Consider the following 55596-nt stretch of genomic DNA (forward strand, 5'->3'; position numbering starts at 1 on the left):
AGCAGCGGCGCCTCGCGCATCTTGCGCTCCGCCGCCAGCCGGATCAGCCCGGCCGCCATATCCTGGATGCGGTTCTTCGCCTTCGCCTTGCGCGCCTGCCAGGAGGCCCCACCCAATTTGTCCAGCGTGACACCGTCACCTTCCTGGCCGAAGCGCGAGAGCAGATCGATATTCTCAACCGGCAGGAAGAGCTTGTCCCCTCCATCATAGATCAGCTTCAGGCAGTCATGCGCCGCGCCGTTGACGGTGACCGTCTCCAGCCCCTCATAACGGCCAATGCCGTGATCCTGATGCACCACCAGATCCCCGGCCTCGATCTCGGTCGCATCGGCGATAAACTGGTCGGCGCGGCGTTTGCGCTTGGGCGGGCGGGCGATGCGGCTGCCGAGCAGATCCTGCTCCGCCACCACCGCCAGACGATCCGTGAGAAAGCCACGCTCCAGCGGCAGCACGGCGAGCGCGATGGTCCCCGGCGGCAAAGCGCGGGCCTCGTCCGCCGAGACCACCGGCCGCACCGGGCCGACACCATGCTCCTTCAGCATCAGCGTGAGGCGCTCGCGCGAGCCAAAGCTCCAGGCCGCGAGCAGAATGGTCCGCCCGCTCTCCGCCCATTTGGTTTTCAGCTCACCCAGCGCCTCGAAGGCCGGAACCTGCTGGCCGGTGAGAATCGGCGCCGGGCGGCCGCCGATCTCGATGCCCGCCGCCCCGCCATCCGGCTTGGTGAAGGGCGAGAAGGCAAAGCACGGGCCTTTGGTGAGCGCTGCTTCCCAGGATTCACGCTCCAGATACAGCATCCCTGGCGGGATCGGCCGGAAAATCGGCTCGCCCGGGCGCGGTGGCAGCCGGCGCTCGGCATAATGGTCGGCGATCAGCTCAAACCGCGCCGCCACCGCCGCCTCGGCCTGATGGTCCAGGCTGACGGAGGCGTTCGGGAGATAATCAAAGATCGTCTCCATCGCCTCGGTAAAGAGCGGCAAATAATGTTCCGCCCCCGGATGGCGCCGCCCCTCCGAGATGGAGACGTAAAGCGCATCCTCCACCGCCTTCGGCCCGAACAGCTCCCGCCAATTGGTGCGAAACCGCGCCACCGAGGCGCTATCCAGCGGCAATTCCGAGGCCGGGTGGAAATCCAGCCGCAGCAGCGATTCACCCGAGCGCTGGGTCTCGGTATCGAAATGCCGCAGGCTCTCGATCTCGTCCCCGAACATGTCGATCCGCACCGGCTGCGAAGCCCCGGCCGGAAACACATCCAGAATGCCGCCGCGCAGGCTGAACTCGCCCGCCTCCATCACCATCCCGGTGCGCCGATAGCCGTCAGCCTCCAGGAAGCTCGCCACATCGCTCAGCGAAACCTGCTCGCCCTTGGCCAGGCTAAGCCCCGCCCCCGCCAGCGCGCTGCGCGGCGCCACCTTCTGCAAGGCGGCGTTCACCGTCGTCAGCACAATCCGCTTCCTGCCCGGCTCCGCCTGCAGCCGGCTCAGCGCCGAAATCCGCTCCGCGACAATCCCGCCATTCGGCGAAACCCGGTCATAGGGCAAACAATCCCAGGCCGGCAGCGATATCACCTCGATCTCAGGCCCGAAAAACCCAATCTCCTCCGCCAGCGCCGCCAAACGCGCATCATCCCGCGCCACATGCAAAACCGGCCCGTCATGCTCGCCCAGCCGACGCACCAGCACCAACGCATCCACGCCCTCCGGGGCGCCGTAAACCGGGATCATGGGCATATTGTCTCCGCTGTCTCAGGGGGGCGCCGCCCCCCTGAACCCCCCGCCAAGGGCTCGCCCTTGGAACCCGTCCGGGTCTGTGGAAGGGAGGGCCATGCACGCAATTGCGGTTGGAAAGGCACCAGCCGGGCCCTCCCTTCCACAGACCCGAATTGATGGGATCCTAAGGGACTGAGTCCCTTAGCGGGGGTGCAGGGGGCAGCGCCCCCTGCGGCAGCCAAGATAATACCCCTCATATCCCGTTCAGGGCGGCTTCGCGGATGCGCCGGAGCATGGGGCTGTCGGCGTGGGCGGGGATGGGTTTGCGGCCGGTGAGCCAGTCGGCGAGTTCGGCGTCGGGGAATTCCATGACGGCTTCAATTTCGTCGAGTTCGGACTCGGACATGCCGGCGATTCGGGCTTTCACGAAGCCGCCGATCATCAGGTCGTTCTCATAGGTGCCGCGGTGATTGGCGCGGTAGAGCAGCCGTTTGCGGCGTGTGTCCAGGGACGCGTGTTCATCTTCGGTCATGACAGCTTGCGGTATAGGGTTGGTTTGGCCAAGAGTTAAGCCCGTGACGATGGAATTTTTGCTGCCTCTGCGCGCTTCGCTGGCCACGCTGCCGGGTCTGGGCGCCCGGCTTTCTGGATTGATGGCGAAGCTAGTGGGCGGGGAGAGCGTGCGCGATGTGCTGTTCCATCTGCCGGTGGAGTATGTGGACCGGCGGGCGACGCCGAGCCTGGCGCAGGCCCAGCCTGGGCAGGTGGCGACGCTGCGGGTGGAGATCGTCAGCCACGAGCCGCCGGGGCGCAAGGGCCAGCCCTGGCGGGTGGTGATGGGCGATGGCACCGGTTTTGGCGAGATTGTGCTGTTTCACGCGGCCAGGCTGTCGCAATTTCCGGTGGGGGCGAAGCTGATTGTCGCTGGCAAGCTGGAGCGGTTTCAGGACCGGCTGGTGATGGCGCATCCGGACCAGGTGACGCATCAGTTCCGCGAGGCGGAATTTCCCTGGATCGAGCCAGTCTGGAAGCTGGCGGCGGGAATTACACCGCGCACGATGCGCCGGGCGGTGCTGGGGGCGCTGGAAATGCTTCCGGAGTTTCCCGAATGGCACGATCCGAGCATTCTGGCCAGGCGCGGCTGGCCAGGTTTTGGCGCGGCATTGCGCGCACTGCATGCGCCGGCGGAAGTGCCCGGCAAGGCGCCGCGTGAGCGCCTGGCCTATGACGAGCTGCTGGCCCGCCAGATCGCCTTTGCGCTGGTGCGGGCCCGCCGGCGGCGCGAGAGCGGGCGCGTGCTGGCTGGCGATAACCGGCTGCGGGCGGCCGCCTTGGCGAAATTCGGCTTTCCTCCCACCGCCGGGCAGTTGCAGGCGCTGCGCGAGATCGACGCGGACATGGCCGCCCCGCACCGGATGCGAAGGCTGCTGCAAGGCGATGTCGGCTCCGGCAAGACGCTGGTGGCGCTGCTGGCCTGCCTGGGGGCGGTGGAGGCCGGGGCGCAGGCGGCGTTGATGGCGCCGACGGAGATTTTGGCCAAGCAGCATTTCGCGACCTTCAAGCGCCTCTCCCCGGTGCCGGTGGCGCTGCTGACCGGCAGCGTGAAAGCGGGCGCGCGCCGGGCGATTTTGCAGGATCTGGCGGATGGCACGCTGAAAATCATCATCGGCACTCATGCGATTTTCCAGAAGAGCGTGGAATTTCACGATCTCGGCCTGGCGGTGATCGACGAGCAGCATCGCTTCGGCGTGGATCAGCGCCTGGCGCTGGGGGCGAAGGGCGAAGCGGCGGATCTGCTGGTGATGACCGCCACCCCCATCCCGCGCACGCTGCTGCTGACCCATTGGGCGGAGATGGATGTCTCGCGCATCACCGAAAAACCCAAGGGCCGGGCGCCGATCACCACCACCATGCACCGGCTCTCGGAGCTGCCGAAGCTGCGCGACGCCATCGCCAGGGCAATCGGCGCGGGAGGGCGGGTCTATTGGGTCTGCCCGCTGGTTTCGGAATCCGAGGCGCTGGACATCACCGCCACCGAAATCCGCTTCGCCGAACTGCAGAGCGTGTTCGGCGCGGCGGTGGCGATGGCGCATGGGCAGATGCCGGCGGAGCAGCGCGACGCGGCGCTGGCGGATTTTGCCGCGGGGCGCAAGACAATCCTGGTCGCCACCACCGTCATCGAGGTGGGCGTGGATGTGCCGGAGGCGAATGTGATGGTGATCGAGCATGCGGAGCGCTTCGGGCTGGCGCAGCTGCATCAGCTGCGCGGGCGGGTCGGGCGCGGCACGGCGAAGAGCTTCTGCCTGCTGCTGCATGACAACAAGATCGGCCAGACGGCCCGCAAGCGGCTCTCCATCCTGCGCGACACCGAGGACGGATTTTTGATCTCCGATGAGGATTTCCGCCTGCGCGGGGCCGGCGAGTATCTCGGCACCCGCCAGTCCGGCCTGCCCGGCTATCTGCTGGCGGACCCGGAGGAGAATGGCGATCTGCTGACCATGGCGCGGCAGGATGCGGTGATGACACTGCAGCGCGACCCAAGGCTGGAGAGCGAACGCGGGCAGGCCTTGCGGATTTTGCTCAATCTGTTCGATCAGCGCGAGGCGATCGAGACGGTGAAGGCGGGTTAGAACAACATCCGATCAAACGGATTCGTTTGATCGGATAAACTTGCTCGCTCAAACAAAAAGCGAGAGCAAATTCTACTCACCAATGTGAACGGAACAGGCTCTAGCCGAGCCCCTGCCCGGTGAGTTGCTCATGCGGCTGCGTCGCCGGCACGGGCGAGCCCGCCTGCAGGATAAGGTTGCGCCGGGGCCGCGCGGCGCGGTTCATGCCGCCACCATGGATGACGCGCGGGTGGATCAGCACCACATCCCCCGGCGCGCACACCGCCGCCACCGGCATGCCGGACTGCGCCGCCAGGTAGGCGGCCACATCATCGGTCGCATCTTCGCGCTGCGAGCCGGGATAAAACATCGTCGCCCCCGCGCCGTCCGTCATGCCATCCAGGCACAGCATCAGGCGCAGATATCGCCCATCGGGAGGGCAGATATAACGGTTTGGAAAATCCCGATGCCAGGCGATGGCACGCCCGAAGCGCGCCTGCTTGATGGTGGCGTTGGTGTAGTGCAGCACCGGCTGATCCATCCCCAGCAATTCAGAAAAAATACCTTTTACGCCCGGCGTTTCGTGAAGTGGCCGAAACGCCGCCGCGAACAGCGCCAGATCATTGACCAGGAACAGCGCGGCGCCGACATCCGTGAGTCCATCGCGCCGATGCGCCGGCAGATCGCGCTCGAACACCAGCTTTCCCGGAAGCCGCGCCGCCAGCGCCTCGGCATTCTCCTCAATCTGCGTCAACGCCGCCGCGAACCCGGCCAGAACGGAGGGCGGGTACAGCCCGCTTAGAATGGCAAAGCCCTGCGCCGCATAATCCGCCTTCGCCGCCGCCCAGCCTCGCGGCCAGGCATGACGGATCATTCCCCCCTTGCCTTCCCATCATGCGGCCCCATCTCGCGCGCCGGCCAGTCCGTCCAGCCACGCTCGCCGATCGAGGCTTGGTAAGCTGGGTTTTTTGGGTAGGCGATGCGGTTTTGCGGGCCGTTCGGCTCGCCGATCACCATGAGCCGCACCTCCTCGCCGGTATTATTGAGAAAACTGTGGCAGATGCCGGTGCCGGGCGGGAAGGACACGGCATCGCCGGGGGCGAGCCGGTGCAGATGCCCGTCAAGCCACACATCCGGCGTGCCCTCCAGCACATACACGAATTCTTCCTGCGCACTTTCCGCATGCGGGTAGGACGTGCGCCGCCCGGGCGGTAGCCTTTCATGGTGAATGGCGATCCGCGTCAGCCCCATTTTGCGGGCGAGCGGCGCGCCAATGCTCATCAGCTCCGTATCGCCCGGATAGGCGGCATCATCCGCATCTTCCAGGTCACGCCAATGGCGGATGCAAGCGGGTCGGGTCATCTTAAAACTCCTCGCATTTGGCTGGATGCCGCAATGGCCCTAGATGATCCAGAATATGAGCCAATATCCCAGCGCGCCGAAAATCGGCATCGGCATCGTTCTCATCAAAGGCGATGAGGTGCTGCTCGTCAAACGCGGTAAACCGCCAGGGGCCGGGCTCTGGTCCCTGCCCGGCGGCAAGCAGGAGCTGGGCGAGACGGCGGAAGAGACGGCGCGGCGCGAATTGTTCGAGGAAACCGGCCTGCGCTGTGGGCCTTTGGTGCTGGCCGGGCATGTGGATTCGATCCATCGCGACGCGGCGGGAGAAATCGAGTTTCATTATACGATTCTGGATTTCGCGGCGCGCTACGAGGGCGGCGAGGCGAAGGCGCAGGATGATGTGCTGGAAGTCGCCTGGGCGACGCGCGATGAGTTTGACCGTTACGGGCTTTGGAGCGAGGCGCGGCGGATCATTGAGGCGGCGTTCAGGTTGGTTTAACGGTGTTGCGAACACCCCCAACGTTTTCGGGACCTTTTTGAAAAAAGTTCCCGACCCTGCGGCGCCTTTCCATCGCCGCTACACGACGATGGAAGCTTGGGCGCCTCCGCCCTCAAAAACGTCTAGGACTTTAGGCTTGCCCGCGTCTCGGTGATCGCCAACGCCGCTTTCGCGGCTTCCTGGCCCTTGGTGACGAAATGCGCCCGGTAGATCGCGTTATGGTGGTCGGTTTCCTGGTAGTGATGCGGGGTGAGCGAGACCGAGAGCACCGGCACGCCGCTATCCAGTCCGGCGCGCATCAGCCCATCCACCACCGCCTGGGCGACGAAATCATGCCGGTAGATGCCGCCATCCACCACGAAGGCCGCCGCCACCACCGCCGCGTAGCGGCCGGTCTGTGCCAGATCGCGGGCCAGCAGCGGCATCTCGAAGGCGCCGGGCACGCTGAACACATCCACCTGCGCGGCCGGGATCAGCTCCTGAAAGCCTTTCAGCGCCTGATCGACGATATCGGCATGCCAGGAGGCCTTGATGAAGGCAAAACGCGCAGAACTCATCTGAAAACCTTTCTTGCTCGCGCGGACCATAGGCCGTGGCAATTTATCCGGGCAAGAGCGCGCGGGCGACGGCGCGTTTGACCTTCGGTGCGTCGGGCTTGGTGGCGGAGATGAAGAAATCCAGCAGCTGCCCATCCGGGCCGATCAGATATTTGTAGAAATTCCAGCGCGGCTTCGCCAGGAAGCCTTTCTGCGCCACCACCCAGCGGAAGAAGGGATGCGCCGCCTCCCCGATGGCGTGCTCCTTCGCCATCATCGGGAAATCCACGCCGTAATTGGCCTGGCAGAACTGGCCGATTTCCTCCGCCGCGCCCGGCTCCTGGCCGCCGAAATCATTGCAGGGCACGCCGATCACCGTCAGCCCGCGCAGCCCATATTCCGCCCAGAGCGCCTGCAAGCCCTCATATTGCGGGGTGAAGCCGCATTTGCTGGCGGTGTTGGCCACCAGCACCACGCGCCCCTTCAAGGCCGCCAGCGGATAGGGTTCGCCCCTCAGCGTGCTGAATGAAAACTCATGAGCGCTGGCCATTTTGCGTCCTGCTATCTAAAAACCCGGTCATGTCGAATGAAGCACCGATTCAGGCCCTCATCAACGTGATGGCGGCGCTGCGCGATCCCGAGACCGGCTGTCCCTGGGACAAGGAGCAGGATTTCGCCACCATCGCGCCCTATACGATCGAGGAAGCCTACGAGGTCCGCGCCGCCATCGCGGCGGGCGACCCGGCGCAGCTGCAGGATGAGCTGGGGGATCTGCTGTTTCAGGTGGTCTATCACGCGCAGATGGCGGCCGAGCGCGGCTGGTTCAGCTTCGATGATGTCGCCGCCGGGATCACCGCGAAAATGATCCGCCGCCATCCGCATGTGTTCGGCGAGGAGGCCAGCCGCTCCGCCGCCGCGCAGACCGCCGCCTGGGAGAGCCAGAAAGAGGCCGAGCGCGCCAGCCTCGCCCAGCATGGGGCGCTGGATGGGGTGGCGATGGCCCTGCCCGCGCTCAAGCGCGCCCAAAAACTCACCAGCCGCGCCGCGCGGGTGAAGTTCGACTGGCCGGATGCGAACGCCGTGCTGGAAAAACTGGACGAGGAGATCGCCGAGCTGAAGGCGGAGCTGGCCGAGGCCAAGCCCGCGCGCATCGCCGATGAGCTGGGGGATCTGCTGTTCGTGCTGGTCAATCTCGCCCGCAAGCTCGGCCAGGATGCCGAGGCTTGCCTGGAAGGGGCGAATGAGAAATTCATCCGGCGGTTTTCGCGGGTCGAAGCCTTGCTGGCGCAGTCCGGCAAAACCCCGCGCGATTCGACGTTGGAGGAGATGGAGAGATTTTGGGTCACGGCGAAACAGGAGGGGTTATGAAGACACTGCTCGAAGGGTATGACCGGTTCCGCAGCAATTATTGGCAGGAGCATAAGGACCGCTACACCACCCTGGCGCGCGATGGGCAGTCCCCGCCGGCGATGGTGATCGCCTGTTCGGATAGCCGCGTGGCCCCGGAAGCGATTTTCGACTGCGCCCCGGGCGAGATTTTCGTGGTGCGCAATGTCAGCGCCCTGGTGCCGCCCTACGCGCCGGATGACAAGCAGCACGGCACCTCCGCCGCCCTGGAATTCGCGGTGAACTCGCTGAATGTGCGTTCCATCGTCGTACTCGGCCATAGCCGCTGCGGCGGCATTCGCGCCCTGATGCAGGGCTCGGGCGAAGGCAGCCGGGACTTCGTGGATAGCTGGATGCAGATCGCCACCACCGCGCGCCAGCGCGTCTGCGATGCGCCGGAAAGCCAGGGCGCGGACTTCGACAGCCAGTGCGCCGCCTGCGAGCATGAGGCGATCCGCGTCTCGCTGGCCAATCTGCTGAGCTTCCCCTGGATCAAGGAACGGGTGCTGGATGGCCGCCTGACCCTGGCCGGGCTGCATTTCAATGTCGAGACCGGGCATCTGCAGATGGTCTGAAACCGATCAGGCTGATCTGAAAATTTCATAATGATCGGCAAGGCGCGGCGTTCAGCAATGAACGCCGCGCCTTTTCAATGGATTAGCCTCCGAATCCCAAAAGACAGCGGCGCAGACATGCCCTTGTAAAATTTGTAGCCAAGGTTACATTTTTCACGCGTGCATCGCGGCGCGCTGGATCCTCAAGCATGAGGATCCAGCTTTAAATTCAGCGCGCAATTTCATGCGCTAGGAGTGACCAGGCAGAATGGATGCCGAGACAGATACCGGGCTTAGCCGCCGGACCGAGGCCGAGATCCACGCCGTTCTGGCGGGGCGCCGGCTTGGGCTGCGCACAGCCTTGCTGTTCGCCGGCCCGGCGCTGATCGCCTCCATCGCCTATATGGACCCCGGCAATATCGCCACCAACATCCAGGCCGGCTCCTTCTATGGCTACCGGCTGCTCTGGGTGGTGCTGCTGGCCAATGTCATCGCCATGCTGTTTCAGGCACTCTCCGCCAAGCTGGGGCTGGTGACCGGCCGCAATCTTGCCGAGACCTGCCGCGAGCATCTGCCGCGCAAGCTGATCTATTTCATGTGGGTGGTCAGCGAGGTGGCAGCGATGGCGACCGACCTCGCCGAGTTCCTCGGCGGCGCCATCGGGCTGGCATTGCTGTGCCATCTGCCGCTGCTCGCGGGCATGGGGATCACGGCGGTGCTCACTTACGTGTTTCTGGTTCTCGGCGGGCGCGGCTTCCGGCCGATGGAGCTGATGATCGGCGGGCTGATCCTGGTGATCGCGGCCTGCTATCTGGCGGAATTATTCATCTCCCCAGTGCAATGGGGGCAGGCGGCGCGCGGCGCTGTGCTGCCGATGCTGCCGGATGAGAATGCGCTGACCATCGCGGTGGGGATCATCGGCGCCACCGTGATGCCGCACGCGCTCTATCTGCATTCCAGCCTCACCCAGCACCGCGTCACCCCGCGCGACGATAGCGAGCGCCGGACGCTGCTGCGCTTTTCCAACCGCGAGGTGGTGATCGCGCTGAGCCTGGCGGGGCTGGTGAATATGGCGATGGTGGTGACCGCCGCCGCCGCCTTCCATGCCGGGCATCCGGATGTGGCGGATATCGAAACCGCCTACCACACCCTCACCCCGCTGCTCGGCCCCGCCGCGGCCGGCGTGTTCCTGGTGGCGCTGATGGCCTCGGGCCTCTCCTCCTCGGCGGTGGCGACGATGGCCGGGCAGTCGATCATGCAGGGCTTTGTCACCTTCTCCATTCCGCTCTGGCTGCGCCGGCTGATCACCATGCTGCCGGCCTTCGCCGTGGTCGGGCTGGGGGTGGATGCGACGCGCGCGCTGGTGCTGAGCCAGGTGGTGCTCTCCTTCGCGCTGCCTGTGCCGATGATCGCCCTCGTGGCCTTCACCCGCCGGGTGGATATCATGGGCCGCTTCGCCAATTCCCGGCTGCTGAACGGGCTGGCCGTCGCCGGGGCGGCGTTCATATTGGGGCTGAATATCGTGCTGCTGGTGCAGATGCTGGGCTGATCACCCCATCCGGCCACGGCTGCTCTTATAGGCGCCTTCAACAGCCTGCGGCGGGGCGATTTTCTGCAAGCCCAGCGGGGCCGGCATATCCAGATAGATCCCCTCCATGCCGCCGGTCTTGCGATAGGCCTCGTGCCAGAAACCGGTGCCGGCGGGGTCCTTGATGAAATCGCGCCACCATCCGGCATGCGCGCCGGTGCGGGTGAAGGCTTCCAGACTGTCCATATCCCGCCAATATTGCCGCATGCCGACATGCAGCGCCCCGAACAGCATGAATTCATGCGCCAGCAGCCCATCCGGCTGGGCCGCGACGGCGCGCTGGATCTGCGGGCCGAGCCGTGCCAGCGTGGCAACCCCGCGCAGGCTTCTCACCCGCATGCCGAGATACACCACCACCAGCTCAGGAATCGTCGATAAATCAACCGAAACGCGCTTGGAAGCCATAGCGACCTCGATTATGTTGACAGTGTCAACTGTTTTTCCATGATGGAGTTATCAGTGTCAACCAATTCTCCGGAGAAACGCGAATTGCGGGCAGCGTTGATCACCGCCGGCCGGCAACTGCTGGCAGAGGCGGGGCTGGCAGGGCTGTCGCTGCGGGCGGTGACACGCCAGGCCGGGGTGTCCCCCACCGCCGCCTACCGATATTTCGCGGACCGGGAGCATTTGCTCGCGGCGATTGCGACTTCGGGGGTATGGGAACTCACAGCGGATCTCGAAGCCGCCGACAGGCTGGGGGTGGACAAGCTCCAGGACCAGGCTTGTGCCTATATACGTTTCGCGGTGGCCAATCCGGCTTTGTACCGGCTGATTTTCGGGCCGGAGCGGCTCAGCCATTATCCGGAGCTGGAGAGTGCGCTGGCGGCGGCCTATGGGGTGCTGGCGGCGCGGGTGGCCAAGCAGGCGGCACCGGGCCGGGCGACCGACAAGACGATGGCGTGCTGGTGCCTGGTGCATGGGCTGGCGAGCCTGGCGATTGATTCACGTCTGCCGCCAGATGCCGGGCCGGCGCAGCTGCTGGCGGCGCGGCTGACCGCGACACTGAGTTTGGAAAATTAGCGCAATATGGGTTCAGGTTGACGCGCCAGCGTCATCTTAAACGCGTGAAATGGCTCGCCAAAACATCAATAGAGTGAGTGGCTATAAACCCATCTCGCCTAAACCATAAATGTTTTGGTTCTGTTCCAGATCTTCATTCATCTGGCCATTATGTCGATCCCGAGTCTCTTCGCCTTTTGCCCTTGACGCCACGGGCAAAAGGCGAAACCCTGCAATGATCGAAATAATGCTGATGCTTCAAGACGTTAAAGATATAGGCCTGAAACTTATCTGGGACAGCCCCAATGTTTTTGGGAAGGCGCGTTGCGACAAAGAGCGGCCCCAAAAACGATCATCTATATAATCTCATCCGCCGCTGCGCCGCCCAGATCGCCGCCAGCGTGATCAAGGCCGTCACCACCAGATACAGGGCCGGGCTGCGCGGGCTGCCGGTTTGCGCGATCAGCCAGGTGAAGATGAACGGCGCCGAACCGCCAAACAGAGCGATACCGATTGAATAGCCGGTGGAAAGACCGATCCCGCGGCCCTGGATCGGGAACACCAGCCCCATGAACCCGTTCAGTGGCGCGTTATAGGGCAGCGCCACCAGATTGAAGAGGATCGGCATGCAGAACAAAGCCGCTTCGGTGGGATAATGCTGCAGCAGGGTGAAGGCCGGATAGGCCACCACCGCCATGCCAATGCAGGAGAAGACCATCAGCCCGACATTGCCGGTACGGTCGAACAACCTGGCCAGGAACAACCGCAGCGGGATGATGAGCATCAGAATCAAATACAGGATGAACACCGCCGAGAGCGCCTTGTGCGGCTGCATATGCAGCTGCGTGGTGGCATAGGTGGGCAGATAGAGGCCCAGATAGGTTTGCGCCGTGCCGATCGCCACCAGCCCACCGGCGATGATGATGGCGCCGGGCAGGATCGGGTGCCGGCCAGGATTTTCCACCTGCTGGCGCTTGAAGGACGGCGCATCCTGCAGTCTGCGGCGCAGAATCAGCACCACGACGCCGCCAATCGCTCCCAGCAGGAAGGCGATGCGGAAATTCTGCAGCCCGAAAAACCCTTGCGGATGCAGCGAAAGCAGCCAGGCCACCCCCACCGCCAGCAGGCCGGAGATATTCTGGCTGATGCCCTGGAAGCTCGCCGCATGCGTCTCCGCGCCTTCGGAATGTTCGATCATCAGCGCGGTTGAGCTGCCGAATTCGCCGCCCAGCGCCAGCCCCTGCACCAGCCGCGCCGCCAGGATGCCGAACGGCGCCCACAGGCCGATTTGCGCATGGCCGGGCAGAATGGCCATGAACAAGGAGGCGAGGCTCATCATCGCCACGCAGAGGATCATGCAGAAGGCGCGGCCTTTCACATCGGCCAGCCGCCCGAGGATGATGGCGCCGATCGGCCGGGCGAAGAAGGAGATGCCAAAGGTGCCGAAGGTGAGCAGCAGCCGGGCGGTTTCGCTATGGGCGGGAAAGAAGCTCTGGCCGATCGCCAGGGCGAAATAGCCATAGACCATGAAATCGTAGAATTCGAGCGCATTGCCGGCCGAAGCGGCGGCGATCAGTCTGGCCCGCGACACGCGCCCTTGTTGTGTCATTCACCCACATCTCCTGCTGGTTCAGGCGATTATGGCAAGCGCGCCGCCGCAACGCAAAACGGCGCCCAGAGGGCGCCGTTGCGTCGAGGAAGAGGTGGGGTGTTTTTGAAAAAACACCCCACACCCCCAAAAACTTTTTTAACCTTCGGCCTGCTCGCGCTTGCCCTTGGTGGAGCCAACCTGGTCGGAGATGTCCGCGCCGGTCTCCTGGTCGACCACGCGCATGGAGAGCTTCACCTTGCCGCGATCATCGAAGCCGATGACCTTCACCTTCACCGCATCGCCCTGCTTGACCACATCGGTGGTCTTGGCAACCCGGCCCTGGGCCAGCTCGGAGATATGGACGAGGCCGTCCTTGGCGCCGAGGAAGTTCACGAAGGCGCCGAAATCGGCGGTCTTCACGACCTTGCCATTATAGATCACGCCGACTTCCGGCTCCGCCACGATGCCCTTGATCATGTCGAGGGCCGCCTGGATCTTCTTGTCGTCGGAAGCGGCGATCTTCACCGTGCCGTCATCGCCGATATCCACCTTGGCGCCGGTCTTCTCGACAATGTCGCGGATCACCTTGCCGCCGGTGCCGATCACGTCGCGGATCTTGTCCTTCGGCACGGAGGTGGTGACGATCTTCGGCGCGTTGGCGGAGACGCCGTCGCGATTGCCGGTGATCGCCTTGGCCATCTCGCCGAGGATGTGCAGGCGCCCACCCTTGGCCTGCTCCAGAGCGATCTTCATGATCTCCGGGGTGATCGAGGTGATCTTGATGTCCATCTGCAGGGCGGTGATGCCCTCTTCAGTGCCGGCCACCTTGAAATCCATGTCGCCGAGGTGATCCTCGTCGCCCAGAATGTCGGACAGAACCGCGAAGCCCTTATCTTCCTTGATCAGCCCCATGGCGATGCCCGCCACCGGGGATTTCAGCGGCACGCCGGCATCCATCAGCGACAGCGAGGTGCCGCAGACAGTGGCCATGGAGGAGGAGCCGTTGGATTCGGTGATCTCGGAGACCACGCGCAGCGTGTAGGGGAAGGCTTCCTTGGTCGGCAGCAGCGGATGCACGGCGCGCCAGGCCAGCTTGCCATGGCCGATTTCGCGGCGGCCGGGTGAGCCCATGCGGCCGGTCTCACCGACGGAGAACGGAGGGAAGTTGTAATGGAGCATGAAATGCTCCTTGAACTCGCCCTCGATGGCATCCACCACCTGCTCGTCCTGAGCGGTGCCCAGTGTGGCCACGACCAGCGCCTGGGTCTCGCCACGGGTGAACAGCGCCGAACCATGGGTGCGCGGCAGCACACCAACCTCGGAGAGGATCGGGCGGACGGTCTTGGTGTCGCGGCCATCGATGCGCAGGCCGGTATCCAGGATGGCGTTACGGACGATATCCGCTTCCAGCGCCTTGAACAGCCCCTTGGCGGCCTCGGCGTTCAGCCCTTCCTCGGTCAGCTTGGCGGCGGCCTCTTTCTTGGCGGCGGCCAGCTTCTCGTAACGGACCTGCTTCTGCGTCTCCTTATAGGCCTCGGTGATGGCGGCGCGGGCCAGCGCATCCACGCGCGCCTTCAGGGTCTTGGTCTCCTCGGATTCCTCCGGCAGATCCCACGGCTCCTTGGCGGCGGATTCGGCCAGCTCGATGATCGCCTGGATCACCGGTTGGAAGCTCTGATGGCCGAAGGTGACGGCGCCCAGCATCACCTCTTCGGAGAGCTCGGAGGCCTCGGACTCGACCATCAGCACGCCTTCGGTGGTGCCGGCCAGAACCAGGTCCAGCTTGCTCTCTTCGCGCTCGCTGGTGGTCGGGTTCAGCACATACGCGCCGTTGATGTAGCCAACGCGGGCCGCGCCAACCGGGCCGAAGAACGGAATGCCGGAGAGGGTCAGCGCGGCGGAGGCCGCCACCAGGCCCACCACGTCCGGATCATTGTCCAGATCATGGCTCAGCACGTTCACCACAACCTGCACTTCATTGCGGAAGCCCTCGGGGAAGAGCGGGCGGATCGGGCGGTCGATCAGGCGGGAGACCAGCGTCTCCTTCTCGGTCGGGCGGCCTTCGCGCTTGAAGAAGCCACCGGGAATGCGGCCGGCAGCGTAGAACTTCTCCTGGTAGTTCACGGTCAGCGGGAAGAAATCCTGCCCCGGCTTGGCGGATTTGGCGCCGACCACGGTGGCGAGCACAACAGTGTCGCCATAAGAGGCGACGACAGCGCCATCAGCCTGGCGGGCAACCTTGCCGGTCTCCAGAATCAGGGTCTTGCCACCCCACTCCATCTCTTTGCGGAAGAATTTATCGAACATACACGGACTCCGTCGCGGCGTGCGGAGCAGAGCCCAGGGGGAATCATACGCAGACAGCCGGGTTTTCGGGGCGGCGCCTCGGGCGGCATGGGTCTGGCTGGGGCAAGAAACCCGCAACCACGGACCATGTGGCCGGAAACGCCGCAAGGTTTCAAAACCGGCGACGGCGCGGATCATCCCGATGGCGTTTTTGCCCCGAACGGCCGCAGAAAACGCCGCGCCACCATGGCGCGGCTGCGGTTGTCTAGCCGGTTTTACCCGGCAAGGCTAGCTTGCCCCCTCACCGCCCGCCTTTGGGCCAATGCCACCAGCGTGTAGGAGACCAGCATCAACAGGAACCAGGAGAGCAGCTTCGTGAAGGAAACCATGTGCCAGGCCGCCCTCTGGTCCGGGTAACGCCAGATCTCGGTGAAGGTGCCGATATTCTCCGCGAACCAGATGAACAACGCGACCAGAAAGAAGCCCAGCAGCAGCGGCATCCAGCGCTCACGCCGCCAGGGCCGGTAATAAACCCGGGTGCGGCCGAACAGCAGAATGGCGGCGAGCAGCAGCAGATAGCGAGCATCCGGCAGATCATGATCGGTGAAAAAATTCACATAGATAGCCAGCGCCAGGGCGCATAAGGCGGGCAGATTCGGGTGATGGGTGAAACGAAGGCTGAGCAGCCGCCAGGTCCGGAACAGATAAGACCCGATGGCGGCATATATGAAGCCGGTGAACAGCGGCACGCCGCCCAGGTGGAAATGCGTCGGCTCGGGATAGGTCCAGGCGCCGATGGCGGTTTTGAAGATTTCCATGACCATGCCGGTGATGTGAAACACCAGAATCACCCGCGCCTCGGCCCAGCTTTCCAGCCGGAAGCGCAGCATTCCGGCCTGGATGGCCAGGGCGGCGAGGAAGAGAAAATCCAGCCGGGTAAGCAGCGCGTGGGTGGGATATAGAAACCGGGTGAGGATCGCCAGCGCCAGCAGCAGCCCGCCGAACAGGCAGGCCCAGCCCTGCTTGATGCCAAAGCGTAGAAACTCATACGCGAAGCGGGCAACTGGCCCGCGCGCGGCCATGTCATCGCCGAGCCGCGCTTCCCAGCCGATCGCCCCGCGCAGGACCGGCCAGAGCGCGGCCTGGCTTTCAGGCCGGGTCATGCCAGCCCGTCAGCACGGTTTGCGGCGACAGGCGCCGAGAAATGTCCGGGGTGGTGACAACCTCATTGCCCCCACCCCGAACATTTTCGCCGCTTTTTTGAAAAAGCGGCCCCAAAAAACTTTTGCAATCTTTAGCTTTAGCTCTTGCGCGCCAAAGGCGCGACGAATTGCGGCTCGGTATCCCACGGAAACAAAATCCAGGTATCCTGGCTGACCTCGGTGATGAACGTATCCACCGTCGGCTTGCCGGCGGGCTTGGCATAGACCGTGGCGAAATGCGCCTTGGGCAGCAGCGCGCGCACATGCCGGGCGGTGGTGCCGCTATCGACCAGATCGTCGATGATCAGCCAGCCCTCGCCATCGCCCGCCGCCGGGGCCGGCTTGGTGACATGCGGCTCGCCGCGAGTCTCGTCGTCATAGGTGACGACGCAGATACATTCGATCAGCCGGCAATCCAGTTCGCGGGCGATGATCGCGGCCGGGATCAGCCCGCCGCGCGTGACCGCCACAATGCCCTTCCACGGCCCCGCCGCATGCAAACGCCAGGAAAGCGCCTTGGCGTCACGGTGTAGCTGGTCCCAGGTGACGGTGAAATAATGCTGTGCCATGGCGGTTGCCCTTAATGAAGCGTAACGGCAGGAGCAAGATCATACGGGGCTGAGCTGGGTTTCGATCAGCTCCGCGATGTGAGCGGCCGCGTGGCAATAGACCAGCCGGTCGAAATGCAGGATGTCGGGATAAACCGCGTCCGGCGGCGCGAACTCCCATGGATCGACGAAATGCGCGTCGGGCGCCATGGCCTGCAGCCAGCCATTCATCCGGGCGGCGCTGGGCCTTGGATGCGCGGGCTCATCCGCCCGGTGGCGCCATCGGCTGGGGGCGAGCAGGAACACCACCACCGCCCCCTGGCGCCGTGCCGCCGCCATCAGCCGGTGAATGACCGGCTCCAACAGATACTCAAATAGCGGGCCGACACACCAATAATCCCGCCGCAATGTCTCCCACGCCTCATAATGCGCGGGCTCGGTCATGATGTCGCGCATCGCCTCGGGCGAAAACCGCGTCAGGTCCTGGGTCGCGCGGGCATCGCCCTGGGCGGCGAAGGGCAGCGTCAAAGGCAGTGTCTTGTGTTTGTAGAGCTGCATGAAATCATCGACCCAGAGGGAGAAGACCCAGGCCTCGCGTGTACCCGGCCGGGGGTCGCTCAAGGCCGAGCGCCAATCCGCCGCCTCATGGCCGAGCGCTTCCAGCGCCGCGCGTATCTCGCCTTCAGGAGGTGACAGCGCGTGGTCCAGGAACATCGAATGCTCAATCCGAAAGGCCCGGTTGCCCCGCGCCGCCGCCAGCTCTTCGCTCACCTCATCGGCCAGCGGGCGCAGATAATGCGCCAGCGCCTGCATCTCACAGCCGCCGCGTAACACCAGCCTGTCCACCAATATAGGCCCGCGCGCCGGGGTGAAGCTGGAGGACGCGTCGAGCGTGATCCAGTCAATCTCGGTGGCGCGGAACGGATCCCCCGCCACCTCGCCGACGATCTCCAGCGCCGGGCTGGCGATATGCCGATAAATGAAGGCCTCCACCCCCAGATTGAGGACACGGCAGGAAAAACAGAACTGCGTCAGCGTGCGCTGGCCAAAGAACATCTTGCCGCAATAAAACCCGGCAAACCCATAATCGCCGTAATCGTCGATCACCCGCACCAGCCCGGCAAACACATCCGCGCGCGCCAGCGTGGCACGCAGCTGCGCGCGCGCCGCCTCCGGGTCTTCCGGCAGCCTGGATTTGGTGAAATTCAGCTGGTTGGTCCGGTTGATCAGCTCGATCGCGCGATCCAGATGCGGCTCCACATCGTGCTCAATGCTCACCCGCACATGGCTCGCGCGCAGGAAGGCCAGATGCCCATCCTTGGTGGCGCTGAACGCCTGTTGGCGCGCCATCAGCTGGCGATATTGAGCCAGGCGTGTATGCGCCGGGTCCGGCTTGCCGGCCAGGCGGGGGTCATCCAGCAAGCCAGCAACAATCTCCGCCCCAGCGGTCTGCAGGCCGGGCACGTGGAACCGCGCCTCGGCCAGATTGGCCGGCTCGTCATCGATGAACAGGATGGTTTCCGGCCGTAGCTGCACCGCCTCCACCAGGGCGGCCAGGCGCGCGCCCTTTGGCGTCCAGTCGATGCTGGGGAAGATGAAATGCTCCCAGACCCCCTGCCCCTGCAGCGTGGCTCTGGCGGCCTCCAGATCGTTCTTCGAACAGATGCTGTTCATGATGCCGCGCCCCACCAGCGTGGCCAGTATCACTGGCCATTCCGGCCGGGGGCTTATCCCGTCTTCGGCCAGCGTGCCATGCCAGCCGACCCCATCCAGGTCCCAGATCACCAGCCGCACCTCCGGCACGGGCAAAGCCATGGGCACGGGCGTGTCGCCGAACAGGATCTGACGGAGTTCGAGCACGCGAGACACCTCCCTGCCTTTAGCGCATCAAGCTTTTAGCTTGATGCGCTCACTTTTGCTTTTGCGAGCAATTTTATGTGGTTATCTTGACGCTCCCGCGTCAACCTAAACACTATTGCTCTACCAGCGCGCGCCGCGGGCAATGGCTGAACCCTACAAGCCGGCCAAAACGGCGTCTACGATCCCGCTCGCGTCAGACCGTGAATTGCTCGGTGATGATGCGCTCCGAAAGCGCCCGGTCCGGGTCGAACAGCACCGTGGCACCCACGCTGCGATCCTCATGCACCGCCACAGAAATCACATCCCGCACCTCGGTGAAATCCGCCACCGCCGCCACAGGGCGTTTTTCCGGCTCCAGCACTTCGAACAGCACATCCACCGTGGCCGGCAGCAGCGCGCCGCGCCAGCGCCTGGGGCGGAAGGCGGAGATGGGTGTCAGCGGCAGCAGGTTGGCCGAAAGCGGGACGATCGGCCCATGCGCGGAGAGGTTATAGGCGGTGGAGCCGGCGGGGGTGGAGATCAGCACCCCATCGCAGATCAGCTCCGCCAGGCGCTCGCGCTGATCCACCGAGATGCGGATTTTCGCCGCCTGGCGCCCCTGGCGCAGCAGCGAAACCTCGTTCAGCGCCATCGCTTCTTCCACCACGCCGGAGGCGGTGACGGCATGCATGCGCAAGGGATGCAGCACCGAAGGCAGCGCCCGGCCGATGCGCGCCGCCAGATCATCCTCGTGATATTCGTTCATCATGAAGCCGACCGAGCCGCAATTCATGCCATAGACCGGCATGGAGCTGCCCAGCACCTGATGCAGGCATTCCAGCATCAGCCCGTCCCCGCCCAGCGCCACGATGACATCGGCCGCTTTCACCTCATGGTCGCCATAGAGCCCTTGCAGCCGCGCGCGCGCGGCCCGGGCCCCCTCCGTCTGCGCGGCGATGAAAGCGAGCTTCATGCGAGCTTGCGATGCGCGAGCACGGGCATGTTGGCGCGGGTGCGCGCGGTCAGCTCACGGTCGATCCGCGCGCTGGCAAAGCCCAGCCCGTCGGAGGCTTTGGCGACGACATGCCCCCAGGGATCGATGATCATCGAGTGGCCATAAGTATAACGCGCCTCGCCACCGGCATCGTGATGCACGCCGGTACAGGCGGCGGCGACGACCCAGCATTGGGTCTCGATCGCCCGGGCGCGCAGCAGCACCTCCCAATGGTCCTTGCCGGTCTGCAAGGTGAAGGCGGCGGGCAGCAGGATGATTTCCGCCCCCTGGCGGCGCAGCGCCAGGAACAATTCGGCAAAGCGCAGATCATAGCAGATCGCGACGCCGATCCTCACACCCTGCATCTCGAAGGTGACGACCTCCTCGCCGGCGCCGTAGGTGGCGCTCTCCCGGTAGCCCTCGCCATTCGGGGTGACGATGTCGAACAGATGGATCTTGCGGTAGCGGGCCAGCTCCTCGCCTTGGGGGTTGAACACCAGCGAGGTGTTGAAAAGCTTTTCCCCGGCCAACTCGCCGATCGAGCCGCCATGCACATGGATGTTGTTCTCCACCGCCATGGCCCGCAGGAATTCATAAGCCTCGCCCCCCTGCCCGCCTGGGGCCGGGAGCGGCTCGGCAGCGGCGAATTTCTGCGCCCGGTCGCCGCCCAGGCAGGTCCAGATCTCCGGCAGCACCACCAGATCCGGCTGCTCCGCCGCCATTGCCGCCTCGATCAAGGCGCGGGCCTGGGCGATGTTCTGCGCCTTATCCGCCTGCGGCGACATTTGAATGACGGCTATGCGCATGCCAGAGTCCTTTTTGGTCACGAGGGTCATGTTCGCCAGTTCCGCCGCAATTTCAAGTGCGCGCCAGGTTCAGGGCGCCGTGTAGAGGCTCACCCCATCCACCTGCCGCGCTGGCCAGCCCCAGCCGGCAATGCCGGCCGCCAGCCGTGGATCGGTGCCGGGCACAACGATGACATCCTGCACGCCGCTGGCCAGGGCGTAGGCTTTCAGATCATCCAGCGTGTCCGGGCCAATGCTGCCGAAAAACAGCTTCATCAGCACCGTGCCCTGCTGCACCCGGGCGGGCGGGAACACCAGATAGCCGCCGATCTGGGAAAAGCTGAAACCGCTGGTGGTCTGCCAGTACATTGACGGGCTGAAGATCCCCCAGGGCAGGATCAGCACCCGCCGGTCCGGGCCAAGCGCCTTGGCGATTTCAGCCTTGGTGAAGAAAGGCTGGGCGGGGATCGCCTCCACCGGCGCCGGGGCAGGCCATAGGCAGGCCACCGCCAGCGCCGCCGCCAGCCAGCGCCCACGTGTGGGGGCGTGAGCCAGCCAGAGCGAGGCGAAGATGCCCGCCAGCAGAAACACATAAATCATCAGCCGCGCCGGCAGCGCATTGCCGATCAACGGCAGCTTCGTCATCAGCAGCCAGGGCAGAGGCAGGCCGGTCGGCCGCCCGGCCACCACCAGCCCCGGCCCCAGCGCGGCCAGCAGCACGCCCAGAAACAGCAGCCCCGCGAAGCGATGCGCCCCGCGCAGATACCGCCAGAGCATGAAGATCAGCGGCAGGCCGAGATAGGCGCCGATCTCCCCGGAATAGCCGGCGAAATGCCGGCTGACCGGCGCAAACAGCGCCCCCCCGAGCCAGGTGGAGGGGGTGGGGATGAAAAAATTCAGCGGATCGGCGACGACGTAAAAGGGCCAGAGCGGCGGCAGCTTCATGTCGTGCGGGCGGGTGAACATCGCCAGAAGCAAGGGCGAGACCAGCAGCAGCACCACAGGGGCCGCCAACGCGATATCGGCTGCCAGCACGCGCAGGCGCGGCCGCAAGCCCGGCAGCGTCAGCCAGGCCAGGGCCCAGCCATAGGCACTGATGACGATGCAGGTGGCGAACAGCTCCAGCGAAACCCCGGCCTGGGCCGCCAGCAGCACGGCCAGCAGCGCCACCGTCCAGCCCCGCCCCAAACCGCCATCCAGGCGCTTGCACCCGACCAGCGCCAGCAGCGGCAGCAGCAGGCACCATTCCAGATTCAGATGCTGGTTCATATGCGCGGCGGCGAAGCTGGAGAACCCGAAGATCCAGCCGCCGAGCAAGGCCGGCCCAGGCCTGCGGCAGAGATACAGGCACAGCGCATAAGCGCTCAGCGCCGCGCTCACCGGAGCGGCCAACATCAGCGCGTTATAGGCGCCAAGCGGCCCCAGTGTCGCGGTCAGCGGATAGCCTAGCAGCGCCAGCAGCGGCACGCTCGTTGTCCAGCCGAGATTGAGCCCGCCCGGCTGCCAGAGCAGATGGGTATAAAGCGGATCGAGATGATGGCTCAGCGCGTAAGGCCACCAAGCCAGGAACCAGGTATAGATGAACGGATCGGTGCCGGTGCCGAGCAGCGCGCGGCGCAGATCCGTGCCGTGCCAGGAGATGATCAGCGCGCTGGCGAGATAGGCGGCCAGAGCCAGGGCGTGCCAAGCCCAGCGCGTCCGCCCCCTGCCCTCGCCGATGGTCCTCAGAACGCCTCAGCCACGCGGCAGATCCAGCCCGGCGGCGCGGATGCGCGCGGCTTCCTCGTCCCAGCCCGGCCGTTCGACCACGCGCAGGAACAGATCCACCTTCACCTCCATCAGCCGTTCCAGCTCCTGGCGCGCACGGCTGCCGATCTCCTTGATCCGGGTGCCCTTGGCGCCGATCAGGATCGCCTTATGCCCCTCGCGGGCGACATAGATCACCGCATCGATGCGGATCGAGCCGTTGCGCTGCTCCTTGAAGCTCTCAGTCTCCACCGTGGCGCCGTAGGGCACCTCGTCGCGGGTCTGCAGGAAAATCTGCTCGCGCACGATCTCGGCCGCGAGCTGGCGGTCCGGCAGGTCCGTCATCTCATCCTCGGGATAGAGATACGGGCTCTCTGGCATCTGCGCCACGCAATAATCCAATAGCGCCTCGATGCCATCGCCGCTCTGCGCGGAGATCATGAAGACCTCCTCGAACTTCGCCATCGCCGCCGCCGCCTGCGCCATCGGCAGCAACTCCTGGCGGTCGATCAGATCGATCTTGTTGAGCACCAGCGACAGGCGCGCGCCGGTCTCGGCCAGCTTGGCGGCGATGTCGCGCACGCCTTCGGTGAGGCCATGCTTGGCATCCACCAGCAGGAAGCGCAGATCCGCCTCGCCGGCGCCGTTCCAGGCGGCTTCCACCATCGCCTTGTCCAGCCGGCGCTTGGGCGCGAAAATGCCCGGCGTATCGACGAAGATCAGCTGCGTCTCGTCACGCACCAAGATGCCCAGCACCCGCGCCCGGGTGGTCTGCGCCTTCGGGCTGACGATGGACACCTTCGCCCCGGTCAGCCGGTTGAGAAGGGTGGATTTGCCGGCATTGGGGGCGCCGATGAGCGCGATGAAGCCGCATTTGGTCATTTTGGTAACTGTCCTAATAAAAGCCGCGCCGCCTCTTGTTCGGCGGCGCGCTTGGCGCCCGCTTGCGCGGTGGCGCTTTCAACGCCCACACTCACCCGTACCACGAAAAGCGGCGCGTGCGAGGGGCCGGATTGCTCCAGCGTTTCGTAAAGCGGCAAAATCTGGCCGCGCTTGAGCGCCCATTCCTGCAGCGCGGTCTTCGGGTCCTTTGGCGGGGCGGCCTGCGCCTCCACGACATCTTCCAGCACGCGATGCACAAAGGCGCGCGCGGCTTCCAGCCCGGCATCGAGATAGAGCGCGCCGATCATCGCCTCCACCGCATCCGCCAGCACGTTCGGCTGGGTGCTCACCCCGCGCTTGGCCTCGCCCGGTGCCACATTGAGCATGGCGCCGACATTATGCGCCTCCGCCACCGCCGCCAGCGCCGGTTTGGAGACTAAAGCCGCCAGGCGCGGGCCGAGCTTGCCCTCCTGCTCATTGGGAAAGCGCTCGCTCAGCCATTCCGCGACGATCAGCCCCAGCACCCGGTCGCCGATGAATTCCAGCCGCTCATTCGAGCCAACCCCCTTCGCCCCGGCGGCGGAGCGATGGGTCAGCGCCTCGCTCAGCAGCGCGGGCCGGGAGAACTCATGTCCCAGAAAGGCGGCGGCGATTTCCGTGCGGGTCACTTGATGCCGTGCAGCATCCGGCCCCAGCGGATCTCAAACGGCCATTGCCAGATCTGCCAGAACGGGTGCCGCAAATCGATGGAGAAGAAAATGATCTCCGCCGGGCCGATGACATTCTCCACCGGCACATAGCCGACCGGCCCGTCCATGAAGCGCGAATCCTCGGAATTATCCCGGTTATCGCCCATCATGAAGAGATCGCCCGGCGGCACGGTATAGAGCGGGGTGTTATTGGGATCGACCCCGCCTTCATTCTCCGGCGCGTTGGTCACTTTCAGGATGGCATGGGTAACGCCGCCCGGCAGGGTTTCCTGGTAATCCTTGGTCACCACCGGCGCGCCCGAGGAGGTGTCGGTATAATCACCGACAAAGGTCCGCGGCACCTCCTTGCCGTTGATATAGAGCTGCCCGGCGATCATCTGCACCGTATCGCCGGGCAGGCCGATCACGCGCTTGATGTAATCCTCATCCGGGGCGCCGGGCGGGCGGAACACCACCACGGTGCCGCGCTTGGGCATCCGCCCGAAGATCCGGCCCTTGAACCAGTCCGGCGCGAAGGGCAGCGAATAATGCGAGTAGCCATAGGCGAATTTATCGACGACCAGATAGTCGCCGACCAGCAGCGTCGGCACCATCGAGCCGGAGGGGATGTAAAAAGGTTCGAACAGGAAGGTGTGGATGCCCACCGCGATCAACCCGGCATAGACGACCGTTTTGATGAATTCGCCCAGACCGCCTGATTCTTTGCCGCGCCGTGCCATGAAACCCTTTTCCCGCAAGATTGGCGCTTCAAACAAGCGGCAGGCCGCTTGTCAAGAAACGCCGGTCTGATGCGGCCCGGTTACAAGCCGTTAACGCGCGACGCCTTGCGCGGCGCGGCGGTTCGGGTGCAGACAGGCCCCGCCCCAATAAGCCTGGAGTGTGGATCGCCTATGCTGAGACTGTCTGGCCTGTCATGTGCCACCCTTGCCATCGCTTTGGCCGCCGCCTCGCCGGTTCTGGCGAAGACGCAACATGCCGCCACGGCCGCCGATTCGGGCGCCAATGGCGATACCGGGAAGATCGGCGCCACCGCCGCGCCCACCGGCCCGGCGCCCACGCCCGACAGCCCGATCGCCGACAAGAACACCCCGCAGCCGCCGGCGCTGCCGGACATGACCTCCTATGTGCTGATGGACGCCAAGACCGGCGCCATCATCGCCGAGGCCGCGCCGCATCTGCAGGTGCCCCCTGCCAGCCTGACCAAGCTGATGACCGCGCATCTGGTCTTTCAGGCCATCCATCATGGCAGCCTGAAGCTGGACCAGACCGTGCCGGTCTCGGTCGATGCCTGGCACCAGCAGGGCTCCACCATGTTCATCCAGCCCAGCTCCGTGGTGAATGTGGACCAGCTGCTGCATGGCCTCATCATCGTCTCCGGCAATGACGCCGCCACCGCGCTGGCCGAGGAGGTTGCCGGCTCCACCGGCGCCTTCGTGCAGATGATGAACGACACGGCCCGCAAGCTGGACATGACCGACACCAACTACACCAACCCGACCGGCCTGCCCGACCCGGCGCTGCGCACCTCCTCCATGGATGTCGCCAAGCTGTCGCGCGCGATTCTCCAGGATGAGCCGGAGATCCTCGATATCTCCAAGGAGCAGAGCTACACCTATGGCGGCATCACCCAGCGCAGCTGGAACCCGGTGCTGTTCAAGGACCCCACGGTGGACGGGCTGAAGACCGGCCTGACCCGCGAGGCCGGCCATTGCATCGATGCCACCGCCAAGCGCGGCGATATGAGGTTCATCGCCGTCGTCACCGGTGGCCCCACCTGGGGTGAGAGCACCGCGGCGGTGGAGAGCCTGCTGGATTATGGCCAGCGCTTCTTCACCGACATGCAGATCGCCAGCGCCAACCAGCCGATCGACACGCTGAAGAGCGAGGCTTTGAATAGCGGCCAGGTCGCTGTCGGCACGGCGCAGGATCTCGTGCTGACGGTGCCGGTGGACGCGCAGAAGGCGATCACCCACGCCATCACCTACACCGCCGACCTGACGCCCGGCGTGAAGAAAGGCGAGACGCTGGGTACGGTGACGTACAGCGCCAATGGCAAGGAACTGGCGAGCGCGCCGGTGATCGCCCTGGCGGATTCGCCGCCGGCGAGCTTCATCACCAAACTGAAAAACAAGATACGGAAAATGCTATGACCGACTCCCCGCCCGACCGCCTGAGCATCGATCAGGACAGCAAATTCTTCAATGAGGCGATTCTGGAGCGCGGCATCGGCATTCGCTTCAATGGCGTCGAGAAGAATAATGTCGAGGAATATTGCATCTCCGAGGGCTGGGTGCGGGTTGCCGCCGGCAAGGCGGTGGACCGCAAGGGCAAGCCGCTGACGGTGAAGCTGAAAGGCAGCGTGGAGGCGTATTTCCGCGAAGAGCCCAAGGCGGAAGGTTAAAAAGTTTTTTGGTGCCGCTTTTTTACAAAAAAGCGGCGAAGAACGTTCGGGGCTTTGGCAAACACGTGCCAAAGCCCCGAACGTTTCGTGGCCCTTTTTGAAAAAAGGGCCACACCCCAAAAACTTTTGCTCTCTAAATACAAGCCTCGGCGATGACCGGGGCCAAGGCGCGATATTCCGGCGCGCGCGGGCTGCCTTCCCGCCAGGCCAGCGCCAGGCTGCGCCACCCGCTGCCGCCTTCCAATTTGCGCAGCTCCACCCCGGTGCCTTTGGCCAGCCCCGCCCGCACCGCCAGCTCCGGCACCAAGGTCACCCCCAGGCCGCCCGCCACCATCTGAATCAACGTATGCAGTGACGTCGCCGCGAAGCGCTGCTGCTCGCGCTCGCGCCCCAGCCCGGTGCCGCACACCGCCAGCATCTGGTCGCGCAGGCAATGCCCATCCTCCAGCAGCAGAAATTGCTCCGCCGCCAGGTCCGCCGGGGTGAGCGAAGCCCGCGCCGCCAGCACATGGCCGGGCGGCAGCGCCACCAGGAACTCATCGCGCGCCAACATCAGCGTCTCCGCGCCCGCGCAAGCACAAGGCTCGGCCAGGATCAACAGATCCAGCATCCCGGCATCTAGCTGCTCCAGCAACCGCTCGGTCTGATCCTCGCGCAGGAACAGCTTCAGCGCCTGGTAGCGCTCGCGCAGCTGCGGCATCAGCCGGGGCAGCAGAAACGGCCCGACGGTCGGAATCACCCCCAGCCGCAACGGGCCGGACATCGGGGCCCGCGCCGCATCCGCCGTCTCCGCCACCGTCGCCAGCGCGGCCAGGGCCGCCCGCGCCTTCTCCACCAGCTCCAGCCCCAGCGGGGTGAAAACCGGATGCTTGGATGCGGAACGATCAAGGATCGAGGCACCGAGCGAACGCTCCAGCGCCAGGATGCCGGCGGAGAGGGTGGATTGCGAGACCGCGCAGGCCGAGGCCGCGCGGCCGAAATGCCCTGTCTCCGCCAGCATCACCAGATAGCGCAGCTGCTGCGGGCTCGGCAGATAGGCCATGGCGGCTTTATTCGGCCGCCACCGCCACCTCAGGCGCCAGACGGATCAAATAATCGAACGCGGACAAAGCCGCCTTCGCCCCTTCCCCGGCGGCGATGATGATCTGCTTATAGGGCACGATGGTCGCGTCCCCAGCCGCGAAAACCCCGGCCAGCGAGGTCTCGCCGCGCACATCGATCTCGATCTCACCGCGCGATGTCAGCGCCAGCGCGCCCTTCAGCCATTCCGTGTTCGGCACCAGCCCAATCTGCACGAAGATGCCGTCCAGCGCCAGCCGATGCACCTCGCCGCTCTTGCGATCCTCATAGGACAGGCCAACAACCTTCTCGCCATCGCCATGCACTTCCGTGGTCTTGGCGGAGGTGATGATGCTGGCATTCGGCAGGCTCTTCAGCTTCGCCTGCAGCACCGCATCTGCACGCAACTGGCCATCGAACTCGATCAGCGTGACATGGCTGACCAGCCCGGCCAGATCGATCGCCGCTTCCACCCCAGAATTACCACCGCCGATCACCGCGACGCGCTTGCCCTTGAACAACGGACCATCGCAATGCGGGCAATAAGCCACACCCTTGTTGCGGTATTCCGCCTCGCCGGGCACGTTCATCGTGCGCCAGCGCGCGCCGGGGGCGAGCACCAGAGATTTCGATTTCACCGAGGCGCCGCTTGCGAGTTTCACCTCGAACAGGCCGCCTTTATGCGCCGGCGGGACAATCGCGGAGGCAAGCTGCCCCTTCATGATGTCCACCTCATAATCGCGGGTATGCTGCTCAAGTGCTGCCGCCAGTTTCGGGCCTTCGGTGTGCGGCACGGAGATGAAATTCTCAATTGCCATCGTATCCAGCACCTGGCCGCCGAAGCGCTCCGCCAGCAGGCCAGTGCGAATCCCCTTGCGCGCCGCATAGATCGCCGCCGCCGCGCCGGCCGGGCCGGCACCCACCACCAACACCTCAAACGCCGCCTTGGCGGAGAGATTGGCCGCCTCGCGCGCCACCGCCCCGCTATCCAGCTTGGCGATGATCTGCTCGATCTCCATGCGGCCCTGCCCGAAGGCTTCGCCATTCAGCTTGATCGTCGGCACCGCCATCACCTTCTCGGCCTTCACCTCATCCTGGAAGGCCGCGCCATCGACCGCGACATGGGTGATGCCGGGGTTGAGGGTGGCGAGTAGATTCATCGCCTGCACCACATCCGGGCAGTTCTGGCACGATTGCGAGAAATAGGTGGTGAAATGAAACTCGCCCGGCAGCTCCTTGATCTGCGCGATCACTTCCGGCGCGATCTTCGGCGGGTACCCGCCGGTCTGCAGCAGGGCCAGCACGAGCGAGGTGAATTCATGGCCCATCGGCAGGCCGGCGAAGCGCACGCCGCGCGCCGCACCCGCTTTGCGGATTTCGAAGGAGGGCACGCGCGCATCGGCGCCATCCAGCTTCAGCGTGATCTTCTCGCTCTGCGCGGAGATATCCTCCAGCAGGCCGCGCATTTCCTTTGACAGCGCGCCGTCATCGAGCGACGCCACCAGTTCGATCGGCTCCGGCATCCGGGCGAGATAGGTCTTCAACTGGCCTTTGAGGCTGTCGTCCAACATGGGGTGCTCCATTGCTTCGAGACTAAAGGCGCGTGGGCCGGGATCATCCGCACAGCCGCGCGTCGCCTGAATAATTTTTGGGTGCCCCCGCCGGAAGCCCGGCGGGGGCGGGTCAACAATCAGATCTTGCCGACGAGGTCGAGCGACGGGGCAAGCGTCTTCTCGCCTTCCTGCCACTTGGCCGGGCAGACCTCACCGGGGTGGGCGGCGACGTACTGCGCAGCCTTCACCTTGCGCAGCAGCTCCTTGGCGTCGCGGCCAATGCCACCGGCGGTGATCTCGACGATCTGGATCTTACCCTCGGGGTCGATCACGAAGGTGCCGCGATCAGCCAGGCCGGCCTCCTCGATCAGCACGTCGAAATTGCGCGAGATCACATGGGTGGGGTCGCCCACCATCGGGTAATCGATCTTGTTGATCGCGTCCGAGCTGTCGTGCCAGGCCTTGTGGGAGAAATGCGTGTCGGTGGAAACCGCGTAGATCTCAACGCCCAGATTTTTGAACTCGACATAATTGTCGGCCAGGTCTTCCAGCTCGGTCGGGCAGACGAAGGTGAAATCAGCCGGGTAGAAGAACACCACAGACCACTTCCCCTTGAGGTCGGCATCGCTCACGGTGATGAATTTGCCACCATGGAAGGCCTGGGCGGTGAAGGGTTTCACTTCGGTGTTGATCAGAGACATACTTAGCTCCTTTTGGGTTTGCTGCATCGCAACGTGAGCTATGTAGACATAAATCTCTTATCTAGGAAATTGATTTTATGTGACGCGATGATCGAGTGGACCGATCATCTGGAATGTGACAAAGGCGAAGGGGGATTTTTGTAAAAATCCCCCTTCAACCCCCCAAAACTTTTGCAAACAAAAGGCCCGGCTTGTGGCCGGGCCTTCTCTTCTTGGACGGTCTTCTAACTCTTAAGCCTGGCGTTCCAGCATCAGCTGCTTGATCTTGCCGATCGCCTTGGCCGGGTTCAGACCCTTCGGGCAGGTCTGGGTGCAGTTCATGATCGTGTGGCAGCGATAGAGCTTGAACGGATCCTCCAGCGCATCCAGACGCTTGCCGGTCGCCTCGTCGCGGCTATCCGCGATCCAGCGATAAGCCTGCAGCAACACGGCCGGGCCGAGATAACGGTCGCCATTCCACCAATAGCTCGGGCAGGAGGTGGAGCAGCAGAAGCACAGAATACACTCCCACAGACCATCCAGCTCGGCGCGCTCTTCCTTGGACTGCAAGCGCTCCTCATCCGGCGGGGCCGGCGTGTCGGACTGCAGCCAGGGCTCGATCGAACGCAGCTGCGCGTAAGGCTGGGAGAGATCCGGCACCAGATCCTTCACCACCGGCATATGCGGCAGCGGGGTGATCTTCACATCGCCCTTCACCTCCGCGATCGGCTTCAGGCAGGCCAGGGTGTTGGTGCCGTCGATGTTCATCGCGCAGGAGCCACAAATGCCTTCGCGGCAGGAGCGGCGGAAGGTCAGCGAGCTGTCGATCTCGTTCTTGATCTTGATGATCGCGTCGAGCACCATCGGCCCGCATTTATCGAGATCCACCTCATAGGTGTCCATCACCGGGTTCTTCCCGTCATCCGGGTTCCAGCGATAAACCTGGAAGGATTTCACCCGCTTCGCACCAGCCTCGGCCTTGTAGGTCTTGCCGGTGCCGATCTTGGAATTCGCGGGAAGCTTGAATTCAGCCATCTTCCTGATCTCCCCTTAGTAAACGCGCTTCTTCGGCGGGAACACGGACACCTCGTTGGTGAGGGTCTGCATCTTCACCGGGCGGTAGCTCAGCGCCACCTTGCCGTCATCTTCCACATACGCGACCGTATGCTTCATCCATTCATGGTCGTCGCGCTCGGGGAAATCGTCATGCGCCTGGGCGCCACGGCTCTCCTTGCGGGCTTCGGCGCCAACCATGGTGGCCACCGCATTGCCCATGAGGTTCTGCAGCTCCAGCGCCTCCATGAGGTCGGAGTTCCAGATCAGGGACGCGTCCTGAACCTTCATGTCGGACATGCCGGCCCAGAGCTTCTCCATCTTGTTGACACCCTCGGTGAGCGACTTGGAGTTGCGGAACACCGCGGCGTGGGACTGCATGGTCCGCTGCAGCTGGTCGCGCAGTTCCGCCACCTTGGTGCCGCCCTTGGCGTAGCGGGTGGCATCGAAGCGGGCCAGCGAGGCCTCGCCGGCGCCGGCCGGCAGGTTCGGCAGCGCGGCGCCGGGCTTGATCGTCGCGGCGGCGCGATGCCCGGCGGCACGGCCGAACACCACCAGATCCAGCAGCGAGTTGGTGCCCAGACGATTGGCGCCATGCACGGACACACAGGCCGCCTCGCCCACAGCCATCAGGCCGGGTACCACCGCATCGGGGTTCTCGGCCGTCGGGCGCAGCACTTCGGCGTGATAGTTCGTCGGGATACCGCCCATGTTGTAATGCACGGTCGGCAGCACCGGAATGGCTTCCTTGGTCACATCCACCCCGGCGAACACGCGCGCGGTCTCGGAAATGCCCGGCAGGCGCTCATGCAGAATGTCGGCGCCGAGATGCTCGAGATGCAGCAGGATATGGTCCTTGTTCGGACCCACGCCGCGGCCTTCATTGATCTCGATGGTCATCGAGCGGGAGACCACGTCGCGCGAGGCCAGATCCTTGGCGGACGGCGCATAGCGCTCCATGAAGCGCTCACCCTCGGAGTTGGTGAGATAGCCGCCCTCGCCGCGCGCGCCCTCGGTGATCAGGCAGCCAGCCGGGAAAATGCCGGTCGGGTGGAACTGCACGAACTCCATGTCCTGAACCGCCAGCCCGGCGCGCAGCGCCATGCCGCCGCCATCACCGGTGCAGGTATGGGCGGAGGTGCAGGAGAGATAGGCGCGGCCATAGCCGCCGGTGGCCAGCACCACGGTCTGGGCGCGGAAGCGGTGCATGCTGCCATCTTCCAGGCACCAGGCCATCACGCCACGGCAGGCCCCTTCCTCGTCCATGATCAGGTCGAGCGCGAAATATTCCACGAAGAACTCGACCTCGTGCTTCAGGCTCTGCTGATAGAGCGTGTGCAGCATGGCGTGGCCGGTCCGGTCGGCGGCGGCGCAGGCGCGCATCGCCGGCTCGCCATTGCCGTAATCCTGCATATGGCCGCCGAAGGGGCGCTGATAGATCTTGCCGTCCTCGGTGCGCGAGAAGGGCATGCCGAAATGCTCCAGCTCGCGAATCGCGGGCACCGCCTCGCGGCAGAGATATTCGATGGCATCCTGGTCGCCCAGCCAGTCGGACCCCTTCACGGTGTCATACATGTGCCAGCGCCAATCATCCGCGCCCATATTGGCCAAAGCGGCGGAAATGCCGCCCTGCGCCGCCACGGTGTGCGAGCGGGTGGGGAAGACCTTGGTGATGCAGGCGGTCTTCAGACCCGCCGCACCCATGCCCAAAGTGGTCCGCAGCCCCGAGCCGCCGGCGCCGACGACCACGACGTCATACGTATGGTCAATGATGTTATAGGCCCCGAAAGAGGGCTTGCTGATCGCGTTCATATTACGCCTCGTTCAGGAAAGGGCGAGCTTAAGGACGGAAACGGCGGAGGCCAGGGCCAGGAAGATGATGATGCCTTTCAGCACCATGACCATCAGCAGCCGCTTGGCCTCGTTCGGCACATAATCCTCGACCACCACCTGCAGCCCCATCGAGAGATGGTAGAACATGATGATGATGAGGGCGAGGAACAGCGCGCTGTTCCAGGGCTCGGCCATGTAAGCGTGCATGGCGTGGGCGTCAGCGCCCAGCAGCATGATCACCGAGACCACGAAATAGAGCGAGAGCGGCAGCAGCGCCACGGAGGTGACGCGCTCCGCCCACCAATGGGCGGCGCCATGCTTGGCGGAACCAAGGCCACGCGCGCGGCCCAGCTGGCTGCGGCGCATGGTGATCGAGGGGGATTTGTCTTGCGTGCTCATATCTCTCACCACACCAGAAGGGCAACGACCCAGAACAGCACGGTGAGGGCCACCGTGCCCGCGAACACCAGCTTGCCGTTGCGGTGCATGTCCGGCAGCTCGAAGCCCTTGCCCGAATCCCAGGCCAGATGGCGGATGCCGTTGCAGAAATGGTAAAACAGCGCGACGGTGAAGCCGAACAGGATCAGCATGCCGATCCAGGAGGCCCAGATCGCCTGAATGATCGAAAAGGCCCCATCACCGGAGGCGGCGCAGACCAGCCACAGCGTCATCAAAATCGTCCCGGCACCCAGCGCGCACCCGGTGATGCGATGCAGGATGGAGGAGAGCGACGACATCTGGAAGCGATAGGCGCTGCCCAGCATAAAGGGAGAAACTGGCCGGCGGACCAGCTTACCCTCGGAATTGCGCCCTATCATCAGGGCTTCGCGGACATCCTTCATGGGAACCTTTCTCTCAGGTCAGTGCAGCCATATTATGTTGCAGGTGCTTAGTCCCCATGAATGGGGCGGTCAACGATTCGGAACGAAACTCTGCTCTGTTCAATCCAGACCAGAGGAAATCGCGTATAAACAAACCTGTCTTGTGGTCGAATCTTCCAATTCCAGGCTGGTCGGCACCTCAAAACGCGCCAAAATCTCACCTGGATCGGCCGGACGGTAGCGCCGTCCAGGGTCGGCGAGCAGAACTATCTTGCATTTCGCCAAGCCACGCAGCCAGGGCATGATCGTCGCCGCCATCGCGCTTTCGTAACATATATCCCCGGCGATGATCACGTCCCAATCGCCCGCCTGCCCGACCACATTGCCGGGGCTGAGGCTGATCTCCACCCCGTTCAACGCCGCGTTCAGGGTAATCGCCGCCTGCGCCATCGGGTCGATCTCCGCGGCTTCCACGCTTTGCGCGCCCGCCAGCGCGGCGGCGATGCCGGCCAGCCCGGAGCCCGCGGCGAAATCCAGCACCCGCCTGCCCCGCACCAGCTCCGGATGCTGACTTATATAGAGCGCCAGCGCCTCCGACCCGGGCCAGGCGAAGGCCCAGTAAGGCGGGGCGATATTCTGTTCGGCGAGAAACGCCTCCGTCGCCTGCCAGAGCGGCGTCAGCGCGCTGGCCAGATAAAGCCGGATCTCAGGCACCAACGCCGCCCGCCCGATCGCGAGCTGGGCGGTGATGAAGCCCTCCGGCGCCACCTCTTTAAGGCTCGGCGCCATCCTTGCCGGCCAGCTCAAGTGCCGCGACGCGTTTCTCCAGCGCATCCGCCTGCTCGCGGGCACGGCGGGCCAGCTCGGCCATCGCGTCGAACTCGTCGCGCCGGACCAGATCCATCCGCCGCAGCGCCTCTTCCACCCGCGCCTTGGCCAGCGCCGACATTTCCTCGCGCAAACCCGCCAGGGCGGAGATCGCGCCGCCCGCCACGCCGGCCAGATCGTCAAAAATTTTCGGTCGTTCAATCATCTGCGGGGCCTTCCAGCTTGTCCTGCTTGTCCATATAACCCGGGGCATGATTTTGGTCACGGGCGGGTCGGGTTTCATCGGCTCCAATCTCAACGCGGCGCTCGCCGCCGACGGGCAGGAGGTCGCCATTGCCGACTGGCTGGGCCAGGAAGGGCAGAAATGGCGCAATCTCTACCATAACCCGCCCGCCCATGTGGTGGCGCCGGAGGCGCTGGAGGCGTGGCTCGGCAGCAACCCGCGTCTCTCCGCCATTGTGCATATGGGCGCCATCTCCGAGACCACGGCGCGCGATGCGGATCTGGTCTGGCGCAGCAATGTCAGCTTGAGCCAGATGCTGTGGAATTGGTGCGCGCGGCATGGCGTGCGTTTCATCTATGCCTCCTCCGCCGCCACCTATGGTGATGGCGCGCAGGGCTTCAGCGACGATAACGACCTCGCCGCGATGGCCCGGCTGCGTCCGCTTAATCTCTATGGCTGGAGCAAGCTCGCCTTCGATCTCTGGGCGCTGCGCCAGGTCGCCGCCCACCGCCCCGCCCCGCCGGCCTGGGCCGGGGTGAAATTCTTCAACGTCTATGGCCCGAACGAATATCACAAGGGCAAGATGATCTCGGTGGTGAAGGTCAAGCATGACGAGATCATCGCCGGCGGCCCGGCGCGTTTATTCAAATCGGATCGCCCGGAGCTGGCGGACGGCGCCCAGAGCCGGGATTTCATCCATGTGGACGATGTGGTGGCGGGGCTGAAATTCCTGCTCACCACCCCTTCCCTCGCCGGCATCTATAATCTCGGCACCGGGACGGCGCGCACCTATGCGGACCTGGTCCGCGCCGTCTGCGCCGCCAACGGGGTGGAAGAGCGGATCGAATATGTCGACATGCCGCAGGCGCTGCGCGGGCAGTATCAATCCTTCACCGAGGCGCCGATGCAGCGGATGCGCGCGCTGGGCTTCAATCATCAATTCATCTCTTTGGAAGCGGGCGTTACCGCCTATATCCAGAACCATCTATTGAAGGCCGATCCCTATAAATGAGCCACCCGATCATTCTGCCGGTCTTCCCCAAAGGGTTCCATATCGGCCCGCTTTTCATCCATTATTACGCCCTGGCCTATATTGTCGGGCTGCTGCTGGGCTGGCGGCTGGTGCGGCGCATGGTGGCCCGCCCGCCGGTTGCGGCCAGCGGGCTGCATGTGGATGATTTCCTCACCTGGGCGGTGCTCGGCGTCATCCTTGGCGGGCGCATCGGCTATGTTCTGTTCTACCAGCCGGTTTATTTCTTTACCCATCCACTGGCGATCCCGGAAGTCTGGGATGGCGGGATGAGCTTCCATGGCGGCTTCCTCGGCGTCACCGTGGCGATTCTCAGCTTCTGCTGGAAGCACGGGCTGAACCCGTTCCGCTTTGCCGACCGCATCGCCGTGGCGGTGCCGATCGGGCTGTTCCTCGGGCGCTGCGCGAATTTCGTCAATGGTGAGCTCTGGGGCCGCGCCGCCCCGCCGGGCTTCCCGCTGGCGATGGTCTATCCCGCCGACCCGTATCAGCTGGCGCGCTACCCTTCGGAGCTGATCGAGGCCTCGCTGGAAGGCATCACGCTGTTCATCATCATGCTGTGCTTCGCCAGCTCCCTGCGCATCCGCACCCGCACCGGCACGCTCACCGGCATCTTCCTGGTCGGGTACGGGCTGGCACGGATCACCGGCGAGTGCTTCCGCGAGCCGGACCCGTTCCTGGGATTCCTGCCCTTCGGCACCACGATGGGGCAGTTGCTTTCCATCCCGATGGTGATTGCCGGGCTGATCGTCCTGTATTTCGCCCGCCCGGCGCGGGAAACCATCCTGCGCGAACCAACAGCTTCCGGCCCCAAAACGCCTGACCTCAAAGCGTGAGCGCGCAGCGTTTCGACCATTTCATGGCGGCGGCCAACGCCGCCTATTACGCCAAGGGCCGCTTCGGCCAGGATTTCGTCACCGCGCCGGAGCTGACCCAGGTGTTCGGCGAGCTGCTCGGCGCCTGGGCGAAAGTGGTCTGGCAGCTGATGGGCGCGCCGGAGGGCATCATGCTGGCCGAAGCCGGCCCCGGGCGCGGCGTGCTGATGGCCGATGCGCTGCGGGTATGGCCCGCGCCTTCGGTGCATTTCATCGAAACCTCGCCGGCCTTGCGCGCCGAACAGGCCGCCCGCGTGCCCCATGCGCACTGGCATGACAGCTTAGCCGACATCCCCAACGGCCCGCTGATTTTGCTCGCCAATGAATTCCTGGACGCGCTGCCGGTGCGCCAGTTCATCCGCCGCGAAACCGGCTGGATGGAGCGCTATGTGGCGGACGGCGCCTATGCCGAACACCCCACCCACTACGCCCTGCCGGACGATCCCATCGGCAGCGTGCGCGAGGTGAATGAGCCGGCTTTGGACTTCGTGCGGGCTTTGTCGGCCCGCGGCGGCGTCGGGCTGTTCATCGATTACGGCCCGGCGGAGAGTGCCGCCGGGGAGAGCGTGCAGGCCATCCGTGACGGCGCCTATGCCGACCCGCTGGCCGCGCCGGGCGAGGCCGATCTCACCGCCCATGTCGATTTCGGCGCGCTGAAACGCGCTGTCCCGTCCCAGGGCCCGGTGAAGCAGAATCATTTCCTCACCTCGCTCGGCCTCTATCAGCGCAGCGACCGCCTGGCCCAGCGCCATCCGGAGAAGGCGATGGATCTGCGCCTGACCGTGCAGCGCTTGACGGCGCCGGAGGCGATGGGCAGCCTGTTCAAGGTGCTGGCAATCTGTCCGCCCGACCTGCCGACTTTGCCAGGATTCGCATGACCGATTTCATTACGGCCGATCTGCCCGCCCGGCACGGGTTCTTCACCCGCCATGGCGGCGTCTCCACCGGCCACTATGCCAGCCTGAATGCCAGCTTCTCGTCCGATGACGCCGATGCCGTGCGGGAAAACCGCCGCCGCATCGCTGAAGCCATGGGGGTGGAGCGTGACGCGCTGCTGGGGCTGAAACAGGTGCACGGGGCTTTGGTGGCAAATGTCACCACGCCCTGGGCCGAAGGCGACGGCCCGAGCGCGGATGCGCTGGTCACCGCCCTGCCCGGTCTGGCTCTGGGCATTATCACCGCCGATTGCGCGCCGGTGCTGTTTTATGGCGATAATGGCGCTGTCGGCGCCGCGCATGCCGGCTGGCGCGGCGCGCTGGCCGGGGTACTGGAAGCGACCGTGATGGCGCTGCGGGGTCTCGGTGCGGCCCGCGTGCAGGCCGCCATCGGCCCCTGCATCCATCAACCCAGCTACGAGGTGGGTGAGGATATGCGCAATGCGGTGCTGGATGAATCCCGCGCAGCCGCGAGCTTCTTTTCCGCCGGCCGCCCAGGCCATTTCTGGTTCGACCTGCCCGGCTATTGCGCTGCGCGTCTGGCCCGGGTGGGTGTCACCGCCGAAATCCTGCCGCACGATACCTGCGCGGATGAGGTGAATTTCTTTTCCTATCGCCGCAAGACCTTGCGGCAGGCGCCCGCCACGGGCCATCAGCTTTCGGTCATATGCTCATGAAACGCGCCTCCCTTCTCCTCGCTCTCGCTTTGGCCGGATGCGGCACGCTGCCCGAACCGTTCTATGGCAATCCCGGCCCGGCCGGCGCCCGGCTTTCGATCCCGCCGGCCCCGGTGCTGTTCGTGCCCGCGCCCGGCCAAGCCCTGCTGGGCGACGATGCGGCCCAGCTCTACGCCAAGGACCTCGCCACCGAGCTGGCGGATTATGACGTGCCGAGCGTCGCCGGCCCGGCGCAGACGCTGAACTGGCATCTTGATGTCACCGCCAAGCTGGAGGGTGCGAGCGTGGTGCCCGCCTATGCGGTGGTCGGGCCGGACAAGAAGATCTACGGGCACCAGACCGGCGCGCCGGTCTCCGCCCAGGGCTGGGCGAACGGCGACCCCGCGACGCTGGATGCGGCGGCGAAGGCGGCGGCACCGGGCCTGTCCAAGCTGATGGCCGGGATCAATGCTGATATTCAGCAGAGCAATCCGCAATCGCTGGAAAACCGCACGCCGCGCATCTTCATCGCCGGCGTCACCGGCGCGCCGGGCGATGGCGACACCGCGCTGCCGACCGATCTGGCGCACGCCCTGCCCGGCCCCGATCTGATCCTGGTGAAGGACAAGAAAACCGCCGATTTCACCGTCACCGGCACGGTCAAGGCGACCCCGGCGGGCCAGGGCGAGGACGAGGTGCAACTGACCTGGGTGGTGCGGGATGTGAATGACCGGGTGATCGGCCAAGTCACGCAGATCCATGCGCTGAAGCCCTCGGACATGGCGCCTTATTGGGGCGATGTCGCGGCGGCGGCGACGCAGGAGGCGGCGGGTGGCATCCAGAACGTGGTGCAGAATGAAATTTTGAAGAAGGCCACCAAGCCCAGCGCAGCGCCAAAAAACTAAAAGTTTTTGGGGTGCGGCCCTTTTTTCAAAAAGGGCCGTAAAACGTTTGGGGTTGTGGCACCGCAATTGCCCCACGTCGCGGTCTTTCGCAGCTTTTTGAAAAAAGCTGCACCAAAAACTTTTGCTATTCTCTCCCCAGAATCTTCCCGTTGATAAACTCCGCCACCTGCCCGGCCTTGAACGCCGCCCGCAGCTCGGCCTCGTCATAATCCTCGCGCACCCAGTCCAGGAATGGCTTGCGCCCCTCGCCCGTGCGCCGATACAGCTCAAAGAAGGCGTCCAAAATCCCGGTCTTGGACTGCTTGATATGGCCAAAGCGCAGCGAGAGCTGCCCCATCGCCTGCGCCACCGTGCCGCCCTTGATCAGAATGAACAGCCCCGCCGCCAGCCCCGCCCGGTCCGCGCCGGATTTGCAATGGATCAACGCCGGGCCGCGCATGGTCTCAACAATCTGAGCCAGCCGCAAAATCCGGTCCTTATGCGGCGCGCCACGGGATTCGAAGGCCATGTCGTAAAAATCCAGCCCCAGCCGGCGCGCTTCCTCGCGCGAGAGCGCATCGGAGCCGTTCTTCGCCTGGCCGCGCAGATTGATCAGGCTCTTCAACCCCACCTTCTCCTTGAACCGGCGCAGATTGCCCGGGGTGGGATGGTTGGAGCGGTACAGCACGCCCGGCACCACCGGCGCGAAATTGGTCCAGAAGATGCGCAGGAAGGCATGGTCGACAAACAGCGCATCCACCCAGGCATTGCGCCGGCCGTGAGGGGTGGAAAGGTCGCCCTTGTAGATCGTGTCCATGCCCGGGCTGTAGCGCATTTTTCCGCCGGCCCAAACTGTGCTTAACCACGCCGCCATGAGCAAAGCCCCGATTTCCGCCGCCAACGCCTCCACCATTGCCCTGGTCCGCCGGCTCTGGCGCGAGCATGTGCGGCATTTCAAGGGCCGGATCGCGCTGATCGTCGCCGCCACGCTGGCGCTTTCGGCCACCACCGCGCTCTACCCGATCATCATCAAATGGGCGTTCGACCTGTTCGCGGACAAGGATAAGCGCATCCTCTATCAGGTGCCGCTGATGGTGCTGGCCGTCACCGCCGTCAAAGGCAGCTCGATGTATCTGCAGGCGGTGATGACGCAGGACATGGTGCTGCTGGTCATCCGCCGGCTGCAGGTCTCGATGTTCGGGCATCTCACCAACGCCGCCCTGGCGCGGGTGGAACGCGAGGCCCCGGCCCAGCTCGCCACACGCTTCACCACGGACGCCACCGTGATCCGCGATGCGATGACCCGCGCGGTAAACGCGGTGGCGGACGCCACCACCGTCGTCGGGCTGGTGGTCTCGATGTTCGTGATCGACTGGCAGCTCAGCCTGATCTCCGCCTTCATCTACCCGCTGGCGGCGATGCCGATCGACCGCATCGGCCGGCGCATGCGCCGCGCCTCCGGCGGCATGCAGGCGCAGCTGGGCGAGGCGGCGGCCATCCTGAATGAAAGCTTCGCCCAGGCCCGCACCGTGCGCGCCTACGGGCTGGAAGAGATCGAGCAGCAGCGCGCCGAGGCCACCTTCACCGGGCTCTACCGCGCGCTGATCCGCATGACCCGCGTGCGCGCCCGGCTGGACCCGATCCTGGAAGTGCTGGCCGGCGTGGCGGTGGCGCTGGTCATCGGCTTCGAGGGCTGGCGCAATGCCACCGGCGGGGCCGGCATCGGCAGCTTCATGGGCTTCATGTCCGCCTTGCTGATCATGTCCCGCCCGCTGCGCGCTTTGGGGACGATGAATGCCGCCATCCAGGAAGGTCTGGCGGGGATGATCCGGGTGTTCGACGTGATCGACGAACCCGCCGCCATCGCCGATGCCCCAGGCGCGGTGGCGCTGCCCGCCGGCCCTGGCGAGGTGCGCTTCCGGCAAATCGGCTTTGCCTATCCGGATGGGCGCATCGGCCTGAAATCGCTGGATTTCATTGCGGCACCGGGCAAGATGCTGGCGCTGGTCGGCGCCTCCGGCGCGGGCAAATCCACGGCTTTGGCGCTGATCCCGCGCCTTTACACCCCCTCAGCGGGCGAAATCCTAGTGGATGGCGCGGATATCTCCCACGTCACCCTCGCCTCGCTGCGCGGCGCCATTGCTTATGTCGGCCAGGAGGCTTTGTTGTTCGATGACAGCATCGAGGCGAATATCCGCCTCGGCCGCCCAGGTGCCAGCGATGCGGAGGTGGCCCAGGCCGCCGAGGCCGCCGCTTGTGGCTTCATCAAGGACATGCCGGAGGGTTTCAAAACCCGTGTCGGGGTGAACGGCCAGCGCCTCTCCGGCGGGCAGCGCCAGCGCGTCTCCATCGCCCGGGCCATCCTGCGCAACCCCCGCATCCTGCTGCTGGACGAAGCCACCAGCGCGCTGGACACCGAGAGCGAGGCGCTGGTGCAGGCCGCCCTGGCGCGGCTGCGCGCCGGGCGCACCACCATCGTCGTGGCACACCGCCTCTCCACCGTGCGCGATGCCGACCAGATTGTGGTGATGGCCGACGGCCAGGCGGTGGAAACCGGCACGCATGAGGATCTGCTCGCCCAGAACGGTGCCTTCGCCCGGCTGGTGCGGGCGCAGGCCCTGGCGGCGTAAGAGCCCGACATGAACGCGGCACTGCGTCTCTCCATCGCCATCGCCGGGGCGTTCTTCTCGGCTGGTGCCTATTGGATGTTCCTGCCGCTGCTCTCGGTGGCGCTGCGGGCCAAGGGGGTGGATGATTTCTGGGTGGGCATCATCTCGGCCCTGCCCTGGGTCGGGCTGCTCGCGGTTTCCGGCTTTGTGCCGCGTGTCACCCGCAAGCTCGGGCTGCAGCGCATGGTGCTCACGGGGGTTTGCATCACCATTTTCGTGTTTCTGGGCTTCGCCGCCACCGGCAAGGTGTGGGTCTGGAGCCTGCTTTGCCTGGTGATGGGCGGCGCGGTGGCGCTGCGCTGGGCCGGGCTGGACACCTGGATGAACGGCTCCTTTCCGGCGCATCTGCGCGGGCGCCTCACGGGGGTGTACGAACTGATCCTGGGCTGCTCGATGGCGCTCGGCCCGGCTCTGGTCGCCATTGCCGGCAACCAGGGCGCGCTGCCCTTCCTGTTCGGCGCCGGAGTGACCGCGTTCGCCGCCTGCCTGCTGCTGCTGGCCGGACGCGAAGCCAGCGCGGAGGATGAGGACGAGGATACACCTGCCCGCCAGCGCGACATTCTGCGCCATCAGCGCCCGGCCTTCATCGGCATCTTCCTGGTGGGCTTCACCGAGGCCTGCAATCTCTCTTTGCTGCCGCTTTATGGTCTCTCGGACGGGTTTTCCGTGCATCTCTCCGCCTTGATGGCGGCGGCGGTGCAGGCGGGCGCGGCGGCGGGCGCCATCGGGCTCGGCGTGCTGGCGGACCATATGGACCGCAATAAATTGCGCGACGCCACTGCGATTGTGATGGCGATCATGCCGCTGGGGCTGGCGTTGCCGCTGCACCAGGGCCTGTGGCCGTGGCTGTTCGTCTGGGGCATGGCGCAGGGCGGGATGTTCACGCTCGGCATCGTGTTCCTGGCCTCGCGCTATGCCGGGCTGGGGCTGGCCAGCGCGATGTCGCTCTCGATGGTGGTGTACACGCTGGGCGGCATCGCCGGCCCGCCGCTGCTGGGCTTGTGCATGAGCATATTGGGGGCCACCGGCTTCGCGCTGGGGCTGGCGCTGGTGGCGGTGGTCGGACTGGGGGCGCTGCTGCGGGCGGGGGCCAGGCAGCAGCATCTGGCCTGAAGTTATAAAAGTTTTTTGGTGCCGCTTTTTTTCAAAAAAGCGGCGAAGAGGCCGGGGCGTGTGCCACGGCGTTGCCAACACCCCAGACCTTCGTGGGGACTTTTTGAAAAAAGTCCCCACACCCCCAAAAACTTTTGTTAGATTCCCACAGCCCTGCGCCCGATATCCCGCCGGCAGAACCCATCCTCCCAATCCAGCCTGCCAATCGCCTCATAGGCCCGGCCCAGCGCCTGTTTCAGGTCCACGCCGACCGCATTCACCGCCAGCACCCGGCCGCCATTGGCGAGAAACCCGCCCTGGTCCGCCATCGTCCCGGCATGGAAGATGGTCACACCCTCCACCGCGCCCGCCTCGTCCAGCCCGTAAATCTCGCTGCCCGTGGCATAGGCGCCGGGATAGCCCTTGGCGCACATCACCACCGTCGCCGAGCCGCCCGCCGCGAATTCCGCCTTTACCTCAGAAAGCCGCCCCTCCGCCGCCGCCTTCAACGCGGTCAGTAGGTCAGAAGAGAGCATCGGCAGCACCGTCTCGCATTCAGGGTCGCCGAAACGGACATTATATTCGATCAGCTTCGGCCCATCCGCCTCCACCATCAGCCCGGCGAACAGGAAGCCCCGGAACGGCGTGCCCCGGCGCACCATCTCCTTCAGCGCCGGGCGGATCGTCTCTTCCATCGCCCGATCAAGAACCTCCTGCGTCGCCCAGGGCGGGTTGAAAATTGCCCCCATGCCGCCGGTATTCGGGCCGGTATCGCCCTCGCCGACGCGCTTATGGTCGGCCGCCGCCCCGAAAAACAGCGCATCCTCGCCATCGCACAGCGCGAACACGGAAATCTCCTCACCCACCAGGCATTGCTCGATCACCACCGAGGCCCCGGCGGCGCCATGCACCTTGTCCTCCATGATGGCGGTGACGGCCTCGTGCGCCTCCTCCAGCGTGGTGGCGACGACAACGCCCTTGCCCGCCGCCAGACCATCCGCCTTGATCACGATCGGCGCGCCAACCTCGTCCAGATAGTCGTGCGCGGCCTCGGCGTCGGTGAATTTCTCCCAGGCGGCGGTGGGGATCTTCGCGGCATCCGCCACCTCTTTGGTGAAGATCTTGCTGCCCTCCAGCTGCGCCGCCGCCGCCGAAGGCCCGAAACAGGCGATGCCGGCCGCCGCCAGCGCATCCGCCACCCCGGCCACCAAAGGCGCTTCCGGCCCCGGCACCACCAAATCGATCTTCTGTTCCAGGGCGAATTTCACGATGCCCTCGACGTCCAGGGCGCGCAGCGGCACGTTCTCGGCCAACGCGGCGGTGCCCGGATTGCCCGGGGCGACATAGAGTTTCGTCAGCAGCGGGCTCTTGGCGATCGCCCAGGCCAGCGCATGCTCCCGTCCGCCCGAACCGATGATCAATACCCGCATCTCGCAAACCCCTCTGTTACCGGGGGGCGCTGTATCATAATCTGCGCGCATGAGTGAATCCGTGACCAATACGCCTGAATTTTCTGTCTCCGAGCTGGCCGGGGCAGTCAAACGCACGCTGGAGGGCTCGTTCGGCCGGGTACGGGTGCGCGGCGAGATCACCGAATTCAAGGCCTATGGCTCCGGCCACCAATATTTCGCGCTCAAGGATGAGAGTGCGAAAATCCGGGGCATCATCTGGAAAGGCGTGGTGCCGCGCGTGGGGCTGAAGGCCGAAAACGGGCTGGAGGTCATCGCCACCGGGCGCATCACCTCCTATCCGGAGCGTTCCGAATATCAGCTGATCGTCGAGAAGCTGGAATATGCCGGGGCCGGCGCGCTGCTGGCGCGAATCGAGATGCTGAAGGCGAAGCTCCAGGCCGAGGGGCTGTTCGAGCGCCGGCGGGCCTTGCCGATGCTGCCCACAATCATCGGCCTCGTCACCTCCGCCCAGGGGGCAGTGCTGCAGGACATCAAAACCACCATCGCCCGGCGCTTTCCCCGCCAGTTGCTGCTGTGGCCGGTGCCGGTGCAGGGCGAGGGGGCGGCGGAGAAGATCGCCGCCGCCATCGAGGGCTTCAACAACCTCCCCCCCGGCTTTCCGCAGCCCGACGTGCTGATCGTCGCGCGCGGCGGCGGCAGCCTGGAGGATCTGATGGCCTTCAACGAGGAAATCGTGGTGCGCGCCGCCGCCGCCAGCCGCATCCCGCTGATCTCCGCCGTCGGCCATGAGACGGACACGACGCTGATCGATTTCGCCTCGGACCGCCGCGCCCCCACCCCCACCGCCGCCGCCGAAATGGCGGTGCCGGCGCGCATCGAGCTGCTGGCGGACCTTGCCCAGCGCGCCGCCCGGTTGCAGGGCGCGATGGCCCGCCACACCACCCAGGCCGCGAACGGGCTGGAACGCGCCGCCGCGCGCCTGCCGGACCTGCCGACGATGCTGAACACCGCCCGCCAGCGGCTGGATGACCGCACCGAGCGCCATGCCCTGGCCCTGCCCAACTACATGGCAGGCCGCCGCGCCCGGTTGGAGCGCCAAGTGCTGCGCCACCCGCGCGAGATTCTGGTCGGGCTGAAAGGCCGGGTGGATTTGCTCGGCCATCGCCTCGCCATCGGCCTGCCCGCCCTGCTGCGCACCGCCCAGCGCCGGCTGGATGCCACCGCTCACCGCCTGCCGCCGCCTCAGGGCCAGCTCCAGCCGCGCCAGGCCGCCCTGGCGCTGGCCGCCCACCGGCTGCAAGTGCCGCTGCCGGCCCGGCTGAAGGAAGCCTCCACCCGGCTCTATAATGCCACCGCCCGGCTGGAGAGTGCCTCTTATGAACGGGTTCTGGCGCGCGGCTTCGCGCTCGTCACCACGTCCAAGGGCGAGGCCGTGACCAGCGCCGCCGCGGTGAAACCCGGCGCGGCGCTGCGGCTGCGCTTCGCCGATGGCAAGGTGGAGGTGAAAGCCAGCGCCGCGCCCAAGCCCGATCAGCTCGATCTCGGGCTTTGATAAAGCTTGAACCGGCCCCGCGCGCGCGCCAAATCAGCCGGACATGACCACGCCGCCGCTGGCCCCTCCCGACGATGATTGGCGCGAATGCCCGCATTGCGGCCTGTTCAGCCGTCTGCCCCACATCCAGCCCGGGATGGTGGCGGAATGTCCGCGCTGTGACCAGACGCTCTGGCGCATGCGCCGGGCGACGCTCAACTTTCCCCTGGCCTGCTCGCTCGCCGCCGGATTGTTCTACCTCTTCGCGCTGATCGCCCCGATGCTGGAGGTGGACGCCTATGGCCGCTTTTCGCTGGCGCGGATCGAAACCGGGCCGCTGCGGCTGGTCGAGGCCGGATGGGGGCTGGTCGGCGCGCTGGTCTTCGCGGTGACGCTGGTGCTGCCGGGACTCAAGCTCGCCATTATGCTCACCACCTTGCTGGGGCTGAAATTCCACCTGCCCAAACGCTGGCTGCGCGGCATTTTCCGCTACTATGCCCCGATCACGCCCTGGGCGATGATCGATGTCTATCTGCTTGGCTTCCTGGTCGCCTATACCCGCCTTGCCGGCATGTTCAGCGTGCGGCTGGATACCGCCCTCTACGCGCTGATCGGGCTGATGCTGGCCATGGCCGCCGCCGATGCCGGGCTGGACCAGGAAATCGTCTGGCGGGCGCTGGACCAGCCTGACAAAACCGCGCCGAGCGCACAAGCTGGCGGGCTGATCAGCTGCGATGCCTGCGGCCAGGTCAGCAATGGCGAGACCGGCGATCTCTGCCGGCGCTGCGACGCGCCCTTGTTCGCCCGCAAGCCGGCCAGCCTCTCGCGCGCCTGGGCCTATACCATCGCCGCCGCCTGCCTCTATATTCCTGCCAATCTCTATCCGTTCATGGATTTGACCAGCCTCGCCCACACCCAGTCCTATACGATCATGGGCGGCATCGTGGAGCTGGCGGATGTCGGGCTGTGGCCACTGGCGGCCCTGGTGCTGTTCGCCAGCATCGCCATACCGCTGCTGAAGCTGCTCGGCATGGGCTATATGCTGCTGGCCACGCAATTCTGCAGCGGCCATATGCTGCAGGGCCGCACCAAGGCCTACCGGATCATCGATTTCATCGGCCGCTGGTCGATGATCGACGTGTTCATGGTCTCCATCCTCATCGCCCTTGTGCATTTCGGGCAATTCGCCAATGTCAGGGCGAATGTGGGGGCCATCTGCTTCGCGGCGGTGGTGGTGCTCACCATGTTCGCCGTCAACGCCTTCGACCCCCGCCTGATGTGGGACAATGACCAGGAGCCCGAAGCATGAGCGACCAGCAGGCGCCGCCGCCCAATACACCGCCGCGTGCGAAGCTGCGCCGCCAGAGCTTCCATCTGGTCTGGCTGATCCCGATCGTCGCCGCGATCATCGCCGGCTATCTCGGCTATCGCACCATCATGGAGCGCGGCCCGCTGCTGACGCTGAGCTTCGTCAATGCCGACGGCCTCACCGCCGGCCAGACCCAGCTGAAATACAAGGCGGTGGCGCTGGGCACGGTGGAGGGCATCGACCTCGCCAAGGATAATTCCCACGTCATCGTCCGGGTGCGGATGAACGATGTTGGCGAGCGCTTCCTCAATTCCAACGCCCGCTTTTGGGTGGTGCGGCCGCGGCTGAATTTCTCCGACATCTCCGCCTTCGAGACCATCGTCTCCGGCGCCTATATCTCCGTCGACCCCGGCAAGACCCGTGGTGCCTACAAGGACCATTTCACCGGGCTGGAAACGCCGCCCGGCGTGCGCTCCGACGAGCCCGGCCGTACCTACACACTCACCGCCAACACCATCGGCTCGATCAATTCCGGCTCGCCGATCTTCTATCGCGACGTGCCGGTGGGCGAGGTGCTGGGCTATGACATCGGCAACGGCATCGGGCCGATCAAGATCAGCATCTTCATCCGCGCCCCCTTCGACGATCTGGTGCGCGAGGATAGCCGCTTCTGGAACTCCTCTGGCGTTGCCTTCGGCATCAAGGGCGGCGTGCTGCAATTGCAGCTGCAATCCATCCAGGCGCTGGTGGCCGGCGGCATCTCCTTCAGCCTGCCGCATGCGGCGCTGGACGACAAACCCAGCCCGAACGGCGCCGATTTCCGGCTCTATTCGTCACAGCAGCAGGCGGAATCCAGCGCCTATGACACCCAGATCCAGGTTGTCTCCTACATCACCAGCGATGTCAGCGGCCTCACCCCTGGCTCCCCGGTCACCGCCCTTGGCATCCAGGTCGGCGATGTCACCGGCGTGGAGCTGATGGTCGACCAGAAAAACGGCACCGCCAAGGTGAAGGTGACCATGCAGCTGCAGCCGCAGCGCATCCTCTCGCTCGGCCCGAACGCAAAAACCCCGGATCCGCAGGCCGTGTTCCAGCGTTTCGTCGATAACGGCATGCGCGTCGAACTCGGCACGCAGAATTATGTGACCGGGCAGAAAGAGATTAATCTGGCCATCGACCCCAAGGCGCCGCCGGCAAAGGTGACAATGGAAGGCGGCGCCATCGTGCTGCCCTACAAGCCAGGCGGGCTGGATGCGCTGATGGCCAACGCCGCCGATATCACCGGCAAGGTCGATCAGATGCCCTTCAAGCAGATCGGCGATAATCTCAACAAGCTGCTGGCCACCGCCAACGGCACGCTGGGCAGCGCGCAGACCAAGGCGTTGCTGAAAAATCTAAGCGACACGCTGAAAACCGCCAACACCACGCTGCAGGGGCTGAACCAGGGCTTCGGCAATGATTCGGATTTCCAGAGAAGCCTGCAGCAGATTCTCACCCAGGCCAACGCCACGCTGCAATCGCTGCAGGCGCTGACCACCTACCTCAACCAGCACCCGCAAGCGGTGCTCTTCGGACGGAGCGGCAAATGAAGCGGCGTTATGTGCTCATCGGCGGCGCGGCGCTGCTCTCGGGCTGCGCCTCGGCGCAGGTGCGAAGCTGGCAGATTGCGGCATTGCCGGGGCAGGCACGCGGCGGGGCCGGGCAGCGCATCGGGGTGCGCAGCATCGGCCTGCCCGGCGCGCTGAACCAGTCCGGCGTGCCCAAACCCGGCGGCGCCTACGCGGCGGATGCTTTCGCCAACGACCAATGGGCCGCCCCGCTGGCGCAGCTGCTGCAGACGGCGATGGTGCAGGACCTCGCCCAGCGCCTGCCGGGCGATACTGTGCTGGCCGATGGCGGCGCCATCGGCGCGGCGGCGGATCAGCTGGTGGAAATCCAGGTGCTGCAATTCGCCCCCGATGCGGCGGGCAAGGTGACGCTGAGCGCGCAGCTGGCGACCCGCCCGGCGAAACAACAGCAATGGCAGCTGCAAAGCTTCACTGGCACGGCGCAGGGGGGCACCACCGCCCAGGGCATCGCCGCGGCGATGAGCAGCCTCTGGGGCGAGGCCGCCGACCGCGTCGCCGAGATGCTCAGTTAGCAAAAGTTTTTGGGGGCGACCCTTTTTTCAAAAAGGGTCGCGAAATGTCTGGGGTGTTGATGACGGCGTTGCATACGCCCCAACGTTTTTCGCAGCTTTTTGAAAAAAGCTGCACCAAAAACTTTTACACCATATCCACGATCATGGTCGCGACCTCGAGGTCGAAACTGCCATCCTCGGCAATCGCGAAATACGCCTTCACCGCCTCCGGCGCCCCCTGCTGCAAAGCCCTGATCGCCTGCTGCATCACCGCCGGCGTCGCGGTGCGCGCCACCCAGCTGGCAAACTCCATCCGCAGCCGCCGCACCGTCACGCCGCGCAGCCCGAAGCCCGCCTGCGCCAGCATCGCCCCCCACTCCGCGACGCTGTAATTGCGCCCGTGCGAGGGGTCGCGCAGCAGCTCCATCGTCTGCAGATGGCTGTCCAGCACCGGCTTCGCCGGCGCCACCGTATCGATGAACACCCCGAATGCCCCTGTCTTGCTCACCCGCCTGGCCGCCCGCAGCCCGGCCGGCACATCCGCCCAATGATGCGCGGTAAACCGGCACAGCACCGCATCGAACAGCCCATCCTCGAAGGGCAGCGCCTCGGCGGCGGCGAGCCGGGTTTCGATATTGCCCAGGCCACGCTCAGACGCCGTCCGCGCCACCGCCTCCAGCATCGCGGGCGTCACGTCGCACGCCACGACCCGGTTTACGTACGGGGCGGCGCGATAGCTCACATGCCCGCCGCCGCAGCCCAGATCCAGCACGCAGGCGGGCACCCGCGCCCGCAGCAGCGCCTCCATCTCGTCAAGATCCGCCCCGCCGGCATGCACGGCGCTCTGCACATAGGCATCGGCACGCGGGGCGTAGTGGGTGGCGGCGAAATTCGGCTCGGTCTGGCTCATATTTTGTCTCCTAGGCTCACCCTATCCGGGTAAACAAACCGGTATAAGGAGCAAAATTATCCTGGTATAAACTCCACCATGGATCACCTCCCGCAGCGGCGCGAACTCGGCGCCTTCATCCGCGCCCGGCGCGAGGCGCTGAGCCCTCCGCCCGGCGGCGGCCGCCGCCGCACCCCGGGCCTGCGCCGCGAGGAAGCCGCGACGCGCTGCGCGCTGAGCCCCACACTCTATACCTGGATCGAGCAAGGGCGGGATATTTCCCTCACCGCCCGCACCCTCGCTTCCCTGGCGCAGGGGCTCAGCCTCACCCCGGCCGAACGCGCCTATCTGTTCGCGCTGGGGCAGATCCGCGACCCCGCCACCCCGCCCAAGCTGCCCGCTTTGGCCCCGGTGCCCGCCGCCTTGCAACGCGCGCTCAGCGCCATCGCAGCCCCCGCCTATCTGCTGGATGCCCGCTTCACCGCCCGCGCCTGGAATGCCCCTGCCCGCGCCCTCTTCGCCCCCTGGCATGAAAGCGGCGAACCCAACCTGCTGCGCTTCGTCTTCCTGGTCCCCGCCGCGCGGGATTTCATTCAGGACTGGGCCGCCAGCGCGCGCCGTCTTGTCGCCGAATTCCGCGCCGAAACCGCTGAAACCCCAGACGATCCACGCCTGCACCGGCTGCTCGACGAATTGCGCGCGCAAAGCCCGGATTTCGCCAAGGCCTGGGCCGCGCGCGACGTGCAGGCGCGCCTGGGCGGGCTGCGCCGCTTCAACCACCCCACCCAAGGCGCGCTTTGCTTCACCCAGGTTAATTTCCAGCACCTGGCCGGCGAGCGCTACCGGCTGATCATGCTAATCGAGCCAGGCGAGCAAGGCTGAGACCGTGGCCAACGACAGCACCGTGGAAATCAAAATCGAGCGCGAGGTGACCGCCGCCTCGCGGTCATAGAGCTTGGCCAGCATGAACGGCCCGGTGCCGGTCGGCATCGCCGCCATGATCACCGCCGTCTTCGCCCAGACTTCCGGCATCGCCCAGAGCTTATAGGCCAGCAGGAAGGTCAGCAGCGGCTGCACCACCAGCTTCAGCCCGACCAACCGGACAATCACCCTCACTTCCGCCACCGCTTTCGACTGCGCCAGGAACAGCCCGATGGTCACCAGCGCGCAGGGGCTGGCGGAGGCGCCCAGCAGATCGGTCAGGTGAAACACCGGCGCCGGCAGCGCCCAGCCCGTAGCGCCGCGCAGCAACGCGAAGCCCAGCCCCGCCAGCGGCGCGCAGATCAGCGGGTTACGCAGCAGCGAGGAGCCGACCTTGCGCACCGCCGCTCCGATGCCAGGGCTTTTCTGCAAATCGATCTCGATCAGCACGATCGCCCCGGCGAAAATCACGCAGGCCACGATGATGGTGGCAATGATCGAGGGCACCAGGCTTTCCTGCCCCATCGCCGTCAGGCAGAGCGGAATGCCCATATAGCCGGTATTGGAATAGCTGGCGTTCAACCCGTCGATCGAGCGGTCCGAGAGCCGATGCCCCGGCGGCAGATGCCGGTGGCCGAGCGCGAAGGAGAGTAAAAAGCACGCCAGCGCGCCGATCAGAAACGCCGCGATGAAGGCCGGATGGTCCAGCTGCGCCCCATTGATATGCGCCATCGCCTGAAACAGCAAAGCCGGCAGCCCCAGCCAGACCACATATTTATTCAGCGCATCCGTCGCCTCCGGCCCGAGAATTCCGCGCTTGGAGACGATGAAGCCCAGAAAAATCAGCCCAAAAACCGGAAAAACCGACGCGATTACGTGATTCATACTGTCCTGATTTCAGACTTTTTACGGTGCGGCAAGACAAGTTTTCCGCAAGGCTGCCCTTGGCGCGCGGGACGGGTCATGGTCCATTACCCGCAAAAGCTCAGGAGCGGAATGCCATGTCAGTAGAACTCGGGATCGAAACCAAAGGCGCGCTGGGGATCATCCGGCTCAACCGCCCGAAGGCGATCAACGCGCTGACCCTGGAGATGGTGAACGGGCTGGACGCCGCCCTCGCCCGTTTCGCCGCCGATCCCGCCATCGCCGCCGTGCTGGTCAGCGGCGAGGGCGAGCGCGGCCTCTGTGCCGGTGGCGATATTCGCGCCCTCTACGACCATCGCGCCGAGGGCACCGGCCCGGGCCTTGCCTTCTTCGCCGCTGAATACCGGCTGAACGCGCAAATCGCCGCCTTCCCCAAACCCTATATCGCCTTCATGGACGGCATCACCATGGGCGGCGGTGTGGGCGTGTCCGCGCATGGCTCGGTGCGCATCGTCACCGAGCGCACCCGCCTGGCGATGCCCGAGACCGGCATCGGCTTCTTCCCGGATGTCGGGGCGAGCTGGCTGCTCTCCCGCGCGCCGGGCGAGCTTGGCACCTATCTGGCGCTGACCGGGCAGATCATCGGCGGCGCCGATGCGATCCTGGCCGGTCTGGCGGACGCTCTGGTGGAGAGCACCTCCCTGCCCGCTCTGCGCGCGGACCTCGAAGCCCTGCCGACCAGCGCCACACGGGCGGACATCATCGCCCTGCTGCCGCGCGCCGTGCCGGAGGCAAAGCTCGCCGCACAGCTGGACCTCATCAACCGCTGCTTCGCCTTTGACGATGCAAGCCAGATCGTCCAGGCGCTGGCGCGGGAGGGCTCGGCCTTCGCCCAGGAAACGCTGGACGTGCTGGCGCAAAAATCCCCCACCGGCATACAGGTGGCGCTGCGCCTGCTGCGCGCGGCCCGTACCTCGGCGGATGTGCGGGAATGCCTGCAACGCGAATACGCCGCCTGCGCCCAGGTGCTGGCGACCGGCGAATTCTATGAAGGTGTCCGCGCCGCCGTGGTGGATAAGGACCGCCAGCCGAAATGGAACCCGGCCAGCCTGGCCGAGATCACACCGGCGCTGATCGAGCCCTATTTCCGCCCCGCCAGGGCGCAGTTGTTCTGACCGCTTGCCGCTACCGAAAAGCCGGATAATATTCCTTGCATGAAAATAATATTCTCCGAAGACCATGAGCTGCATCAGAGCCCCGGCGAGCTGTTCCTCGGCGGCTTTACCGAGGCGTTCGAGAAGCCAGAGCGCGCCCGGCTGGTGCTGGCACGGGCCCGTGAAGTCGGGCTGGGCCCGGTTCTGGCCCCCGAATCCTTCGCGCTGGAGGCGATCACCCGCATCCATGACCCGGCCTTGGTCGAGCTGCTGCAGACCGCGCACGCGCAGTGGCTGGCCAGCGGCCGCAGCGGCGCCGCCTACCCCTATACTTGGGCCGCGCGCGGCATGCGCACCGACCGGGTTTCAAAAGAGATAGACGGCAAGCTGGGCTTTCACAGCTTCGATTGCGGCACGCCGATCACCGCGACCAGCTGGCAGGCGATCAAAGCCTCCGCCGATGTCGCCCTCACCGGCGCGAAATTGCTGAATGACGGTGAGGAGAGCGCCTTCGCCCTCTGCCGCCCGCCCGGCCACCATGCCACCGCCAGCCAGTTCGGCGGCTATTGCTTCCTCAACAACGCCGCCATCGCCGCGCAATCCCTGCTGGACCAGGGGGCGAAGCGTGTTGCCATCCTCGATGTCGATTACCATCACGGCAACGGCACCCAGGATATTTTCTATCACCGCGACGATGTGCTGTTCGTCTCGCTGCATGGCGATCCGGACCAGGAATTCCCCTATATGCTGGGCTTCGCGGACGAAACCGGGGCCGGGGCCGGTGAAGGCTGCAACGTCAACTATCCGCTGCCCTGGGGCACGGAATGGGAAAACTGGAGTGCGGCGCTGGAGGATGGGCTGCAGCGCATCAATGCCTACGCGCCGGATATGGTGCAGGTCTCGCTCGGCGTGGACACCTACAAGAACGATCCGATTTCGCATTTCAAGCTGGAGCATGAGCATTTCACCCGCATGGGCGCGCGCATCAAATCGCTGAACCGGCCGACCTTGTTCGTGATGGAGGGCGGCTATGCGGTGGCGGAAATCGGCATCAACGCGGTGAATGTGCTGACGGGGTTTGAAGCGGCTTAGCCGCCATATCCAAGCCGCCCCCGGCCTCTGATGACCGCTCAAGCCATCAGCTGAACTGACCGCTGCGCAGAATCGCCACCCCCTCGCGCGCTGGATCCAATTCCGTGTAGCGCAGCACGGCGTTGGCATGTTCGCGCATCAGCGCCTCCGCCCGCGCCCCTTGCCCGGCGGCGATCGCCTCGACGATGGCGTGATGCTGCATATGGGCGTAATTCAGGCGCTTATATTCCGCGGCGAGATTATTGCGGTCGATCGCCAGGGCCTTCACCGAGGCGAAGGGGAGATGATCGTTGCGCGAGAGTGCCTCCTGGATGGCGGCATTGCCGGAGGCCTCGATGATGGCGGCGTGGAAGCGGATATTGAGGTCCAGATAGAGCGGCGCGTCAGCCTCGGTGAAGCTGCCCTTGTCTAGCAGGGCATCGCCTTCCCGCAGGCAGAGCTTGAGGGTTTGCAGCACCGCCTGATGGGCGCCGCGCTCGGCCAGCAACCGCGCGGCCAGCCCTTCCAGCACCCCGCGCACCTCCACCGCGCCGACGATCTGTGCCGATGACACGGCGCGCACCGCGAAGCCGCGCGCACCGGCCCGCACCAGCAGCCCTTCCTGTTCCAGCTCCCGGAAGGCCATGCGCACCGGCATGCGCGAGACGCCGAGCCGCTGCGCCAGCGGAATTTCCGCCAAACGCTCCCCGGCGGCGAGCTCCCCGGCGCTGATCATCCGCCGCAGCGTCACCAGCACGCGCTGCCCGGTGCGTTCACCACTCATGGCCAAAACCCATAAATTGGATACAATTTAGTCGATTCAAATTGACTCACACCCATGATTCCGCGTTTATTGGATACATTAGCAAGAATAATCCAGGAGTGGAAACGCGATGTTCCTGAAAAATGCGTGGTATGTGGCGGCGATGCCGGACGAGCTGGCGGACAAGCCGCTGGGCCGGACGATCTGCGGCGAAAAAATGGTGTTTTACCGTGGCGCCGGTGGCAAGGTGGCGGCGGTGGAGGATTTCTGCCCGCATCGCGGCGCCCCGCTCTCTCTGGGCTATGTCGAGGATGGCAAGCTCGTCTGCGGCTATCACGGGCTGGCGATGGGCTGCGAGGGCAAGGCGCTGGAGATGCCGGGCCAGCGCGTGAACGGCTTCCCCGCGATCAAATCCTACGCGGTGGAGGAGCGCTACGGCTTCATCTGGGTCTGGCCGGGCGACAAGGCCAAGGCCGATCCCGCGACCATCCATCATCTCGAATGGGCGGTGAATCCGGAATGGGCCTATGGCGGCGGGCTCTACCATATCAATTGCGATTATCGGCTGATGATCGATAATCTGATGGATCTCACACACGAAACCTATGTGCATGCCGGCTCCATCGGCCAGAAGGAGATCGACGAAGCGCCGGTTTCCACCAGGCTCGAAGGCGATCACGTCATCACCAGCCGTTTCATGGAAAATATCAAGGCGCCGCCTTTCTGGCAGATGGCGCTGCGGATGAATGATCTGGCGCCGGATGTGGCGGTTGATCGCTGGCAGATCTGCCATTTCCATCCGCCCTCGCATGTGTTGATCGAGGTTGGCGTGGCGCATGCCGGGCATGGCGGCTACCAGGCGCCGGAGGCGGTGAAGGCCTCCAGCATCGTGGTCGATTTCATCACCCCGGAAACCGAGACCTCGCATTGGTATTTCTGGGGCATGGCGCGGCACTTCAAGCCCGGCGATGCCGAACTCACCGCCAAGATCCGCGAGGGCCAGGGCAAGATCTTCAACGAGGACCGGGAGATGCTGGAACAGCAGCAGCAAAATCTGCTGCGCTGGCCGGAGCGGGCCTTGCTGAAGCTGAATATTGACGCGGGGGGCGTGCAGTCCCGCCGGATCATCGAGCGGCTGCTGGCCGCGCAGGCGGCGTGATGCTGGCGCCG

The 55596-nt window shown here is 65.2% G+C and carries 56 protein-coding genes (2 of these 56 running past the window's edge); 24 read left to right on the plus strand and 32 right to left on the minus strand.

Annotated features, from left to right (window positions below):
* Both mfd and T331_RS0101690 read right to left on the minus strand, forming a co-directional pair.
* On the minus strand, positions 1 to 1727 hold the 5' portion of the coding sequence (gene mfd, locus T331_RS0101685; protein WP_026438784.1) for a transcription-repair coupling factor. It extends 1705 nt beyond the left edge of the window; only the first 1727 of its 3432 coding nucleotides appear in the window; it begins with the start codon at positions 1725 to 1727; its stop codon lies beyond the left edge, outside the window.
* Between the two features lie 232 nt (positions 1728 to 1959).
* Positions 1960 to 2238, minus strand: coding sequence for an FAD assembly factor SdhE (locus T331_RS0101690; RefSeq protein ID WP_008493117.1), 279 nt, complete (start codon positions 2236 to 2238; stop codon positions 1960 to 1962).
* Between the two features lie 49 nt (positions 2239 to 2287).
* On the opposite strand from T331_RS0101690, the gene recG reads away from it, so the two are divergent.
* Positions 2288 to 4336 carry an ATP-dependent DNA helicase RecG gene (gene recG / locus T331_RS0101695; protein WP_051622002.1) on the plus strand — a complete coding sequence of 683 codons (2049 nt, stop codon included), beginning with the start codon at positions 2288 to 2290 and terminating at the stop codon, positions 4334 to 4336.
* Positions 4337 to 4436: 100 nt separating this feature from the next.
* Here recG and T331_RS16990 read toward each other — a convergent pair whose 3' ends face one another.
* Together T331_RS16990 and T331_RS0101705 are read right to left on the minus strand one after the other, a co-directional pair.
* Positions 4437 to 5189 (minus strand): phytanoyl-CoA dioxygenase family protein, encoded by a 753-nt coding sequence (locus T331_RS16990; protein ID WP_051622004.1) that lies wholly within the window; start codon positions 5187 to 5189, stop codon positions 4437 to 4439.
* Positions 5186 to 5677 (minus strand): cupin domain-containing protein, encoded by a 492-nt coding sequence (locus T331_RS0101705; protein WP_026438786.1) that lies wholly within the window; start codon positions 5675 to 5677, stop codon positions 5186 to 5188. Before T331_RS0101705 ends, T331_RS16990 begins: the two co-directional genes overlap by 4 nt.
* Positions 5678 to 5720: 43 nt before the next feature.
* Here T331_RS0101705 and T331_RS0101710 point away from each other — a divergent pair, with 43 nt between their 5' ends.
* Positions 5721 to 6155, plus strand: coding sequence for an NUDIX hydrolase (locus tag T331_RS0101710; RefSeq protein ID WP_244876872.1), 435 nt, complete (start codon positions 5721 to 5723; stop codon positions 6153 to 6155).
* 122 nt (positions 6156 to 6277) lie between these two features.
* Here T331_RS0101710 and T331_RS0101715 read toward each other — a convergent pair whose 3' ends face one another.
* Together T331_RS0101715 and T331_RS0101720 are read right to left on the minus strand one after the other, a co-directional pair.
* On the minus strand, positions 6278 to 6712 hold the full coding sequence (locus T331_RS0101715) for a 6,7-dimethyl-8-ribityllumazine synthase (RefSeq protein ID WP_008493122.1): 435 nt from the start codon (positions 6710 to 6712) through the stop codon (positions 6278 to 6280).
* Between the two features lie 43 nt (positions 6713 to 6755).
* Positions 6756 to 7241, minus strand: a complete 486-nt coding sequence (locus tag T331_RS0101720; RefSeq protein WP_026438788.1) for a glutathione peroxidase — start codon at positions 7239 to 7241, stop codon at positions 6756 to 6758.
* A gap of 29 nt (positions 7242 to 7270) precedes the next feature.
* Between T331_RS0101720 and mazG the strand changes: the two genes are divergently transcribed.
* The 3 genes from mazG to T331_RS0101735 all read left to right on the plus strand — a co-directional run bounded on the left by mazG (position 7271) and on the right by T331_RS0101735 (position 10180).
* Positions 7271 to 8059 carry a nucleoside triphosphate pyrophosphohydrolase gene (gene mazG / locus T331_RS0101725; protein ID WP_026438789.1) on the plus strand — a complete coding sequence of 263 codons (789 nt, stop codon included), beginning with the start codon at positions 7271 to 7273 and terminating at the stop codon, positions 8057 to 8059.
* On the plus strand, positions 8056 to 8652 hold the full coding sequence (locus tag T331_RS0101730; RefSeq protein ID WP_008493125.1) for a carbonic anhydrase: 597 nt from the start codon (positions 8056 to 8058) through the stop codon (positions 8650 to 8652). The genes mazG and T331_RS0101730 overlap by 4 nt, the downstream gene beginning before the upstream one ends.
* 247 nt (positions 8653 to 8899) lie before the next feature.
* Positions 8900 to 10180 (plus strand): Nramp family divalent metal transporter, encoded by a 1281-nt coding sequence (locus tag T331_RS0101735; RefSeq protein ID WP_026438790.1) that lies wholly within the window; start codon positions 8900 to 8902, stop codon positions 10178 to 10180.
* Here the strand turns inward: T331_RS0101735 and T331_RS0101740 are convergent, their stop codons facing one another.
* The gene (locus T331_RS0101740; RefSeq protein ID WP_026438791.1) at positions 10181 to 10624 is read right to left on the minus strand and encodes a monooxygenase family protein; all 444 of its coding nucleotides are present in this window, start codon (positions 10622 to 10624) and stop codon (positions 10181 to 10183) included. It abuts the gene before it with no gap.
* 54 nt (positions 10625 to 10678) lie between these two features.
* Here T331_RS0101740 and T331_RS16995 point away from each other — a divergent pair, with 54 nt between their 5' ends.
* Complete coding sequence (locus T331_RS16995) at positions 10679 to 11239, plus strand: TetR/AcrR family transcriptional regulator (protein ID WP_162173871.1); 561 nt, start codon at positions 10679 to 10681, stop codon at positions 11237 to 11239.
* Positions 11240 to 11570: 331 nt separating this feature from the next.
* On the opposite strand, the gene T331_RS17000 is transcribed toward T331_RS16995, so the two are convergent.
* From T331_RS17000 to lepB, 11 genes are all read right to left on the minus strand, one after another.
* Positions 11571 to 12827, minus strand: coding sequence for an MFS transporter (locus tag T331_RS17000; RefSeq protein ID WP_035178747.1), 1257 nt, complete (start codon positions 12825 to 12827; stop codon positions 11571 to 11573).
* A 138-nt stretch (positions 12828 to 12965) separates the two neighbouring features.
* Positions 12966 to 15116: a polyribonucleotide nucleotidyltransferase gene (pnp, locus tag T331_RS0101755; RefSeq protein WP_008493131.1), complete on the minus strand. Its 2151-nt coding sequence runs from the start codon at positions 15114 to 15116 to the stop codon at positions 12966 to 12968.
* 254 nt (positions 15117 to 15370) lie between these two features.
* A complete protein-coding gene (locus tag T331_RS0101760; RefSeq protein WP_026438792.1) occupies positions 15371 to 16258 on the minus strand; it encodes a DUF817 domain-containing protein in 888 nt (295 codons plus the stop codon).
* A 137-nt stretch (positions 16259 to 16395) separates the two neighbouring features.
* Positions 16396 to 16866: a xanthine phosphoribosyltransferase gene (gene gpt, locus T331_RS0101770; RefSeq protein ID WP_008493133.1), complete on the minus strand. Its 471-nt coding sequence runs from the start codon at positions 16864 to 16866 to the stop codon at positions 16396 to 16398.
* Between the two features lie 39 nt (positions 16867 to 16905).
* Positions 16906 to 18705 carry a hypothetical protein gene (locus T331_RS18985; protein WP_051622008.1) on the minus strand — a complete coding sequence of 600 codons (1800 nt, stop codon included), beginning with the start codon at positions 18703 to 18705 and terminating at the stop codon, positions 16906 to 16908.
* Between the two features lie 193 nt (positions 18706 to 18898).
* Positions 18899 to 19657, minus strand: a complete 759-nt coding sequence (locus T331_RS0101780) for an NAD kinase (RefSeq protein ID WP_026438793.1) — start codon at positions 19655 to 19657, stop codon at positions 18899 to 18901.
* The gene (locus tag T331_RS0101785) at positions 19654 to 20484 is read right to left on the minus strand and encodes a carbon-nitrogen hydrolase family protein (protein ID WP_026438794.1); all 831 of its coding nucleotides are present in this window, start codon (positions 20482 to 20484) and stop codon (positions 19654 to 19656) included. Before T331_RS0101785 ends, T331_RS0101780 begins: the two co-directional genes overlap by 4 nt.
* 69 nt (positions 20485 to 20553) lie before the next feature.
* Positions 20554 to 21930, minus strand: a complete 1377-nt coding sequence (locus T331_RS0101790; RefSeq protein ID WP_026438795.1) for a hypothetical protein — start codon at positions 21928 to 21930, stop codon at positions 20554 to 20556.
* Positions 21931 to 22197: 267 nt separating this feature from the next.
* Positions 22198 to 23091 (minus strand): GTPase Era, encoded by an 894-nt coding sequence (era, locus tag T331_RS0101795; protein WP_008493141.1) that lies wholly within the window; start codon positions 23089 to 23091, stop codon positions 22198 to 22200.
* Positions 23088 to 23759, minus strand: a complete 672-nt coding sequence (rnc, locus tag T331_RS0101800) for a ribonuclease III (protein ID WP_008493142.1) — start codon at positions 23757 to 23759, stop codon at positions 23088 to 23090. The genes era and rnc overlap by 4 nt, the downstream gene beginning before the upstream one ends.
* Positions 23756 to 24520: a signal peptidase I gene (lepB, locus tag T331_RS0101805; RefSeq protein ID WP_008493143.1), complete on the minus strand. Its 765-nt coding sequence runs from the start codon at positions 24518 to 24520 to the stop codon at positions 23756 to 23758. The genes rnc and lepB overlap by 4 nt, the downstream gene beginning before the upstream one ends.
* Positions 24521 to 24691: 171 nt before the next feature.
* Here lepB and T331_RS0101810 point away from each other — a divergent pair, with 171 nt between their 5' ends.
* Positions 24692 to 25951, plus strand: a complete 1260-nt coding sequence (locus T331_RS0101810; RefSeq protein ID WP_244876873.1) for a D-alanyl-D-alanine carboxypeptidase family protein — start codon at positions 24692 to 24694, stop codon at positions 25949 to 25951.
* Positions 25948 to 26202, plus strand: a complete 255-nt coding sequence (locus tag T331_RS0101815) for a DUF3297 family protein (protein ID WP_008493145.1) — start codon at positions 25948 to 25950, stop codon at positions 26200 to 26202. The genes T331_RS0101810 and T331_RS0101815 overlap by 4 nt, the downstream gene beginning before the upstream one ends.
* A gap of 133 nt (positions 26203 to 26335) precedes the next feature.
* On the opposite strand, the gene T331_RS0101820 is transcribed toward T331_RS0101815, so the two are convergent.
* The 9 genes from T331_RS0101820 to T331_RS0101860 all read right to left on the minus strand — a co-directional run bounded on the left by T331_RS0101820 (position 26336) and on the right by T331_RS0101860 (position 34234).
* Complete coding sequence (locus tag T331_RS0101820) at positions 26336 to 27244, minus strand: hydrogen peroxide-inducible genes activator (protein ID WP_026438797.1); 909 nt, start codon at positions 27242 to 27244, stop codon at positions 26336 to 26338.
* Positions 27245 to 27251: 7 nt separating this feature from the next.
* Positions 27252 to 28832 (minus strand): alkyl hydroperoxide reductase subunit F, encoded by a 1581-nt coding sequence (gene ahpF, locus T331_RS0101825; RefSeq protein ID WP_026438798.1) that lies wholly within the window; start codon positions 28830 to 28832, stop codon positions 27252 to 27254.
* A 119-nt stretch (positions 28833 to 28951) separates the two neighbouring features.
* Positions 28952 to 29515: an alkyl hydroperoxide reductase subunit C gene (gene ahpC / locus T331_RS0101830; protein WP_008493149.1), complete on the minus strand. Its 564-nt coding sequence runs from the start codon at positions 29513 to 29515 to the stop codon at positions 28952 to 28954.
* 231 nt (positions 29516 to 29746) lie between these two features.
* Positions 29747 to 30529, minus strand: coding sequence for a succinate dehydrogenase iron-sulfur subunit (locus tag T331_RS0101835; RefSeq protein ID WP_008493150.1), 783 nt, complete (start codon positions 30527 to 30529; stop codon positions 29747 to 29749).
* A 15-nt stretch (positions 30530 to 30544) separates the two neighbouring features.
* A complete protein-coding gene (gene sdhA / locus T331_RS0101840) occupies positions 30545 to 32359 on the minus strand; it encodes a succinate dehydrogenase flavoprotein subunit (RefSeq protein ID WP_026438799.1) in 1815 nt (604 codons plus the stop codon).
* A 12-nt stretch (positions 32360 to 32371) separates the two neighbouring features.
* Positions 32372 to 32779, minus strand: coding sequence for a succinate dehydrogenase, hydrophobic membrane anchor protein (gene sdhD, locus T331_RS0101845; RefSeq protein WP_008493152.1), 408 nt, complete (start codon positions 32777 to 32779; stop codon positions 32372 to 32374).
* Positions 32780 to 32784: 5 nt separating this feature from the next.
* A complete protein-coding gene (sdhC, locus tag T331_RS0101850; RefSeq protein ID WP_008493153.1) occupies positions 32785 to 33222 on the minus strand; it encodes a succinate dehydrogenase, cytochrome b556 subunit in 438 nt (145 codons plus the stop codon).
* Positions 33223 to 33321: 99 nt separating this feature from the next.
* Positions 33322 to 33990 carry a class I SAM-dependent methyltransferase gene (locus T331_RS0101855; RefSeq protein ID WP_051622010.1) on the minus strand — a complete coding sequence of 223 codons (669 nt, stop codon included), beginning with the start codon at positions 33988 to 33990 and terminating at the stop codon, positions 33322 to 33324.
* Complete coding sequence (locus T331_RS0101860) at positions 33974 to 34234, minus strand: accessory factor UbiK family protein (protein WP_008493155.1); 261 nt, start codon at positions 34232 to 34234, stop codon at positions 33974 to 33976. The genes T331_RS0101855 and T331_RS0101860 overlap by 17 nt, the downstream gene beginning before the upstream one ends.
* A gap of 46 nt (positions 34235 to 34280) precedes the next feature.
* On the opposite strand from T331_RS0101860, the gene rfaD reads away from it, so the two are divergent.
* The 5 genes from rfaD to T331_RS0101885 are packed head-to-tail and all read left to right on the plus strand — an operon-like array spanning position 34281 to position 38653.
* Positions 34281 to 35264: an ADP-glyceromanno-heptose 6-epimerase gene (gene rfaD, locus T331_RS0101865; protein ID WP_026438801.1), complete on the plus strand. Its 984-nt coding sequence runs from the start codon at positions 34281 to 34283 to the stop codon at positions 35262 to 35264.
* Positions 35261 to 36118, plus strand: a complete 858-nt coding sequence (gene lgt / locus T331_RS0101870; RefSeq protein ID WP_026438802.1) for a prolipoprotein diacylglyceryl transferase — start codon at positions 35261 to 35263, stop codon at positions 36116 to 36118. Before rfaD ends, lgt begins: the two co-directional genes overlap by 4 nt.
* A gap of 23 nt (positions 36119 to 36141) precedes the next feature.
* Complete coding sequence (locus tag T331_RS0101875) at positions 36142 to 37035, plus strand: class I SAM-dependent methyltransferase (protein ID WP_035178909.1); 894 nt, start codon at positions 36142 to 36144, stop codon at positions 37033 to 37035.
* Positions 37032 to 37769, plus strand: a complete 738-nt coding sequence (pgeF, locus tag T331_RS0101880) for a peptidoglycan editing factor PgeF (RefSeq protein WP_026438803.1) — start codon at positions 37032 to 37034, stop codon at positions 37767 to 37769. Before T331_RS0101875 ends, pgeF begins: the two co-directional genes overlap by 4 nt.
* Positions 37766 to 38653, plus strand: a complete 888-nt coding sequence (locus T331_RS0101885) for a hypothetical protein (protein WP_244876874.1) — start codon at positions 37766 to 37768, stop codon at positions 38651 to 38653. The genes pgeF and T331_RS0101885 overlap by 4 nt, the downstream gene beginning before the upstream one ends.
* A gap of 124 nt (positions 38654 to 38777) precedes the next feature.
* Here T331_RS0101885 and T331_RS0101890 read toward each other — a convergent pair whose 3' ends face one another.
* Positions 38778 to 39440 (minus strand): tyrosine-protein phosphatase, encoded by a 663-nt coding sequence (locus tag T331_RS0101890; RefSeq protein WP_026438805.1) that lies wholly within the window; start codon positions 39438 to 39440, stop codon positions 38778 to 38780.
* Between the two features lie 64 nt (positions 39441 to 39504).
* Here T331_RS0101890 and T331_RS0101895 point away from each other — a divergent pair, with 64 nt between their 5' ends.
* The gene (locus tag T331_RS0101895; protein ID WP_026438806.1) at positions 39505 to 41262 is read left to right on the plus strand and encodes an ABC transporter ATP-binding protein; all 1758 of its coding nucleotides are present in this window, start codon (positions 39505 to 39507) and stop codon (positions 41260 to 41262) included.
* Between the two features lie 9 nt (positions 41263 to 41271).
* Positions 41272 to 42414 carry an MFS transporter gene (locus T331_RS0101900; protein ID WP_026438807.1) on the plus strand — a complete coding sequence of 381 codons (1143 nt, stop codon included), beginning with the start codon at positions 41272 to 41274 and terminating at the stop codon, positions 42412 to 42414.
* A 137-nt stretch (positions 42415 to 42551) separates the two neighbouring features.
* On the opposite strand, the gene purD is transcribed toward T331_RS0101900, so the two are convergent.
* A complete protein-coding gene (gene purD / locus T331_RS0101905) occupies positions 42552 to 43823 on the minus strand; it encodes a phosphoribosylamine--glycine ligase (protein ID WP_026438808.1) in 1272 nt (423 codons plus the stop codon).
* Positions 43824 to 43872: 49 nt separating this feature from the next.
* Here purD and xseA point away from each other — a divergent pair, with 49 nt between their 5' ends.
* The 4 genes from xseA to T331_RS0101925 are packed head-to-tail and all read left to right on the plus strand — an operon-like array spanning position 43873 to position 48785.
* Entirely contained in the window at positions 43873 to 45357 is a 1485-nt protein-coding gene (gene xseA, locus T331_RS0101910) for an exodeoxyribonuclease VII large subunit (RefSeq protein ID WP_026438809.1), read from the plus strand.
* A 43-nt stretch (positions 45358 to 45400) separates the two neighbouring features.
* Entirely contained in the window at positions 45401 to 46645 is a 1245-nt protein-coding gene (locus T331_RS17010) for a paraquat-inducible protein A (RefSeq protein ID WP_051622012.1), read from the plus strand.
* The gene (locus T331_RS0101920) at positions 46642 to 48234 is read left to right on the plus strand and encodes a PqiB family protein (protein ID WP_008493168.1); all 1593 of its coding nucleotides are present in this window, start codon (positions 46642 to 46644) and stop codon (positions 48232 to 48234) included. Before T331_RS17010 ends, T331_RS0101920 begins: the two co-directional genes overlap by 4 nt.
* Positions 48231 to 48785, plus strand: a complete 555-nt coding sequence (locus T331_RS0101925) for a PqiC family protein (protein WP_026438810.1) — start codon at positions 48231 to 48233, stop codon at positions 48783 to 48785. The genes T331_RS0101920 and T331_RS0101925 overlap by 4 nt, the downstream gene beginning before the upstream one ends.
* A 124-nt stretch (positions 48786 to 48909) precedes the next feature.
* Here T331_RS0101925 and T331_RS0101930 read toward each other — a convergent pair whose 3' ends face one another.
* A complete protein-coding gene (locus tag T331_RS0101930; protein ID WP_026438811.1) occupies positions 48910 to 49674 on the minus strand; it encodes a class I SAM-dependent methyltransferase in 765 nt (254 codons plus the stop codon).
* Between the two features lie 78 nt (positions 49675 to 49752).
* On the opposite strand from T331_RS0101930, the gene T331_RS0101935 reads away from it, so the two are divergent.
* The gene (locus tag T331_RS0101935) at positions 49753 to 50535 is read left to right on the plus strand and encodes a helix-turn-helix transcriptional regulator (RefSeq protein ID WP_035178751.1); all 783 of its coding nucleotides are present in this window, start codon (positions 49753 to 49755) and stop codon (positions 50533 to 50535) included.
* Here the strand turns inward: T331_RS0101935 and T331_RS0101940 are convergent.
* Positions 50509 to 51459 carry an AEC family transporter gene (locus tag T331_RS0101940; protein ID WP_026438813.1) on the minus strand — a complete coding sequence of 317 codons (951 nt, stop codon included), beginning with the start codon at positions 51457 to 51459 and terminating at the stop codon, positions 50509 to 50511. The genes T331_RS0101935 and T331_RS0101940 overlap by 27 nt on opposite strands.
* Before the next feature lie 116 nt (positions 51460 to 51575).
* Between T331_RS0101940 and T331_RS0101945 the strand changes: the two genes are divergently transcribed.
* Both T331_RS0101945 and T331_RS0101950 read left to right on the plus strand, forming a co-directional pair.
* Positions 51576 to 52613, plus strand: a complete 1038-nt coding sequence (locus tag T331_RS0101945) for an enoyl-CoA hydratase/isomerase family protein (RefSeq protein ID WP_026438814.1) — start codon at positions 51576 to 51578, stop codon at positions 52611 to 52613.
* Positions 52614 to 52652: 39 nt separating this feature from the next.
* Positions 52653 to 53684 (plus strand): histone deacetylase family protein, encoded by a 1032-nt coding sequence (locus T331_RS0101950; RefSeq protein ID WP_026438815.1) that lies wholly within the window; start codon positions 52653 to 52655, stop codon positions 53682 to 53684.
* A gap of 46 nt (positions 53685 to 53730) precedes the next feature.
* On the opposite strand, the gene T331_RS0101955 is transcribed toward T331_RS0101950, so the two are convergent.
* Positions 53731 to 54447, minus strand: a complete 717-nt coding sequence (locus T331_RS0101955; RefSeq protein WP_026438816.1) for a GntR family transcriptional regulator — start codon at positions 54445 to 54447, stop codon at positions 53731 to 53733.
* Between the two features lie 109 nt (positions 54448 to 54556).
* On the opposite strand from T331_RS0101955, the gene T331_RS0101960 reads away from it, so the two are divergent.
* On the plus strand, positions 54557 to 55585 hold the full coding sequence (locus T331_RS0101960; RefSeq protein ID WP_026438817.1) for an aromatic ring-hydroxylating dioxygenase subunit alpha: 1029 nt from the start codon (positions 54557 to 54559) through the stop codon (positions 55583 to 55585).
* On the plus strand, positions 55585 to 55596 hold the start of the coding sequence (locus T331_RS0101965; RefSeq protein ID WP_035178753.1) for a PDR/VanB family oxidoreductase. The gene runs 951 nt beyond the window's last position; the window shows 12 of its 963 coding nt (coding positions 1-12); the start codon lies at positions 55585 to 55587; its stop codon lies off the right edge, out of view. Before T331_RS0101960 ends, T331_RS0101965 begins: the two co-directional genes overlap by 1 nt.

It is taken from the genome of Acidocella facilis ATCC 35904, from assembly GCF_000687875.1.
Taxonomy (GTDB): Bacteria; Pseudomonadota; Alphaproteobacteria; order Acetobacterales; family Acetobacteraceae; genus Acidocella; species Acidocella facilis.

Bases quoted from the DNA above. Each gene is read 5' to 3' on its own strand.
- T331_RS0101945 (WP_026438814.1), top strand. From the start codon at position 51,576: ATGTCAGTAGAACTCGGGATCGAAACCAAAGGCGCGCTGGGGATCATC.
- T331_RS0101885 (WP_244876874.1), top strand. From the start codon at position 37,766: ATGAAACGCGCCTCCCTTCTCCTCGCTCTCGCTTTGGCCGGATGCGGC.
- lgt (WP_026438802.1), top strand. From the start codon at position 35,261: ATGAGCCACCCGATCATTCTGCCGGTCTTCCCCAAAGGGTTCCATATC.
- T331_RS0101810 (WP_244876873.1), top strand. From the start codon at position 24,692: ATGCTGAGACTGTCTGGCCTGTCATGTGCCACCCTTGCCATCGCTTTG.
- rfaD (WP_026438801.1), top strand. From the start codon at position 34,281: ATGATTTTGGTCACGGGCGGGTCGGGTTTCATCGGCTCCAATCTCAAC.
- T331_RS0101785 (WP_026438794.1), bottom strand. From the start codon at position 20,484: ATGCGCATAGCCGTCATTCAAATGTCGCCGCAGGCGGATAAGGCGCAG.
- era (WP_008493141.1), bottom strand. From the start codon at position 23,091: ATGACCAAATGCGGCTTCATCGCGCTCATCGGCGCCCCCAATGCCGGC.
- pnp (WP_008493131.1), bottom strand. From the start codon at position 15,116: ATGTTCGATAAATTCTTCCGCAAAGAGATGGAGTGGGGTGGCAAGACC.
- purD (WP_026438808.1), bottom strand. From the start codon at position 43,823: ATGCGGGTATTGATCATCGGTTCGGGCGGACGGGAGCATGCGCTGGCC.
- sdhA (WP_026438799.1), bottom strand. From the start codon at position 32,359: ATGAACGCGATCAGCAAGCCCTCTTTCGGGGCCTATAACATCATTGAC.
- T331_RS0101925 (WP_026438810.1), top strand. From the start codon at position 48,231: ATGAAGCGGCGTTATGTGCTCATCGGCGGCGCGGCGCTGCTCTCGGGC.
- T331_RS0101705 (WP_026438786.1), bottom strand. From the start codon at position 5,677: ATGACCCGACCCGCTTGCATCCGCCATTGGCGTGACCTGGAAGATGCG.
- gpt (WP_008493133.1), bottom strand. From the start codon at position 16,866: ATGGCACAGCATTATTTCACCGTCACCTGGGACCAGCTACACCGTGAC.
- ahpC (WP_008493149.1), bottom strand. From the start codon at position 29,515: ATGTCTCTGATCAACACCGAAGTGAAACCCTTCACCGCCCAGGCCTTC.
- T331_RS0101740 (WP_026438791.1), bottom strand. From the start codon at position 10,624: ATGGCTTCCAAGCGCGTTTCGGTTGATTTATCGACGATTCCTGAGCTG.
- T331_RS0101950 (WP_026438815.1), top strand. From the start codon at position 52,653: ATGAAAATAATATTCTCCGAAGACCATGAGCTGCATCAGAGCCCCGGC.
- T331_RS0101735 (WP_026438790.1), top strand. From the start codon at position 8,900: ATGGATGCCGAGACAGATACCGGGCTTAGCCGCCGGACCGAGGCCGAG.
- xseA (WP_026438809.1), top strand. From the start codon at position 43,873: ATGAGTGAATCCGTGACCAATACGCCTGAATTTTCTGTCTCCGAGCTG.
- ahpF (WP_026438798.1), bottom strand. From the start codon at position 28,832: ATGTTGGACGACAGCCTCAAAGGCCAGTTGAAGACCTATCTCGCCCGG.
- T331_RS0101710 (WP_244876872.1), top strand. From the start codon at position 5,721: ATGATCCAGAATATGAGCCAATATCCCAGCGCGCCGAAAATCGGCATC.
- T331_RS0101900 (WP_026438807.1), top strand. From the start codon at position 41,272: ATGAACGCGGCACTGCGTCTCTCCATCGCCATCGCCGGGGCGTTCTTC.
- T331_RS0101690 (WP_008493117.1), bottom strand. From the start codon at position 2,238: ATGACCGAAGATGAACACGCGTCCCTGGACACACGCCGCAAACGGCTG.
- T331_RS17010 (WP_051622012.1), top strand. From the start codon at position 45,401: ATGACCACGCCGCCGCTGGCCCCTCCCGACGATGATTGGCGCGAATGC.
- T331_RS0101715 (WP_008493122.1), bottom strand. From the start codon at position 6,712: ATGAGTTCTGCGCGTTTTGCCTTCATCAAGGCCTCCTGGCATGCCGAT.
- lepB (WP_008493143.1), bottom strand. From the start codon at position 24,520: ATGGCACGGCGCGGCAAAGAATCAGGCGGTCTGGGCGAATTCATCAAA.
- T331_RS17000 (WP_035178747.1), bottom strand. From the start codon at position 12,827: ATGACACAACAAGGGCGCGTGTCGCGGGCCAGACTGATCGCCGCCGCT.
- sdhC (WP_008493153.1), bottom strand. From the start codon at position 33,222: ATGAAGGATGTCCGCGAAGCCCTGATGATAGGGCGCAATTCCGAGGGT.
- T331_RS0101935 (WP_035178751.1), top strand. From the start codon at position 49,753: ATGGATCACCTCCCGCAGCGGCGCGAACTCGGCGCCTTCATCCGCGCC.
- sdhD (WP_008493152.1), bottom strand. From the start codon at position 32,779: ATGAGCACGCAAGACAAATCCCCCTCGATCACCATGCGCCGCAGCCAG.
- T331_RS0101820 (WP_026438797.1), bottom strand. From the start codon at position 27,244: ATGGCCTATCTGCCGAGCCCGCAGCAGCTGCGCTATCTGGTGATGCTG.
- T331_RS0101955 (WP_026438816.1), bottom strand. From the start codon at position 54,447: ATGAGTGGTGAACGCACCGGGCAGCGCGTGCTGGTGACGCTGCGGCGG.
- T331_RS0101720 (WP_026438788.1), bottom strand. From the start codon at position 7,241: ATGGCCAGCGCTCATGAGTTTTCATTCAGCACGCTGAGGGGCGAACCC.
- T331_RS0101895 (WP_026438806.1), top strand. From the start codon at position 39,505: ATGAGCAAAGCCCCGATTTCCGCCGCCAACGCCTCCACCATTGCCCTG.
- recG (WP_051622002.1), top strand. From the start codon at position 2,288: ATGGAATTTTTGCTGCCTCTGCGCGCTTCGCTGGCCACGCTGCCGGGT.
- T331_RS0101855 (WP_051622010.1), bottom strand. From the start codon at position 33,990: ATGGCGCCGAGCCTTAAAGAGGTGGCGCCGGAGGGCTTCATCACCGCC.
- T331_RS0101920 (WP_008493168.1), top strand. From the start codon at position 46,642: ATGAGCGACCAGCAGGCGCCGCCGCCCAATACACCGCCGCGTGCGAAG.
- T331_RS0101780 (WP_026438793.1), bottom strand. From the start codon at position 19,657: ATGAAGCTCGCTTTCATCGCCGCGCAGACGGAGGGGGCCCGGGCCGCG.
- T331_RS0101815 (WP_008493145.1), top strand. From the start codon at position 25,948: ATGACCGACTCCCCGCCCGACCGCCTGAGCATCGATCAGGACAGCAAA.
- T331_RS0101875 (WP_035178909.1), top strand. From the start codon at position 36,142: ATGGCGGCGGCCAACGCCGCCTATTACGCCAAGGGCCGCTTCGGCCAG.
- T331_RS0101760 (WP_026438792.1), bottom strand. From the start codon at position 16,258: ATGACCCGGCCTGAAAGCCAGGCCGCGCTCTGGCCGGTCCTGCGCGGG.
- pgeF (WP_026438803.1), top strand. From the start codon at position 37,032: ATGACCGATTTCATTACGGCCGATCTGCCCGCCCGGCACGGGTTCTTC.
- T331_RS0101960 (WP_026438817.1), top strand. From the start codon at position 54,557: ATGTTCCTGAAAAATGCGTGGTATGTGGCGGCGATGCCGGACGAGCTG.
- T331_RS0101860 (WP_008493155.1), bottom strand. From the start codon at position 34,234: ATGATTGAACGACCGAAAATTTTTGACGATCTGGCCGGCGTGGCGGGC.
- T331_RS16990 (WP_051622004.1), bottom strand. From the start codon at position 5,189: ATGATCCGTCATGCCTGGCCGCGAGGCTGGGCGGCGGCGAAGGCGGAT.
- T331_RS0101940 (WP_026438813.1), bottom strand. From the start codon at position 51,459: ATGAATCACGTAATCGCGTCGGTTTTTCCGGTTTTTGGGCTGATTTTT.
- T331_RS0101835 (WP_008493150.1), bottom strand. From the start codon at position 30,529: ATGGCTGAATTCAAGCTTCCCGCGAATTCCAAGATCGGCACCGGCAAG.
- mazG (WP_026438789.1), top strand. From the start codon at position 7,271: ATGTCGAATGAAGCACCGATTCAGGCCCTCATCAACGTGATGGCGGCG.
- T331_RS0101730 (WP_008493125.1), top strand. From the start codon at position 8,056: ATGAAGACACTGCTCGAAGGGTATGACCGGTTCCGCAGCAATTATTGG.
- T331_RS0101930 (WP_026438811.1), bottom strand. From the start codon at position 49,674: ATGAGCCAGACCGAGCCGAATTTCGCCGCCACCCACTACGCCCCGCGT.